The 49,214-nt window shown below is 39.6% G+C and carries 49 protein-coding genes (1 of these 49 running past the window's edge); 27 read left to right on the top strand and 22 right to left on the bottom strand.

Going from position 1 to position 49,214, the window contains the following annotated elements; all coding sequences use genetic code 11:
* The first annotated feature begins 440 nt into the window (after positions 1–440).
* Positions 441–1,493: an MBL fold metallo-hydrolase gene (locus tag I7H67_RS07800; RefSeq protein WP_005302032.1), complete on the top strand. Its 1,053-nt coding sequence runs from the start codon at positions 441–443 to the stop codon at positions 1,491–1,493.
* Between the two features lie 71 nt (positions 1,494–1,564).
* Here the strand turns inward: I7H67_RS07800 and katG are convergent, their stop codons facing one another.
* From katG to I7H67_RS07785, 3 genes are all read right to left on the bottom strand, one after another.
* Positions 1,565–3,721, bottom strand: coding sequence for a catalase/peroxidase HPI (gene katG / locus I7H67_RS07795; RefSeq protein ID WP_198307512.1), 2,157 nt, complete (start codon positions 3,719–3,721; stop codon positions 1,565–1,567).
* A gap of 512 nt (positions 3,722–4,233) precedes the next feature.
* Positions 4,234–6,528: a phosphoenolpyruvate--protein phosphotransferase gene (ptsP, locus tag I7H67_RS07790; RefSeq protein WP_004794867.1), complete on the bottom strand. Its 2,295-nt coding sequence runs from the start codon at positions 6,526–6,528 to the stop codon at positions 4,234–4,236.
* A gap of 85 nt (positions 6,529–6,613) precedes the next feature.
* Positions 6,614–7,099, bottom strand: a complete 486-nt coding sequence (locus I7H67_RS07785; RefSeq protein WP_004794866.1) for an RNA pyrophosphohydrolase — start codon at positions 7,097–7,099, stop codon at positions 6,614–6,616.
* Between the two features lie 182 nt (positions 7,100–7,281).
* On the opposite strand from I7H67_RS07785, the gene I7H67_RS07780 reads away from it, so the two are divergent.
* Positions 7,282–7,932: an HAD family hydrolase gene (locus I7H67_RS07780; protein ID WP_151988875.1), complete on the top strand. Its 651-nt coding sequence runs from the start codon at positions 7,282–7,284 to the stop codon at positions 7,930–7,932.
* A 54-nt stretch (positions 7,933–7,986) separates the two neighbouring features.
* Here the strand turns inward: I7H67_RS07780 and I7H67_RS07775 are convergent, their stop codons facing one another.
* Entirely contained in the window at positions 7,987–8,583 is a 597-nt protein-coding gene (locus I7H67_RS07775) for a hypothetical protein (RefSeq protein ID WP_198307511.1), read from the bottom strand.
* Between the two features lie 95 nt (positions 8,584–8,678).
* Between I7H67_RS07775 and I7H67_RS07770 the strand changes: the two genes are divergently transcribed.
* On the top strand, positions 8,679–8,915 hold the full coding sequence (locus tag I7H67_RS07770; protein ID WP_013199030.1) for a hypothetical protein: 237 nt from the start codon (positions 8,679–8,681) through the stop codon (positions 8,913–8,915).
* A 5-nt stretch (positions 8,916–8,920) separates the two neighbouring features.
* Here the strand turns inward: I7H67_RS07770 and I7H67_RS07765 are convergent, their stop codons facing one another.
* Together I7H67_RS07765 and I7H67_RS07760 are read right to left on the bottom strand one after the other, a co-directional pair.
* Positions 8,921–9,781 carry a LysR family transcriptional regulator gene (locus I7H67_RS07765; protein ID WP_049837940.1) on the bottom strand — a complete coding sequence of 287 codons (861 nt, stop codon included), beginning with the start codon at positions 9,779–9,781 and terminating at the stop codon, positions 8,921–8,923.
* A 115-nt stretch (positions 9,782–9,896) separates the two neighbouring features.
* Entirely contained in the window at positions 9,897–10,151 is a 255-nt protein-coding gene (locus I7H67_RS07760) for a DUF2061 domain-containing protein (protein ID WP_171056858.1), read from the bottom strand.
* A gap of 236 nt (positions 10,152–10,387) precedes the next feature.
* On the opposite strand from I7H67_RS07760, the gene leuC reads away from it, so the two are divergent.
* From leuC to leuB, 4 genes are all read left to right on the top strand, one after another.
* Positions 10,388–11,806 (top strand): 3-isopropylmalate dehydratase large subunit, encoded by a 1,419-nt coding sequence (gene leuC / locus I7H67_RS07755; protein ID WP_198307510.1) that lies wholly within the window; start codon positions 10,388–10,390, stop codon positions 11,804–11,806.
* An 18-nt stretch (positions 11,807–11,824) separates the two neighbouring features.
* Positions 11,825–12,472: a 3-isopropylmalate dehydratase small subunit gene (gene leuD, locus I7H67_RS07750; RefSeq protein WP_003654711.1), complete on the top strand. Its 648-nt coding sequence runs from the start codon at positions 11,825–11,827 to the stop codon at positions 12,470–12,472.
* Between the two features lie 112 nt (positions 12,473–12,584).
* Complete coding sequence (locus I7H67_RS07745; RefSeq protein WP_005302052.1) at positions 12,585–13,169, top strand: hypothetical protein; 585 nt, start codon at positions 12,585–12,587, stop codon at positions 13,167–13,169.
* A gap of 38 nt (positions 13,170–13,207) precedes the next feature.
* Complete coding sequence (gene leuB / locus I7H67_RS07740; RefSeq protein ID WP_004640985.1) at positions 13,208–14,287, top strand: 3-isopropylmalate dehydrogenase; 1,080 nt, start codon at positions 13,208–13,210, stop codon at positions 14,285–14,287.
* Between the two features lie 56 nt (positions 14,288–14,343).
* Here the strand turns inward: leuB and I7H67_RS07735 are convergent, their stop codons facing one another.
* Positions 14,344–14,751 (bottom strand): hypothetical protein, encoded by a 408-nt coding sequence (locus I7H67_RS07735; protein WP_198307509.1) that lies wholly within the window; start codon positions 14,749–14,751, stop codon positions 14,344–14,346.
* Between the two features lie 175 nt (positions 14,752–14,926).
* Between I7H67_RS07735 and I7H67_RS07730 the strand changes: the two genes are divergently transcribed.
* Positions 14,927–15,298, top strand: a complete 372-nt coding sequence (locus I7H67_RS07730; RefSeq protein WP_198307508.1) for a lysozyme inhibitor LprI family protein — start codon at positions 14,927–14,929, stop codon at positions 15,296–15,298.
* Positions 15,299–15,349: 51 nt separating this feature from the next.
* On the opposite strand, the gene infA is transcribed toward I7H67_RS07730, so the two are convergent.
* The gene (gene infA / locus I7H67_RS07725; protein ID WP_001284370.1) at positions 15,350–15,571 is read right to left on the bottom strand and encodes a translation initiation factor IF-1; all 222 of its coding nucleotides are present in this window, start codon (positions 15,569–15,571) and stop codon (positions 15,350–15,352) included.
* 263 nt (positions 15,572–15,834) lie between these two features.
* Between infA and I7H67_RS07720 the strand changes: the two genes are divergently transcribed.
* Positions 15,835–16,845, top strand: a complete 1,011-nt coding sequence (locus I7H67_RS07720) for an AraC family transcriptional regulator (RefSeq protein WP_005302061.1) — start codon at positions 15,835–15,837, stop codon at positions 16,843–16,845.
* A 23-nt stretch (positions 16,846–16,868) separates the two neighbouring features.
* Here I7H67_RS07720 and truA read toward each other — a convergent pair whose 3' ends face one another.
* From truA to asd, 5 genes are all read right to left on the bottom strand, one after another.
* Positions 16,869–17,666 carry a tRNA pseudouridine(38-40) synthase TruA gene (truA, locus tag I7H67_RS07715; protein ID WP_004794850.1) on the bottom strand — a complete coding sequence of 266 codons (798 nt, stop codon included), beginning with the start codon at positions 17,664–17,666 and terminating at the stop codon, positions 16,869–16,871.
* Positions 17,667–17,680: 14 nt separating this feature from the next.
* Positions 17,681–18,652 (bottom strand): asparaginase, encoded by a 972-nt coding sequence (locus I7H67_RS07710; RefSeq protein ID WP_198307507.1) that lies wholly within the window; start codon positions 18,650–18,652, stop codon positions 17,681–17,683.
* 55 nt (positions 18,653–18,707) lie between these two features.
* Positions 18,708–20,024, bottom strand: a complete 1,317-nt coding sequence (locus I7H67_RS07705) for a hypothetical protein (RefSeq protein ID WP_198307506.1) — start codon at positions 20,022–20,024, stop codon at positions 18,708–18,710.
* 59 nt (positions 20,025–20,083) lie between these two features.
* Entirely contained in the window at positions 20,084–21,433 is a 1,350-nt protein-coding gene (locus I7H67_RS07700; protein WP_198307505.1) for a FimV family protein, read from the bottom strand.
* A gap of 148 nt (positions 21,434–21,581) precedes the next feature.
* Entirely contained in the window at positions 21,582–22,700 is a 1,119-nt protein-coding gene (gene asd / locus I7H67_RS07695; protein ID WP_004794839.1) for an aspartate-semialdehyde dehydrogenase, read from the bottom strand.
* Positions 22,701–22,887: 187 nt separating this feature from the next.
* On the opposite strand from asd, the gene I7H67_RS07690 reads away from it, so the two are divergent.
* Positions 22,888–23,997, top strand: a complete 1,110-nt coding sequence (locus I7H67_RS07690) for an endonuclease/exonuclease/phosphatase family protein (protein WP_198307504.1) — start codon at positions 22,888–22,890, stop codon at positions 23,995–23,997.
* Between the two features lie 698 nt (positions 23,998–24,695).
* Positions 24,696–25,982, top strand: coding sequence for a glutamate/aspartate:proton symporter GltP (gene gltP / locus I7H67_RS07685; protein ID WP_004794835.1), 1,287 nt, complete (start codon positions 24,696–24,698; stop codon positions 25,980–25,982).
* 58 nt (positions 25,983–26,040) lie between these two features.
* On the opposite strand, the gene I7H67_RS07680 is transcribed toward gltP, so the two are convergent.
* The 4 genes from I7H67_RS07680 to I7H67_RS07665 all read right to left on the bottom strand — a co-directional run bounded on the left by I7H67_RS07680 (position 26,041) and on the right by I7H67_RS07665 (position 31,242).
* On the bottom strand, positions 26,041–27,141 hold the full coding sequence (locus I7H67_RS07680) for a glycosyltransferase family 4 protein (protein WP_198307503.1): 1,101 nt from the start codon (positions 27,139–27,141) through the stop codon (positions 26,041–26,043).
* A gap of 269 nt (positions 27,142–27,410) precedes the next feature.
* A complete protein-coding gene (gene lpxL / locus I7H67_RS07675) occupies positions 27,411–28,346 on the bottom strand; it encodes an LpxL/LpxP family Kdo(2)-lipid IV(A) lauroyl/palmitoleoyl acyltransferase (RefSeq protein WP_198307502.1) in 936 nt (311 codons plus the stop codon).
* A gap of 116 nt (positions 28,347–28,462) precedes the next feature.
* Positions 28,463–29,095, bottom strand: a complete 633-nt coding sequence (locus I7H67_RS07670; RefSeq protein ID WP_004794830.1) for a LysE family translocator — start codon at positions 29,093–29,095, stop codon at positions 28,463–28,465.
* A 236-nt stretch (positions 29,096–29,331) separates the two neighbouring features.
* Positions 29,332–31,242 carry an ATP-binding cassette domain-containing protein gene (locus tag I7H67_RS07665; RefSeq protein ID WP_111855546.1) on the bottom strand — a complete coding sequence of 637 codons (1,911 nt, stop codon included), beginning with the start codon at positions 31,240–31,242 and terminating at the stop codon, positions 29,332–29,334.
* Positions 31,243–31,274: 32 nt separating this feature from the next.
* Here I7H67_RS07665 and I7H67_RS07660 point away from each other — a divergent pair, with 32 nt between their 5' ends.
* On the top strand, positions 31,275–31,520 hold the full coding sequence (locus I7H67_RS07660) for a SlyX family protein (RefSeq protein ID WP_005302092.1): 246 nt from the start codon (positions 31,275–31,277) through the stop codon (positions 31,518–31,520).
* A 54-nt stretch (positions 31,521–31,574) separates the two neighbouring features.
* On the opposite strand, the gene I7H67_RS07655 is transcribed toward I7H67_RS07660, so the two are convergent.
* Positions 31,575–32,585, bottom strand: a complete 1,011-nt coding sequence (locus tag I7H67_RS07655; RefSeq protein WP_198307501.1) for a zinc-binding alcohol dehydrogenase family protein — start codon at positions 32,583–32,585, stop codon at positions 31,575–31,577.
* Positions 32,586–32,684: 99 nt separating this feature from the next.
* Between I7H67_RS07655 and I7H67_RS07650 the strand changes: the two genes are divergently transcribed.
* The 10 genes from I7H67_RS07650 to I7H67_RS07605 all read left to right on the top strand — a co-directional run bounded on the left by I7H67_RS07650 (position 32,685) and on the right by I7H67_RS07605 (position 41,648).
* On the top strand, positions 32,685–33,062 hold the full coding sequence (locus tag I7H67_RS07650; RefSeq protein WP_049837928.1) for a winged helix-turn-helix transcriptional regulator: 378 nt from the start codon (positions 32,685–32,687) through the stop codon (positions 33,060–33,062).
* Between the two features lie 148 nt (positions 33,063–33,210).
* Positions 33,211–33,660, top strand: a complete 450-nt coding sequence (locus I7H67_RS07645) for a hypothetical protein (RefSeq protein ID WP_004794821.1) — start codon at positions 33,211–33,213, stop codon at positions 33,658–33,660.
* A 35-nt stretch (positions 33,661–33,695) separates the two neighbouring features.
* A complete protein-coding gene (topA, locus tag I7H67_RS07640) occupies positions 33,696–36,332 on the top strand; it encodes a type I DNA topoisomerase (RefSeq protein WP_198307500.1) in 2,637 nt (878 codons plus the stop codon).
* Positions 36,333–36,420: 88 nt separating this feature from the next.
* Positions 36,421–37,179, top strand: coding sequence for a hypothetical protein (locus I7H67_RS07635; RefSeq protein ID WP_198307499.1), 759 nt, complete (start codon positions 36,421–36,423; stop codon positions 37,177–37,179).
* Positions 37,180–37,311: 132 nt separating this feature from the next.
* Positions 37,312–37,893: an HdeD family acid-resistance protein gene (locus tag I7H67_RS07630; RefSeq protein ID WP_151766734.1), complete on the top strand. Its 582-nt coding sequence runs from the start codon at positions 37,312–37,314 to the stop codon at positions 37,891–37,893.
* A 115-nt stretch (positions 37,894–38,008) separates the two neighbouring features.
* On the top strand, positions 38,009–39,988 hold the full coding sequence (locus I7H67_RS07625) for an ATP-dependent helicase (protein ID WP_198307498.1): 1,980 nt from the start codon (positions 38,009–38,011) through the stop codon (positions 39,986–39,988).
* Between the two features lie 72 nt (positions 39,989–40,060).
* Positions 40,061–40,300 carry an RNA recognition motif domain-containing protein gene (locus tag I7H67_RS07620; protein ID WP_003654760.1) on the top strand — a complete coding sequence of 80 codons (240 nt, stop codon included), beginning with the start codon at positions 40,061–40,063 and terminating at the stop codon, positions 40,298–40,300.
* 9 nt (positions 40,301–40,309) lie between these two features.
* Positions 40,310–40,672, top strand: a complete 363-nt coding sequence (locus I7H67_RS07615; protein ID WP_198307497.1) for an ASCH domain-containing protein — start codon at positions 40,310–40,312, stop codon at positions 40,670–40,672.
* 81 nt (positions 40,673–40,753) lie between these two features.
* Complete coding sequence (locus tag I7H67_RS07610; RefSeq protein ID WP_004794811.1) at positions 40,754–41,257, top strand: DUF6586 family protein; 504 nt, start codon at positions 40,754–40,756, stop codon at positions 41,255–41,257.
* 112 nt (positions 41,258–41,369) lie between these two features.
* On the top strand, positions 41,370–41,648 hold the full coding sequence (locus tag I7H67_RS07605; protein ID WP_002114792.1) for a hypothetical protein: 279 nt from the start codon (positions 41,370–41,372) through the stop codon (positions 41,646–41,648).
* A gap of 35 nt (positions 41,649–41,683) precedes the next feature.
* On the opposite strand, the gene I7H67_RS07600 is transcribed toward I7H67_RS07605, so the two are convergent.
* The 4 genes from I7H67_RS07600 to I7H67_RS07585 form a co-directional block, all read right to left on the bottom strand.
* Positions 41,684–43,393: a cation:proton antiporter gene (locus I7H67_RS07600; RefSeq protein WP_198307496.1), complete on the bottom strand. Its 1,710-nt coding sequence runs from the start codon at positions 43,391–43,393 to the stop codon at positions 41,684–41,686.
* Positions 43,394–43,544: 151 nt separating this feature from the next.
* A complete protein-coding gene (gene rpmG, locus I7H67_RS07595; RefSeq protein ID WP_003654787.1) occupies positions 43,545–43,700 on the bottom strand; it encodes a 50S ribosomal protein L33 in 156 nt (51 codons plus the stop codon).
* 12 nt (positions 43,701–43,712) lie between these two features.
* Positions 43,713–43,949, bottom strand: coding sequence for a 50S ribosomal protein L28 (gene rpmB / locus I7H67_RS07590; protein WP_000048256.1), 237 nt, complete (start codon positions 43,947–43,949; stop codon positions 43,713–43,715).
* A gap of 167 nt (positions 43,950–44,116) precedes the next feature.
* Positions 44,117–45,565: a coniferyl aldehyde dehydrogenase gene (locus I7H67_RS07585; RefSeq protein WP_005302127.1), complete on the bottom strand. Its 1,449-nt coding sequence runs from the start codon at positions 45,563–45,565 to the stop codon at positions 44,117–44,119.
* Positions 45,566–45,677: 112 nt separating this feature from the next.
* Here I7H67_RS07585 and I7H67_RS07580 point away from each other — a divergent pair, with 112 nt between their 5' ends.
* The 5 genes from I7H67_RS07580 to I7H67_RS07560 form a co-directional block, all read left to right on the top strand.
* Complete coding sequence (locus I7H67_RS07580; protein WP_005302132.1) at positions 45,678–46,370, top strand: TetR/AcrR family transcriptional regulator; 693 nt, start codon at positions 45,678–45,680, stop codon at positions 46,368–46,370.
* 75 nt (positions 46,371–46,445) lie between these two features.
* A complete protein-coding gene (gene purU / locus I7H67_RS07575; RefSeq protein WP_004794803.1) occupies positions 46,446–47,309 on the top strand; it encodes a formyltetrahydrofolate deformylase in 864 nt (287 codons plus the stop codon).
* A gap of 378 nt (positions 47,310–47,687) precedes the next feature.
* A complete protein-coding gene (locus tag I7H67_RS07570; protein WP_013199006.1) occupies positions 47,688–48,437 on the top strand; it encodes an energy transducer TonB in 750 nt (249 codons plus the stop codon).
* A gap of 42 nt (positions 48,438–48,479) precedes the next feature.
* Positions 48,480–49,100 (top strand): MotA/TolQ/ExbB proton channel family protein, encoded by a 621-nt coding sequence (locus tag I7H67_RS07565; protein ID WP_198307495.1) that lies wholly within the window; start codon positions 48,480–48,482, stop codon positions 49,098–49,100.
* Positions 49,100–49,214 carry the beginning of an ExbD/TolR family protein gene (locus tag I7H67_RS07560; protein ID WP_003654800.1) on the top strand. It continues 290 nt past the right edge of the window, so only the first 115 of its 405 coding nucleotides appear in the window; it begins with the start codon at positions 49,100–49,102; its stop codon lies beyond the right edge, outside the window. Before I7H67_RS07565 ends, I7H67_RS07560 begins: the two co-directional genes overlap by 1 nt.

The following is a 49,214-nucleotide window of genomic DNA, read 5'->3' as shown; positions in this document are numbered from 1 at the left end:
TTTAAATATTAGCATAGGTGATTCTCATAATATGCAAAAATGAAGAAATATAAAATAATATTATAAAATATAAATTCTTTAAGAATGAAATGGCTTTAAGTGTTACTAAATATTTTGTTCTGTAATCTGGCAAAACATTTGAAGTTTGAAAAGTAGGGCTTACCAAGGCAAAACCAAACAACTTACCCACAATTTCACGTGACTAATGATTGTTATGTTATACAAGCAGTCTTAATAAGAATAGTAATTATCGACGCATAAACCCAACACATCTATGTATTTTTTATGGCAATCTAATTCAACTTATGTTGGCTATGACCACAATAAAAGGGATATTTATATGATAAATAAGTGTAAGTGCCATAGCTTAATTTGTTTTAATTGTTAAGATAGAAACCTGAACACATCCATTCTGCCGATGCTAAAACATAGAAAAGCCCATGAAAGACAAGCCGACATTAACATATCAATTGCCGACTCAGTCCTGTTGGACGCATACATGGATAAAACCTCCTTTTTATCATCCCGAGTCAGGGCGTGAATCTGATACACGTTTTTATAACCAACAGCCTAAATCACCGGCTAGAGGCTCAAAAGAGCTATTACGTTGGTTAGTTACACGTGAGTCTTTTACATGGAAAGTTGATATTCAAAATGAATACGATACCCGTGTAAATACGGCTGTGGCATTGCCTCAAAATCGTCCTCAGGCGGATTTAGATGATTGGCAAGTTTGGTTTGTTGGACATGCAACGGTATTAATTCAGATCGGGCCTTATAACTTTATTACCGATCCAGTATGGTGTGATTATGCAAGCCCTTCACAGGGGCGTGGGCCTCGTCGTGTGTGTCCAGCAGGTTTTGCATTAGAACAATTGCCAACGATTCATGGTGTTCTACTCAGTCATAATCATTATGATCATATGGATTTGGCTACGCTTGAGTGGCTACATAAAAAATTCGCAATGCCGATTTACACTGGACTCGGGAATGGCTTTTACCTACCCAAAGAGTTTCATGTGATTGAGATGGATTGGTGGCAAGAAATTCCCTATCACGAACTAAGAATAATCTATACACCTGCACAGCATGGCTCTGGTCGTGGCCTACGTGACCAGAATAAAGCGCTCTGGGGAGGCTTTTCGGTTGTAGCGAAAACAGGTCATTGTTTCTTTGCTGGTGATACGGGTTATGCGGGGCATTTTAAGCAAATTCATGCTCGTTATGGCGCACCACGTGTTGCTTTGCTTCCGATCGGAGCTTATGAGCCTCGCAAGTTAATGAGTTATGTTCATATGAATCCTCAAGATGCTGTGCATGCACATTTAGATTTGCAAGCTCATCGTTCTGTTGCGATTCATTATCGAACTTTTCAGTTGACCGACGAAGACCGAGAAGATCCTGAACATGCGCTAGCTCAAGCAATTAAAGCTTCATCGAAACTTGCGAATCCTTTTTATTGCATTCGAGAAGGGCATAAATTGACTGTATAAAAGTACATCATTTTATATTTAATTAAAAAAGCCAGTTCAATTTGAACTGGCTTTTATCATTCTGACTTAAATTAAGCTAAGTCAAAACGATCAAGATTCGTGACTTTAGTCCATGCCGCTACAAAGTCTTGAACAAATTTTTCTTTACCATCTGCTTGAGCATAAACTTCTACCAGTGCACGCAAGATTGAGTTTGAACCGAATACTAAATCATTACGTGTTGCAGTAAATTTTACGGTGCCCGTTTTGCGGTCTTTGCCTTCAAATACTTCACTTGTTGAATCAACAGGTGCCCATACAGTAGACATGTCGAGTAAGTTCGTGAAGAAGTCTGTGCTGAGTACACCAACCTGCTGAGTGAATACGCCGTGTTGCGAACCATCCCAGTTAGTGCCTAGAACACGTAAACCACCAACCAATGCGGTTAACTCAGGTGCAGTCAAAGTCAGTTGCTGTGCTTTATCAATTAATAATGCTTCGGTTGCTGCATTGACGCCCTCTTTTTTCCAGTTTCTAAAACCATCGGCAAGACCGCGGAGCAATTGGAAAGATTCGACATCAGTTTGGCTTTGTAATGCATCAACACGACCAGAGGCAAATGGAACGCTAATGTTGAAACCTGCCGCTTGAGCAGCTTGCTCTACACCAATGTTACCTGCTAGCACAATTAGATCAGCCAATGAAAGTTGAGTTGAGGCTTTGATTTCTTCAATTTTAGTTAAAGTTTCAACCGCTTTTTTGTTTACTTCCCAATCACGTTGCGGTGATAAGGCAATACGTGCGCCGTTTGCTCCACCACGCTTGTCTCCACCACGGAAAGTTGACGCTGAAGCCCAACCAAGAGAAACCAACTCACCAGCAGATAGTCCTAGTGCAACAATTTTTGCTTTTGCATCAGCAATGCTGGCAGCCGATGGTACAGCACTAGCTACAGGTAATGGATCTTGCCAAATTAAATCTTCAACTGGAACTTCAGGACCTAGATAACGTGCTTTTGGTCCCATATCGCGGTGAGTTAATTTGAACCATGCGCGGGCAAAAGCATTGGCGAAGGCTTGTGGATCGTTAAGGAAGCGACGAGAGATTTTTTCAAACTCAGGATCAAAACGTAAGGTCAAATCTGTAGTCAGCATTGTTGGCTTACGTTTAATTGATGGATCGAATGGATCAGGAATGATCGCTTCAGCATCTGCTGCTACCCATTGAATTGCGCCAGCAGGTGAGCGTTCTTGTACCCACTCGTATTTGAATAGGTTTTCAAAGAAGTAATTGCTCCATTGTGTTGGCGTTTGTGACCAAATGACTTCTAAGCCAGAAGTGATCGCGTCTTTACCAACGCCTGTACCAAAGCTATTTGACCAGCCAAAGCCCATCTGTTCAATTGGAGCACCTTCAGGATCAGCCTGAACATGGTCAGCAGAGCCAGCACCGTGGGTTTTACCTAAAGTATGGCCACCTGCAATTAATGCAACAATTTCTTCGTCATCCATTGCCATGTTGCCGAAAGTCGCACGAATAAATGGTGCAGCCGATTTTGGATCTCCACTGGCTTGCGGACCTTCAGGGTTTACATAAATTAGACCCATTTCGGTTGCAGCGAGATTACTGCCTTCCAATGCTTCAGAGTTTCGATGAGCTAACCATTCTTTTTCATCGCCCCAGTTTACATCGTTGTCTGGTTCCCAAACGTCTTCACGACCCGCACCAAAACCAAAGGTACGGAAGCCAGAAGACTCAAGCGCAATGTTACCGGCAAGAATAAATAAATCTGCCCACGATATTTTTTGACCATATTTTTGTTTAACTGGCCATAGCAAACGGCGTGCTTTATCTAAGCTCGCATTGTCAGGCCAACTATTTAATGGCGCAAAACGTTGCTGACCGCGACCAGCACCACCACGGCCATCGCCCATACGATATGTGCCGGCAGCATGCCATGCTAAACGAATAAATAAGCCTGTATAATTTCCCCAATCGGCTGGCCACCAATCTTGAGAATCGGTTAATACATTTTTGATATCAGCTTTGAGGGTGTAGTAGTCGAGTTTTTTAAATTCTTGACGATAATTAAAATCTTTACCGAGTGGATTAGAACGTTCTGAATGTTGATTGAGTAGGTCGACGCGTAGTTGTTTTGGCCACCAGTGTAAACTAGGCGTGCCACCACCGATCGTTACTTGGGGTTTTGAGTTATGTCCTAAAAAAGGGCATTTTGATTCGTCTGACATGATTATATTCTCTCTGGGTAATAATTATTGAGCTCTTGATAAAGTAGTAGGGCTCATTTTCCTGGACTTCTGGTTTAAAACTCATGTTTATCAAATAAAGAAATGAGAGAACACATGGTGAGAGAAGCCGTTTAAAAAGTCTTTTCACCAAGATTTCGGCTCATTATTTTTAATTTAATAATGCATCAGATTCCTTTAGTTGTTATTCCTCCAATTTACTGCATGAAGGTTAAAAAACAAGAGGAAAAATAAGATGAAGTTTGAAAATAATGATGCATAGAATTACCTCTTCAATTGCTGGAACAACTTAAGATCTTTGAATAACGCTCTTTAAATATAGTAGAAGTAGAGGATTTATTTTTCAAATGGATTAAATTGCAAATATTAATTTAAAAAACCGATTGAAGTTTCGTTTAAAAAGTTGGATATAAGAGAGAAAAGAAATTTTTATATTTAGTTTTATTAAGTTATTTGAAAGAAAAAAGGAGAGCATGGCTCTCCTTTTTTAAATATTATACATTTACGATTCGATTTGATTTGACCATGTCGGCTAGGCCGTGAGTTTTAAAATAGTATTCAAGCCAGCTTTTCACAATGAGTGGGTTATTCATTTTCATAACATCATCAAGTAATTTTTGTGCATCTGTCATAGGTACATGACAAATTGCTTTTCGTACTCGCAAAATATTACTTGAACTCATCGAAAGGGTATTAAAGCCCATCGCCATAAGTAAAATTGCCGATAATGGATCACCTGCCATTTCACCACAAATGCTGATTGGTTTTTTGTGGTCATGGCACTCTTTAACCAAGCGAGATAAAGCACGTAAAATGGATGGGTGGAAATGCGAGTAAACGTTTGCCACATGTGGATTATTACGATCAACTGCGAGTAAGTATTGGGTTAAGTCGTTTGAACCGACTGAGAAGAAATCGACGAGTTCAGCAAACTCATCAATTTGTAGTAATACGCTTGGCACCTCAACCATAATTCCAATTTTAGGCTTGGTAATTTTAACTTGCTCTTCTTCTTGCACCGCAATCCAGTCACGCTCAAGTAAATAAAGTACTTCTTCGACTTCACTTACTGTAGTCACCATTGGCAATAAAATATGCAAATTATTTAGACCAATACTGGCTTTGAGCATGGCGCGAATTTGTGACGAGAAAATCTCAGGATGATCAAGCGTGAAACGAATACCACGCCAGCCTAATGCTGAGTTTTCTTCTTCGATACTGAAATACGGTAAGTCTTTATCGGCACCAATATCGAGAGTTCGCATCACCACAGGTTTGTTGGCGAAGTGGCTTAATTGTTGACGATAAATGGCACGTTGTTCTTCTTCACCTGGGAAGCGTTCCCGTAACATGAATGGAATTTCGCTTCGGTATAGACCCACACCTTGCGCGCCACGTTGTACTCCGCGGACGACATCAATCATGAGACCCGTATTCACATAAAGCTGAACAGATACACCATCTGGCGTAATCGCTTCTTTGGTCTCGTATTGTTTGAGATCTTTTGCGATCTGTTCATCTTCTTTTTGAATTTCTTTATAACGTTGGCGTAAACGACGTGGAGGATTAACAAAAACACGGCCCTGATAGGCATCCACAATCATTTCCGCATCATCAAGTGTGTTAACAGGCAGTTCGGTTACACCAACTACGGTTGGAATACCTAATGCACGAGCCACAATCACCATATGTGAATTGGCTGCACCTTCTGATGTCACAATTGCAGCAATATTGTCTACTGGCAGTTCGACGAGTGCCGCAGTACTAATTTCCTCACCAATTAAAATACTGTCTGGACTGAGTTCACGGTGACTAGAATCTTCTTCTTGCAACGAGGCTAAAATACGTCGGCCTAAATCTTTAAGATCAGAAACTCGCTCACGTAGATAGTCGTCTTCCATTTGTGCAAATAGGGCAGTATGTTTTTCAATCACACGGCGTACTGCACCTTGTGCCCAATGCCCGTCACGAATAAGTTCTTTAATTTCGGCTGGCAATGCATTTTCATCTAGCATTCTTAAGAAAACACTAAATAAAGCGCGTTCTTCTGCCATTAATGAATCATGCATTTTTTCATCTAAAGAACGAATCTCTGAACGAACTGATGAAATGGCTTGATCTAGAAGTCGAAGTTCATGACTAATATCTTCTGCTTCTCGGTCAGGTACTGAGGCTAAATCGGCAGGTGGATATAAAATAATAGCGCGACCTAAAGCAACACCGCCTGCACCTGAAGCACCTTGAAAGGTTTTATAGGCAGGACCATTACTTGGTTTACGAAATACGTCAATATTTCCAACTGCGTGAGCGTGAGCAATAACCCCAGAAAGCTGAGCACACAGAGTGACTAAAAATGACTCGGCTGCTTCGCTAAAATCTTGAGGAAGTTTGTTTTGTACAACCAAAACGCCCATAACCTTACGGCGATACATGACAGGTACGCCAAGGAATGAGTTATAAATTTCTTCGCCTGTTTCCGGTAAATACAAGAAACGCTCATGTTTTGGTGCGTTGTCAAGGTTAACAATTTCTTCACGTTGCCCAACCAGACCGACCAAGCCTTCACCGAGTTGCAGTGAAACGTGGCCCACAGATTCTGGGTTTAAGCCTTTAGAGGCCATCAAAACATAGCGCTGGTTGCGTTCATCGAGTAAATAAATAGAGCAAACATCCACTTTCATGGCTTCAGCAACCTGATTGACCATGATGTCTAACGATTCATGCAAACTGACGGACGCATTAACCTCTTGGACAATGCGCCGTAAAGTGTCGAGTTGCATGTTTGACATGGATGTATACTCCAGTATTTTTTTAGACTATGAATGTATTTATAACAGCACTTTTAATAAAAATCATTTGCTAGATAAATGATTTTTAGGGTAATTGTTGCATCGGCAACTGTGTACACAACTCCACCATGGCTTTACGATAAACATCACGCTTGAAGTTCACCACTTGTCCAAGGGGATACCAATAGCTAACCCACTGCCATTCATCGAATTCGGGTGGGTCGGAGAGGTTTAACTGAATATTTTTTGCATGTGCAGTTAATTTCAGTAAAAACCATTTTTGTTTCTGTCCGATACATACGGGGTCAGAGTCTGACCGAATGTACCGATGTGGCAAACGATAACGCAGCCATCCTTTGGTTTGCGCAATAATCTGGACATGTTCGGGCAATAAGCCGATTTCTTCTCTCAGTTCTCGAAAAAGTGCCTGTTCAGGAGTTTCTCCAAACTGAATGCCTCCTTGTGGAAATTGCCAAGCATTGTGACCAATGCGCTTTGCCCATAAAACCTGTCCATCATCGTTTGCCAAAATGATCCCGACATTCGGTCGGAAACCTTCTGAGTCGATCATTTGGCTACCTAAATATTGTCTATATCGTTGACTTTAATCGCGGGGACAAACACTTTTTTATGTCCAGCTCGAAAAGATCAAAGTAAAATGTTTAAATTGCTACGATCTTAACGAATTTCTATCGACTAGCGGAGATAGATTTACATTTTTTTTCTTAAATTTCAGTTTAAACGAGAATTTTCATGAAACTGGCGTTGTTTGATTTAGACCATACCTTGTTAAATACCGATTCAGACCACTCGTGGGGTGAATTTTTAGTCAATGAAGGTTTGGTTGATCCGGTTCATCATCGTCAGATGAATGATAAATTTTATGAAGATTACAAAGCAGGACAACTTGACCCATATGCTTATAATGAATTTGTCTTTGGATTTTTAACAAAGCACGACAATAATTATTTAACTGAACTTCACCAGTTGTTCATGCAAAAAGTGATTCGCCCACAAATGCGTCCTAAGGGTTTTGATGCAATCAAAAAACATCAAGATTTAGGTCATACGATTGTCGGAATTACTGCAACAAGTGATTTTATTACTGCACCAATTTTCCGTGAATTTGGAATTACAGAAATTTTGGCAACCAATGCTGAAGTTGCTGAGGGGAAATATACAGGTAAAGTTGCTGGTTTGGCGTGTTACCAAAAGGGCAAACTTGCACGTCTAGATGACTGGTTAGCTGGGCGCAGCGTCTCTGAGTCTTGGGCGTATTCAGATTCAATCAATGACCGTTTTTTACTTGAATATGCAACCCATGCGATTGCGGTAAATCCTGATGATCGTCTAGAAAAGTTAGCTCAAGAGCACAACTGGGAAATTCAGGACTGGTCGATTTAATTTAAAAGCAAGAGCTTCTTGGAAAAAATAAGTTTTTAGAAGCTCTTTAATAAATTACTTAACTTTCTCTGTAGTATGCCAAATATTTGGGTCAGGGTTTTGTTGATGCCAAAGCTTAAATTGAGTCCGCCATTGTTGAAAGGGTGCCGTTAACTTAGGGCGTGGGTCATCACTTAAACTATAAGCCATGCCTTCTACTAGCCATTTGGGTTTAGTCAGCATTGCTATATTTCCCCATTCTTCGGCTTGACGGTGATGAATAAGCTCATGGGTGATGTAGAAATCTTTCCAGCCACGCGGTGCAACCAATAAACCCAAATTACCAACAGCTTTAGCGGCTGCTTTTTCCATACCAAAGGTATTTGCACATTGTGGAGTTGAGCAAAAAACCATAGTGGGTTGTTGATGAAAAGCACCTACTTTATCTTGGGTCTCTTTTAATGCCTGATTATAAAGTATCTTTGCAAGAGGCTCTGTCTTTGGATCATCTACACATATCTGACCATCACACTGTAACAATAACAGGTGATGGGCGAAAACAACACGTATCGGTTTAAACCAAATAAATGTAACTAGAACTAACACAGCTAAAGTTATGAAGCCGTATAAACCGATTTTAATTATCTTTGAATATTGATTCTTCACGATCATGAATCTTAAGTGAAAAGTATAATGATAGTAGAGAAAAGGATATATATTTACAGTATCATTTCTAATCAATATATAACTTTATTAATTAAAATAGCATGGCTAAAGACAAGCGCACTAAAAATGAAAGTAGTAGTGGTTTCTTTCAAGAGTTTATAGATCAGCTCATTACTGCTATTTTTGGTGAATTACTTATTTATATCATTGCTTTACTGTTTATGAGTGCATTTGGCGGAATTATTTTCGCTGCTATATGTTTCAGTTGGGGCGTTCTGTTTTTACTACTACCTTTTGCTGTTTTAATTTATATTCTTTTTAAAAAATATAGTCGTTAATTCAATTATTCCTGCATCATTTTAATGAGTTCTTGCATAGCTCTAGATTGAGTACGTGCAGGATGCCACACCATGCCTAATTGGCGATTCATTTCTACATCTAAATCAAGTTGCTGCATATCTTGATTCAGTAGAGTTTTTGGTAGTACTGACCAACCTAAACCAATCGACACCAACATGCGAATAGACTCAAGAGGGTTATTACTCATGGTGATTTTTGGTTTAAGCCCTTGTTTTTCAAACTCGGCTAATGTGATTTGAGCTGTGTAAGTTTGTGCAGCGGGTAATAAGCTTGGGTATTCAATTAAATCTTGTAAGGTCAGATGCTCTTTTTGTGCAAGTGGGTGAAATGGCGCAGCAACAAAAACTAAAGGATCATTCCAGATTGTAATGTAGTTAAGGCGCTCATCACCTGAAGGAGGAAGTGTTAAAAATGCTAACTCCAAATCACCAGCAAGTACTTGTTCATGGGCTTGCTCTGAATCAACAAAATGCACGTCTAAAGTAACCTGCGGAAATTGTTGAACAAAGTGTTTAAGTGGAGACGGTAAATGATGCAAGCCAATATGGTGACTCGTACCGACTTTTAAGCGGCCTTGCACCTGAGTTTGTTCATGGCTAAGCGTATGGTGGATATCTCCAAGCTCATTTAGCCAGTTTTTAACTTTTGGTAATAATGAATGTGCAGCATGAGTTGCCTGCACACCTCGGCCTGCGGACTCAAAAAGTTTTACACCAAAATATTCTTCTAAGCTGTGAATACGTTTGGTAACAGCAGGTTGAGTAATAAATAATTGATCTGCTGCCACAGAGATAGACCCTGTTTCCATAACTTTTACAAAAGCTTCAAAGGCTGCAAGATTCATAATACAACTCAACTTGGAATAGAAAAATCGAGGGGCTAAAGTTGCCGAGCCAAAATCGTATCATGCTTGCAGCAAAACGAGTGAGAAAGTTGTGAATTACCGCACTAATCTTAGCCTAAGCCGTTGTTTCTTTTTCGGCTAAGGCTGATACACGGCGATCTTTAGCTGCCCAAACTTTTTCATGGAAGAAAAAAGCAAAGGCTTGTACGGTTGGTTCGAGCATGCTTAGGGTCAAAGCCATCCAGATATTACCTGTTACAAAGTATGCAACTATCATTGCTACACTAATATGCATAATGTAATAGCTGAAGGTTTTCTTTAAGGTACGTTGATTATTTATAACGAATTTTTGGATATTAGCCATGATCATTCTCTTTAGCCGCTTTGATATTTTTAGTATAGAGATGAGAGTATAAGATTAAAAATTGATTATGCAAATGATAATCATTAACAAAAACGATTTATTAAATTTGCGATACCTCAAAGGAATTATAATTTATTCCAAAAAGTTTTCTAATTTATAAAAATGATAAATTAGATTTATGTGAAACTCTGGCTATAATCGAAGAAAGATTAGAATTACCCAGTCCAATGGAGCAAGACGACATGGCAGGCAAAACTTTATATGACAAATTGTGGGATGACCACGTTGTTTCACAGCGTGATGATGGCTCATGTTTACTTTATATTGACCGTCATTTATTGCATGAAGTGACTAGTCCACAAGCATTTGAAGGTTTGCAACTTGCAGGTCGTCAACCATGGCGTTTAAGTGCAAACGTTGCTACACCGGACCATAACGTTCCAACTTCTAAAAAAGAACGTGACCAAGGTATCGCAGGTATTGAAGATGATACGTCTCGTATTCAAGTTCAAACCTTAGATGACAACTGTAAAGCTTTTAATATTGTTGAATTCAGCATTAATGATATCCGTCAGGGTATTGTGCATGTGGTTGGTCCTGAACAGGGCTTAACTTTACCCGGCATGACAGTCGTATGTGGTGATTCACATACAGCTACTCACGGTGCTTTCGGTTGCTTGGCACATGGTATTGGAACTTCTGAAGTTGAACATGTGTTAGCAACACAATGTTTGATCCAGAAAAAATCTAAAAACATGTTAGTACGTGTAGATGGCGTATTAGGTAAAGGCGTCACACCAAAAGATGTTGTGTTGGCAATCATTGCTAAAATTGGTACTGCTGGTGGTACAGGCTATGCAATTGAATTCGGTGGTCAAGTTTTCCGTGATATGTCGATCGAAGGGCGTATGACGGTATGTAACATGGCGATTGAAGCTGGTGCACGTGTCGGTATGGTTGCAGTTGATGACAAAACTGTTGAATACGTGAAAGGCCGTAGCTACGCACCAAAAGGCGAGCAATGGGAACAAGCAGTTGCTTATTGGGACACTTTGCATTCAGATGAAGATGCAGTGTTTGATGCAATCGTTGAATTAAATGGCGCAGAGATCGAGCCACAAGTGTCTTGGGGAACTTCACCTGAGATGGTTATTCCGGTCACAGAAGCTGTACCAACTTTAGAACAAGCGAAAGATGACGTTCAACGTAATGACTGGACGCGTGCTTATCAATATATGGGCTTAAATGCAGGTCAAGCATTAGCGGATATTCAACTTGATCGTGTCTTCATTGGTTCTTGCACTAACTCTCGTATTGAAGATATTCGTGCTGCGGCTGAAGTGGTTAAAGGCCGTAAAGTAGCCTCTAGCATTAAGCAAGCCATGATTGTTCCGGGTTCAGGTTTAGTGAAACAACAGGCAGAAAAAGAAGGATTGGATAAAATCTTCTTGGAAGCTGGTTTTGAATGGCGTGAACCGGGTTGTTCAATGTGTTTAGCAATGAATGCAGATAAGTTACAACCGGGTGAACACTGCGCATCGACGTCTAACCGTAACTTCGAAGGTCGTCAAGGCAATGGTGGTCGCACTCACTTGGTGAGCCCGGCAATGGCGGCAGCGGCTGCAATCGCAGGTCACTTTGTTGATGTTCGTTCATTTTAATTCGGTCTGGAGCAAACCATGAAAGCTTATACAGTTGAACAAGGTATCGTTGCACCATTAGATCGTGCCAATGTTGATACAGATTTAATTATTCCAAAACAGTTTTTGAAATCAATCAAACGTACTGGTTTTGGCGATAACTTATTTGATGAACTTCGTTATTTAGATGAAGGTTATCCCGGACAAGATAACTCGGTACGTCCAAAAAATCCGGATTTCGTTTTGAACCAACCACGTTATCAAGGCGCAAATGTTTTAATTGCTCGTACTAACTTTGGTTGTGGCTCAAGCCGTGAGCATGCGCCTTGGGCATTAAATGAATACGGTTTCCGTACTGTTATTGCACCAAGCTTTGCTGATATTTTCTTTAATAACTGTTTTAAAAATGGCATGTTACCTGTCATTTTGTCAGAAGAAATTGTTGATCAGTTATTTAAAGAATGTGCAGCAAATGAAGGATATCAATTAACAATTGATTTAGCTGCTCAGGAAGTACGCACGCCAACAGGTGAAGCTTTTAAATTTGAAGTTGACCCATTTCGCAAGCATTGCTTGTTAAATGGCTTGGATGATATTGGTTTAACCCTTCAAAATGCCGATGCTATTCGTGCTTATGAAGAAAAAACTAAACAAGTTCGTCCTTGGGTATTCCAAGAGTTAAATTAACCTTTTGGTACATTTTAAACATAGCCATGGCGTAGTGTTCAAACTCTTGCTAACATGCTAAAGCATAAAAACACCTTAAAATTATGCACTAGATGAGGATTGGGCTTGAACAATGAAGAGGAACGTTACTCATAGCTTTTTGTTGAGCCTGTGCGCAATAACACTCAGTGCTTGTCAGAGCACGTACAATGTAGTGGATACTGTCCGTATTAAGCAGGCTGAACAAGAAAATTTGGGGCAGAATGCAGCAATATATTGTTCGGGCGCGAAGAGTTGTGAATTTGAACGACTAAATGATATTACTGTAGTGGATGCGCAAACACGACGAATTAGTAATCAGGCAATTCATCAAGGAATTGTAAGATTGCATGGTTCAGTGCTTGGTCAAACCAACAGTTTATATTTATCTGTGCCCGCTAAACAATATGAAGTGGTGATCCGTTTCTATCCGATTTCTCCAGATCGGGCAGAAACATTTCATGTGATTCACCAGTTTAATGCCAACCATCGCTATACTTTTAAAATGTACCGAGACAAATCTAACCGTTCGGGTAGTTTGCTCAATGTTTCTGTACCAGATCCATTATGTGTCGATTTAGATCAGGATGGGCGTGTAATTCGCCGTTTTTGTCGACCATTTGATGTAACAACAGGGCTAGGCGAGTTCCTTGAACAGAAAAAACTAACACCGCGGTAAATATAACGCTGCTTGTTTTTGGAAAATGGAAAAAGTTCATGTCTAAACAGATTTTAATTTTAGCTGGTGATGGTATTGGTCCTGAAATTGTTGGGGCAGCAGAAAAAGTATTAAATACAGTAAATGAAAAATTTAATTTATCTTTGACTTGGGAACATGGTCTATTGGGCGGCGCAGCAATTGATGCGCATGGTGAACCGTATCCAGCTGTAACGAGTGAACAAGCAAAAAAAGCTGATGCAATTTTATTAGGTGCGGTAGGCGGACCAAAATGGGATGCGATTGAGCGCTCTATTCGTCCTGAACGTGGTCTTTTAAAAATTCGTAGTGAACTTAACTTGTTTGCTAACTTGCGCCCAGCGATTTTATATCCGCAATTAGCAGATGCTTCTAGCTTAAAACCTGAAATTGTTGCTGGCTTAGATATTTTAATTGTTCGTGAATTGACTGGTGGTATCTATTTCGGTCAGCCACGTGGTATTCGTGAACTCGAAAACGGCGAAAAACAAGGCTATAACACAGACGTTTATTCTGAAAGCGAAATTAAGCGTATAGCAAAAGTAGCTTTTGAACTTGCAGGGTTACGTGGTGGTAAAGTTTGTTCGGTCGATAAAGCCAACGTTTTAGAAGTTACAGAACTTTGGAAGCAAACAGTTACTGATTTACAGCAAGCAAGTTATTCAAACATTCAGCTTTCACATATGTATGTCGACAATGCTGCAATGCAACTTGTACGTGCGCCTAAACAGTTTGACGTGATCGTAACGGGTAACTTATTTGGCGATATCTTGTCTGATGAAGCAGCAATGCTTACAGGTTCAATCGGTATGTTGCCATCGGCATCGTTGGATGAAAATGGCAAAGGTATGTATGAGCCTTGTCATGGTTCTGCACCTGACATCGCGGGCCAAAATGTGGCTAACCCATTAGCAACGATTCTTTCTGTTGCAATGATGCTTCGTTATACTTTCCGCGAAGAAGCTGCTGCAAAAGCAATTGAAGATGCTGTAGGTCAAGTACTTGATCAAGGCTTGCGTACAGCAGATATTATGTCTGAAGGTATGACAAAAGTTGGTACAGCTGAAATGGGGGAGGCAGTTGTCGCTGCTCTTGCTTAATCGCTAATTTACTAAAAAAACGCAGCCTAATCGCTGCGTTTTTTTGTGCCTATGTTTTAGCAGGCTTTACCTTCATATTGAATAGACTCGGCAATATCATTCTTCAGCTGAAAAATAACTTTGCAGTTGAAATTTAAATCGTAAGAATTGCCACCCAAATTTCCTGATTGTATAGCGACAGAATTACCTCTCATGTCGACATTAGTCACCATCGGGATTGGAATGTTTAATGGCCGTAAAATCGTATAGATAAGTTGATTGGATGTTTTCTGGGGAGTGTTTGCGACTTGAAAACCAAGACTTCGTAGATTGATATCTTGCCGAATGGTGTTCGATGATTTGCCTAGAAAGCCCTTTAAATATTCTTGTAAATCTATAGATTGGCGTGGATGGCTAGTACAACCGCTCACATTCATTATGATTAAACAAAGTAGGCCAATTTGATATCGGGTATCTATATTCATTTTTATCTCAATAAAAAAATTATATTTATTATTAAAGAACAATAGGTTGGATTTGAATACTTGTAAAGTAAAAAAGGAAGATTATGATAAATAGAAGGTAAATTTGTCTTGCGATTTATCATTACATTCAAATCGTTTTAATAATAATTTCATAGAAAACTTAAGGAAGAAAAGTATGAAAAAAATAGTTTTTGCTTTTTTATGCATCTTTGGAATGACTGCGGTCTATGCAGATAACTGTGATAGTGCCCGAAATACTTACGATGATATTTACTGTACAAATAAAATTTATGCGAGTGCTGATGCAGATCTGAACAAGAACTATCAAGCATTGCGCGTAAAATTAAATACGGCGCAAAAAAATATTCTTAAAAAATCTCAACTCGCGTGGATACGTCAACGTGATGCAGATTGTACAGATTCAAATAGGAATAGCGTAGACGTGCAATGTCGTTTACAGACAACGCAAGAAAGAAACCATTGGCTGCAAGAAAGATTGCGTGAATGCCAAACGGTGGGATGTAAAACCAGTCGCTTAAGTGAATAAACAACGCAATAAAAAAGCCACATCATAAAGTGGCTTTTTTGCATTCACTAATTAGCGAGCACGGTACGTAATACGACCTTTAGTGAGGTCATATGGAGTCATTTCGACTTTTACACTGTCGCCAGTAAGAATACGAATATAGTGTTTACGCATTTTACCAGAAATGTGTGCAATAACTTCGTGACCGTTTTCAAGACGTACACGGAACATCGTATTAGGAAGCGTTTCGGTGACAACGCCTTCGAACTCAATGAGTTCCTCTTTATTGGCCATAGCCTACCTGATGATCAAATTGGAAAGGCGCAAATTATAGTCAATTTATTTAAAAAAAACAAGATAGACATCCTTTTGCTAAAGCATCTGGTTAAAGTATGACTAATAAAAAAAGATGTAATTTTTTTCATAAAAGAAGAGTAATTCTGTTGTCAGTTTGGTCAATCAACGCTAATCTAAAATCATAGTTATTAGGGACTGTTAATTGCGTAAAGGTCAACAGCCCTAAATATCAATGAAGTATCTACATGGAAGGGCACTGCGTGGGTCAGCTAACAGATGCATCAGTTGTATTACGCTTTGGCTATCAAGCGATTCGTCGTGCGGGTTTGCCAACAGAAGAAATATTAACCAAAGCGGGAGTTGCTTTAAATCAGGTTGATACAAATGCACGTACACCGTTAAGTGCACAGTACGCCTTTTGGACTGCCGCTCAGGAAGTCAGTAAAGATCCAGATATCGGTCTGCATTTAGGCGAGCATTTGCCTTTGTACCGTGGTCAGGTCATTGAACATCTATTTATTAGTAGTGAAACTTTTGGTGAAGGTCTAAAACGGGCCTTGGCTTATCAGCGACTCATTAGTGATGCTTTTGATGCAAAACTAGTCATTGAGGAAGGGCGTTGTTATTTAACCAATGGCCAACAGATCGGTGCTGATAATCTTGTTAATCGACATTTCTCTGAATGTGCAATTTCGGGCATCCTTAGATTTTTTAAATTTATTACCGAAGGGCAATTTCATCCCATCTTCATCGATTTTAATTTTAGCGAAGGTGCTTCTGAGGATGAATATTTCCGAGTATATGGCTGTCCAGTCAGTTTAGGCCAAAAAGAGACACGTTTATATTTTGATCCAGCTATTCTAGATTTTCAGCTTTGGCAAGCAGAGCCTGAGTTATTGCAGTTGCATGAGCAGCTCGCGATTGAAAAATTACAGGAATTAGCTCGTTATGATTTAGTGGGTGAAGTTCGTCGCGCAATTGGTTCAACGTTGGAAAGTGGAGAAACAACCTTAGAAACGGTTGCTGCTCAGTTGAATATTACTCCACGTCGCTTACGTACTCAGCTAAGCGAAGCCAATACTAGTTTTCAGCAAATCTTGTCAGATTATCGTTGTCGATTAGCTAAAAAACTTTTGGCAAATACCAACGAGAGTGTTGAGCGTATTGTGTATTTAACTGGCTTCTCTGAACCGAGTACGTTCTACCGCGCATTTAAGCGTTGGACGAATGAGACACCGGTTGAATACCGTAAACGTAAACAACATCGGTAGAAACATACAGCATTTGGCTAAGCTTACTCAGGTAAGTTTAGCCAATGTGGTCCAAGCGGTGGCTGTGGCAAATCAAACTGCTCAGGATAATTACACTGAATAAAATAAAGACCGTCGGGTGGGGCTGTTACTCCTGCCGCTTTACGATCCTGTGCAGCAAACATTGTATCGATATGATCAATTTCATACATACCTTGACCAATTTCAAGTAAGCATCCAACAATGTTGCGAACCATATGGTGTAAAAAACCATCTGCTTCAATATCTAAAACCAAATAGCGCCCATGTTCAAATAAGCGACAATGTTTTACATGTCGAACAGGCTGATTTGATTGGCACGCTGCTGCGCGGAAGCTTTCAAAGTTATGAGTGCCTTCAAATTTACTTGCCGCTTCAATCATCTTTTTCACATCTAACTTTTGGTAAACGTGAGTAACTTGTTTATGCAGGAGTGCAGGGCGATGAGGCGTGTTATATATAATGTAGCGGTAACGTCGAGCAGTTGCTTTAAAGCGGGCATGAAAACTTTCATCCATCAGCTTAATCCACTGAATGGAAATATCTTTAGGCAGCTGACTATTTGCCCCTCTTAACCACCCCGTCTCTGGACGAATGGCATGAGTATCGAAGTGTGCCACCATATTTGTCGCATGTACTCCTGCATCGGTACGACCAGCACCATGGAGAGCTATAGGTTCATTTGCGACTTTGCTAAGCACACGTTCAATAGTTTCTTGTACGCTGGCAACGCCTGGCTGTTGTGTTTGCCAACCTCGATATTGAACTCCGCTAAATTCAATACCGACTGCATAACGTTGCATGGCTTTACCTCTATTTAATGCAAATTTTCGTTCCAATGGCTGAACCATTGTTCTGGGGTTGGGTATTTTAAATAGATTTGAAGTGCTTTTGCATAAAGATCTGCATGACTATGCGCATCACTAATGACAATTTTTGCAGTTTTGGCCCAAGCACTAATCGCATAACGTTGATCAATACCACCAAACGTCACCTGTGTCGTGAGAATCGGAACACAACCATGAGTATACAGTTCATCTAAGGTTGCCAATAATTCAGGGTTTACTGCAATATTGCCTGTACCAAAGCCTTGTAACACCAAGAAGTGTGGTGGGGCAGGAAGTAAGTGACGTAATTGCTGTACCAAGTGCTGTGTTGCAATCGGTTGCATCATCCAGTTCAAAATCTGGAATGAAGCCGCTTTTTCAATTTGAGCATCTTGTACGATCAATTCATTTTGCTGAGGCGTAAACTCAACTTCACTACTTAAACCTGAAAATGCATCGAGTTCAGTCGTATGCGTTTTTAATGCAGTTTGTGCATGGAATACTTGATGATGGAATGCAAGATATGCACCTACAGGTAGGGCAATTACTTGTTCTAATGCAAGATATAAGTTCTCAATTGCATCAGTAAATTCACGAGTATTATCACCTTGAACATTGAGTAATGGGTATTGGCTACCAGTAATCACAATATGACAGCTTTGGCCTAAAAAACGGGCTAGGGTTGCAGCACCATAACTAAGAGTATCTGTACCATGAATAACGACGAAGTGCTGATAACCTTCGAGTTGGAGCTGTTGTATACGTTGAATAAGACTTAGCCAATCGGGCGCTGTACAAGCGCTGCTATCTACAATATTTGGGGCAGCAAAACAGTCAACTGTTAAGTGGGGTGGTATAACTTTTTCAAGTTGAGGCAAGAATTGGTCATATGGCATAGGCGCTAAAGGTTCACCTACACAGCCAAAAGTACCACCCATATAAAATAAGGCAATTTTTTTCATCTTTTTCAGGCACAAAAGCAGTCATCTTTGACTGCTTATGGTAAAACGATCGGCCTTAAGAAGCTATGCGATTTAGTAGATTTTTCGCGCGTTGTTGTTGCTCTGTGTTGAATTTTTGCTCATTACTTGCCAACAAGGCATGTGCTGCTGGGTAAGCACCTAATTTGATGTATTGTTCTGCAAGTTGTAAGTCGAGCTCATTTTCATCTAACTGTTTTAATTCTGGAAATGCGTCTAGAAGTGAATCCTCTATTTGAGTTTGAGTTGCCTCTTCATTGACTGCCTTTATATGGTTTTGAGTTTCAATCTCTGGTGCTGTAACTAGCACTGGCTCATCTATCGAAAACTCAAGAGAGGCGATTGAAGTTGCTTCTAATGGCGCTTGTTCTACGAGTGTAAGTTCATCTAATGATGGAGCTTGTTCAACAGATTTTGTCTCTGAACTTGAAGGATTTAAGTCAAGGTTAAAATCTAATGCATTGACGCTATTTTCTTGAGCTGCTTTTACCTCTACTGCTTGAGCTTTTTCCTCAGTTTCATGCAGAGGTGCCAAGTCAAAAGAAAACTCTAAATCAGCTAGCTCATTTTTTTCTTGAGATGACGATACTTCTGGTACTTGCTCAGATGTTGATACTTCTGGTTCATGTACAGGTTGGCTGGTAGTTTCGGTAGCAGTAGTTTTTTCGAGTGAAAAGTTAAATTCTAAAAGTTTAACTTCAACAGCAGGTTCTTGTTTTACCGGTGTATAGTCTTTCTGCAAGTCATCAAAAGAAGCTTCAGAAGAACTTGTTGTTAACTGATCAAACTGAGCTGTAGTGTCTGGTGCATTTTTTGGTTCTTCATATGTTTGAGCTTGAGGAAAATCGATGGTATCAGATTGGCTAGATGACTCATGTTCTGTTTTTCGTAATGTCTCATATTCTTTTTGTCGAGCTTCTGCTTGAGTCACTATTTCATTTAATGCCAAGCTACGAATATGGCTAATCAGTTGTGTTATAGCAAACTCATCTTTTTGTGCAATATGAACTTCAAGTAACAATAAATAAAGCGCATGCTGAGTATTGTCTTTTTTTAACGCCTGATTGACTTGAGCTTCAGCAGCTGAATATTGCTTTTCTTGAATGAGCTGTTGAATTTTTTGATGTACAGCCTCTGGAACAGGAGTGCTTTGTGGAACAGGTGGAAGAGTATCTTCTACTACATTTACTTTGCTTTTTTCACGCGAGCTTTTACTCGATTTAGAGTTCGCTTTTTTATTGGTTTTTTTGTTTACCGTTTTAGGAGAAGTGGCCTCTTGTTTCTGGCTATTCTCGCGTTTTTTAAAAATAACAGCGACCACGAGTAATATGATGAACGGAATCACATATAACATTACTTTCCCCTTAAAAAATAAATATTTGCAATATAAAGCGAGCTAACTCCAGTTTTAACTTAATGTTTTTGTTTGTGAGTTTGTTGCTGTGCTTTTAACTGCTGTTGTAACTCTGCCAAACGTGCATTCAAAAGTTGAATACGCTGGTCTTTTAAACGTAAAGTTTGATTTAGTTTGGTTACACTCCTTTGTAATGTAACGTTTTTTTCTCTTTTTGTCATAACTTTTACTGCTAACTCAGTATTGTTTTGACTTTGTTGTGTGCTCTTTTTAGCACTTCCATGTGTAGAATTTTGACTGTTTTCAGCCACGATACTCATTTCTGCTTGTTGCAATCGGTATTTAGCTTGGCCAGAAGATGATTTTGCAGTATGCGTTATTTCAGTTTTTGATTTATTTTGCTGAGTTTTAGCGACAGGAGGGTGTGTGAGTTTTAGAGAAATTCCCTGACGTAAACGGTTTACATCACCTTGAATAAAAGCATGCTGGTTTTGTTTTTGGATATCATGCATGACCTTTGCAACTGGCTGTTTGGTTTTCGCAGCAATACGATTAGCAATACTCCATAAAGACTCATTATGTTGTACTACATATTTACCTGAAGTTACTGGTCCTTTAGATGGACTTAGGGTTTGTTTCTTTGCAGTATTTTGATTGAGATTTTTGGATGGAGTAGTCTTCTTTTGTCCTGCTAAATTTTTAACTGTTGTCTTTGGCGAAGTATGGGCATTTGACTTAGTGATAGTAGGTTTGGTTTGTGCCTGATCGGGCGCCGTACCTGTTACAACTTGTTGAGTTGCTAGAGCTGAAGCGTTTTCACTAAGTGAGGGAGTTAAATTCGTATTTAATGCAGAGGCAGTGCCAGAGCTGATATTAAGGTTTTGTTCACTATTAGAGTTTGTTGTAGTTGGGGTCGAAGTTGATGAAACATATTGGGTACTTTCTGGCAGATTTAATGCAATATCCTTCTCATTAACAACAAACTGAGGAGATAAAGTACTTTCGTTATTTTCAGTCTTTTTTATCGGAGAAGGTTTAATTACAGTTTTAATATGCTGTAAACGCGTTGCAGAGCCTTCACTGATTTTCACAACAATATTAAGTTCAGGATCATTAACAGGTCGGGACGAGGTAATCACAATAACCCCAGAACCTTGTCCATTTTGGCGTGTATAAAAATTAAGATTTCCCGGAGGCTGATGAGTTACACCCAAAGCGCTTAAATCTTCAGGAGTCGCTAAACTCACTTGTAATGTAGCGTTGGGGTCAGCTTGTTGGAAATTCATTTCTGCATATAACAAATCTCCGGGCGCAGACTGAATTTGTATAGGGTCTAATGTAATCGCATAAAGAGAAGGCGAAGACATAATGGTGAAAATGGCAATTTTTAATTTGTTATAAACAGTCATCTCAATCCATGACCTAATAAGTCGTAAAGTCGTTCAAAATTATACAATAATGAAATGTAAATAAATTGTAAAATTTTTACAAACCAGTTACGAAAAAGCCGATCTAATGTGATCGGCTTTTCGTTTTGACTGAATAATTCAGACCAAATTATGAGCTCTTGTATTCTACTAAGATACGTAACATACGGCGTAAAGGTTCAGCAGCACCCCAAAGTAACTGATCACCTACTGTGAATGCGCCTAAATATTCTTTACCCATATTAAGTTTGCGCAAACGGCCAACAGGTACAGTTAAGGTACCAGTTACAGCCACAGGTGTAAGGTCAGTCATAGACGCTTCACGAGTGTTTGGTACAACTTTCGCCCATTGGTTTGAAGTACGAATCATATCTTCGATTTCATCAAGCGGAACATCTTTTTTCAACTTGATTGTCAGTGCCTGAGAGTGACAACGCATCGCGCCAATACGGACACAGTGGCCATCGATTGGAACAATTTGTGAATTACCCAAGATCTTGTTGGTTTCAACCTGACCTTTCCACTCTTCTTTTGACTGACCGCTTTCGAGCTGTTTATCAATATAAGGAATCAACGATCCAGCTAATGGCACGCCAAAGTTAGCAGATGGGAAACCTTCGCCACGTTGTAACTCAGCAACTTGACGATCAATATCCAAAATTGCAGATTTAGGATCATCTAACAATGTTTTGGTATTGTTATATAAGTAGCCCATACCAGTAATTAGCTCACGCATGTTTTGTGCGCCAGCGCCTGATGCTGCTTGATAAGTCATAGCAGTCATCCACTCCACCAAATTGTTTTGGAAAAGTGAACCTACACCCATCAACATAAGCGATACTGTACAGTTACCACCTACGAAAGTTTTGGTGCCGTTAACCAAGCCGTCTTTAATAACGTTAAGGTTTACTGGGTCAAGAACGATGATCGCATCATCTGACATACGTAAAGTAGAGGCTGCATCAATCCAGTAGCCATCCCAACCAGTTGCTTTTAACTGTGGGAAAACTTCAGACGTATAGTCACCACCTTGACAGGTAATAATGACATCCATTTGCTTCAGACTATTAATGTCTGTAGCTTCCATAAGTGCTGGGGCAGTCTTACCACCAAATGAAGGAGCTTCACCACCTGCATTACTGGTAGAGAAATAAAATGGCTCAATATGAGCAAAATCATTCTCTTCAACCATACGTTGCATAAGGACGGAACCGACCATCCCGCGCCAACCGACCAGACCTACTTTCATGTCATTTTGCCTCGGTGCGTTAAAATTGTTAGGGGGAGTTGAGTGTATCAAAAGTGTCCACAACTGCAAGCGTTACAGAAACAAAACACCATGTTTATTGAGTAGAATATCTTGTTTATGTTACATACAAAATTGATAAAGATGACAAAAAATTTAAAAACCAAATCATCTTAAAAGAGAAAATTCAATGATTTATGTCGAAGTTCTAGCTGGTCTGGTGATTTGGTTAAGTTTCTGGTCACTTATTCCTCGTGATGAGTGGTGGTTTCGTGGCGCCGATTTTCCTCGCTTGCAGATTCTATTTGTTGGTCTATTAGCCTTTGTTGGTATGCTGTTTTGGCCTGGCGAATGGAATCTATGGCGTGAAATAGTGCTTGCTGTGCTTATGGCGGCCATCGCCTATCAGCTTAAAATGGTTTTGCCTTATACCTTGCTCTGGAAAAAACAGGTTAAACAGGTCAAATCATCCCAGTTAGACCCACAAAAGCAGATTTCCTTAATTGTATCGAATGTTCTAACCCCAAATGATAAATATTATTTACTTGTTGAGCAGATCAGGACATTAAAACCAGATTTGTTGCTTACATTGGAAAGTGATAAGACTTGGGAAAATGCTTTAAAAGAAATTGAAGAAGATTATCCTTATCGCGTTCCCGTGCCTTTAGATAATTTATACGGCATGCATTTATATAGTCGATTACCTATATCGAATACTGAAGTTAAATTTATTTTAAGTGATGAAATTCCTTCTATTCATACTACTGTGACCTTACGATCTGGTATGCCAGTTCAACTCTATTGTTTACATCCGAAGCCACCGAGTCCAACCGAGGCGAAAGATTCGACTTTACGTGATGCAGAGCTTTTAATTGTTGGCGACCAGATTAAAGACTTAGATGAAAGCTGTATTGTGATGGGAGATTTAAACGATGTAGCGTGGTCACGAACTACGCGGTTGTTCCAGCGGATTAGTGGGTTACTTGACCCACGAGTTGGGCGACATTTTATTAATACGTTTCATGCAGATTACCCATTGCTACGTTGGTCTTTAGATCATATTTTTCATAGTACTGATTTTGGTTTAGTTAAAATGCAGCGTTTACCACATATTGGATCTGATCATTTTCCTGTATATGTTGTTTTGCAGACTGGCCGAATATTTGAACATATTCAAGAGGAATTAGAACAAACTCAAACCGATGAAGAAGAGGCTCAAAGCGCCATACAAGAAGGGATTGCAAAGGCTGAAAAAGAAGAAAAAATTGTGACTGATAAAATTGCACAGCCTTATAAATAAAAAGAATATAAAAATTGATGTAAGCAATATCGTACAGAGATTTGAGTCTAGGGCGAATAGGCAGGGGGGGATAAAAACCTTATTCTACATTCATCGGCACACGGAAACGGGAATGGACGATCCCACGTAAGGATACACAAAGCTGATATGGAATAGCATCACGGATTAGATGTTGGAACGGAAACGATAAAAATAACGATTAACCTGAAAGCACAACCTCATTTACCCGAGTTTTGCAGGACGCAGAACTCGGGTTAATATTTTATATATACCATATTTAATTTATCGTAAAAAAAGAAATATTTTTAAGCTAATCTTAATTTTAAAATCTATCTAATTATAGGTAAGCGCCCATAAGTGCTCGTCTATATCTGAGTAATTTTCAGTGAAAATAGATACAATTTTTTTTTCAGATAAGTTTCTGTTTTTATAGATTATTGATGAATAAATATGGGTTTTCATCTGTTTAGAGATAAATTGGGGTTGTTTAATTAGCAAATCTCAATAGAATGTGCCGATCGTTGACATGTTGGATCGTCAACAGGCATTGTTGTTTATCTCGTCAGATCGGCGAGTTGTGATTTGTTTGTGCATTTAAATTTCTGTTTGGAAATTACTGTACATATTGAGGTTTCACTCTTAGTTAGTGGTCTTCTCCCTCTCATATTTGATACTTTGCGGTGCATAAGGATTGTCTTATGAAGAATTTTAAATTTAGCCTTGCTTGGCAAATTTTAATTGCTTTAATCCTAGGGATAGTTGTCGGGGCTGTTTTACATAACCAGCCTGAAATCAAAGACAGTATTGTAACTAATGTTCTTACGCCACTTGGTAAGATTTTCATTAGCCTGATTAAAATGATTGTTATTCCAATCGTTTTCTCTACCTTAATTTTAGGTATTGCAGGTGTTGGCAGTACGAAAAGTTTAGGGCGACTTGGTTTTAAAACCATTCTCTATTTTGAAATTATTACCACTATTGCTATTTTGGTGGGCTTAGTTGCAGCGAATATCTTCCATCCAGGTTCAGGCATTGATATGTCTCAACTGGTTCAAACTGATATTTCTCAATATAAGCATACAACTGAAGAAGTTCAGTCACAGTCTCATGGCATCATGCAGACAATATTATCGCTTATCCCAACGAACATTATTAGTTCAATGGCGCATGGCGAAATGTTACCTGTGATTTTCTTTGCTGTGTTATTTGGTATTGGTTTGTCTTCATTACCAGCAACAACTAAAGATCCATTATTAAACGTATTTCATGCTGTATCGGAAACAATGTTCCGTGTAACGCATATCATCATGAAATATGCACCAGTGGGTGTGTTTGGTTTGATTGCAGTAACGGTTGCAAACTTCGGTTTCGCTTCGCTTATCCCTTTAGGCAAGTTAGTCGTGTTGGTATATGGCGCGATCTTATTCTTTGCTTTGGTGGTACTTGGTTTAACTGCAAAAATGTTCAGCATCAATATCTTTACTTTGTTTAAGATTTTGAAAGATGAATTAATTTTGGCATATTCAACTGCAAGCTCTGAAACAGTTTTACCGCGTATTATGCAAAAGATGGAAGCTTATGGCGCGCCTAAAGCAATTTCTAGTTTTGTAATCCCAACAGGTTATTCATTTAACCTTGACGGTTCTACGCTTTACCAAAGTATCGCGGCAATCTTTATTGCACAGCTTTACGGTATTGAAATGTCAATTAGCCAACAGGTCATTTTAGTTGTAACTTTAATGATTACTTCTAAAGGTATTGCGGGTGTTCCTGGCGTATCGTTTGTTGTGTTATTAGCAACATTAGGTAGTGTTGGTATTCCTGTAGAAGGCTTGGCATTTATTGCTGGTGTTGACCGTATCATGGATATGGCACGTACCGCATTGAACGTTGTAGGTAATGCACTTGCAGTACTTGTGATTAGTAAATGGGAAAAACAATACGACTATGAAAAAGCAGCAGCTTATGAAGCATCGCTTAAATAAAGCTGACTTTTAATTGTTGTAATAAAAACCCGCGTTGATCGCGGGTTTTTTTATGAGGTTATTTCAGTACAGATTCATATAACGCCAGTGTCTGATCACACATGTCTTTCAAGCTAAACATGGTAACAGGGGCAACGACCTGAGGTTGTTCAATATGCTGTTCCACTGTTTCCAGTAAAGCCTTTTCATTTCCTACTTCAACAAGACCTTGTGGATAGACATTCGATAAAATCTCGGCCACGCCTCCACGGTTCCAGCCAATGACTGGAGTACCGACTGAAAGCGCTTCTAATGCTGTTCTACCGAATGTTTCTGCCTGATTGGATAGAGAGAGCACAATATCGCTAAAAGCGAGCCATTCGCGAATATCTGAGCGATGACCTACAAAGGTAATTTTATCTGCGAGTCCTTTACTTTGAATGGTACTCTGCAACTCACTTAAATAGGCCTGTTTTTTTGCATCGGCACCACCAACAACCACAGCATGTAGCTGAGGATATTGTTCACCTAGTTTTTGCATCAATTCAATTAAACTTTCATGTCCTTTTAAACGTGTAATACGCCCAGGTAAGCAAAGCAAAAACTTATTTTCGAGTTCAGGAAAGTCATTAAAAACTTGATTAAACCACTGTGCTGATGGTTGATAATTATGTGGAAACGCGGCTGGGTCAATTCCTCGATAAATCCGAACAATATCTTGGTGAGGGCAGTTTTTATAATGGTCAGTGATGTATTTAATTACACTGTCTGAAACAGCAATCACTTTTTCGGCCTGCGTCATAATTGCACTATAACGATTGACTGAATAAAAGCCATGCACCGTGCTAATGAGGTGAGGGCGTTTGTTCGCAGGTATTTTTCTTAAAGCAAAGTGAGTCAGCCAAGCAGGTACACGTGAACGTACATGAACAATATCTGGTTGATGCTGTTCAATCAGCTGGCGTAATGGGCGGATTTGCCACAAGCTTGAAAGTGATTTTTTATGAATGGGTAGCGTTAAGTGAGTAGAGCCTTCAGCTTCGAGCTGTGAGACCAAACGGCCACCATTTGAAACAACCAATGATTGGTGGCCTTGTGCAACGAGCGCACGTGCAATTTCTAGTGTGCCGCGTTCTACGCCACCGCTGTTGAGTTCTGGGAGAAGTTGCATCACTTTCATTGTTTTTTGCCTTTAGGTTGTAGCAAAGCGGGATCTTACGATTTTGAAGTCGAAATTTAGAGATTAACCTTCGGTTCGACCTACTTTTGTTTTGGCAAAAGTAGGCAAAACCATTCTCATCCACAAAACCTGTTCACTGCTTGTGTATATCAAATTATATCGCAGAAACAGTATCTTCACTGATTTTGGGCAGGTTGTGGATGATGTTCCCGCGAGTCATATAAATAATGTTGTGCTTACTATCAATTTAAAATTATCACAGCTTTATCTTAATAGATCTCTTCATACCCCTCAGGACGTGTCTTAAATCGACGGTGGAACCACATATATTGAGTCGGTGCGATGCGAAGTTGATTTTCAATAATTTTATTGACGCGTGTTGCATCATCGACTTCATCTTCACTTGGCATATTGTCGACCGCAGGTTCAATTAGAACGTGATATTTCGGGTTCTCAATGTCTCCATGGCGATAGAAATATAAAGGCACGGCGACTGCTTTTGAGATTTTTAATAAGCGGCGGTGTGCAGTTACTGTGGCAGCAGGTACGCCGAAAAACGGTGCCATAACACCTTGTTTAAGTCCAAAGTCTTGGTCGGGGCTATACCAAATTGCATCGCCATCTTTAAGGTGACGAATTAAACCACGCATATCATCATGGTCGATTTGTGCTTTATAAATTGTGCCACGGCAACGATAAATGAGCATATCGAGTAATGGGTTATTTTGAGGTCGATAGACAACATCGGGTTCAAAATATTGCGCACAAACATAGCCGCCTGCATCAAGAAGTGTGCTGTGAGTCCCCAGTAATAAAACACCTTTGCCTTGAGCTTGAGCATTGGTAATGTGCTCTAAACCTTCAATCGTGACTCGGTTTTTAAACCAGCGTGGGCTATACCATGCATTTAAGGTTTCAAATACTCCAAGCATCATATCGACGAAAACTTGTTGAGCTTGTTGTTGAACCTTATCGGCAGACCATTCAGGAAAGCAGACTTCTAAATTACGAATAGTGGTTTTACGGCGTGATTTTAAATATTTCCAAGCTAGATGAGCTACGCCATGCGCCAGACGCAATTGTATGGCCCAAGGTAAAATAGCCAAAAGCATTAAAAAGACAATAGCAATCCAAACACCCCAATATTTAGGCAATAAAAAGGACCATTGAAATTCACCGGGCGTATAAGGCTGCTTTTGGCTCATAACGATATAAAGAGTTCAAAAAGTTAAAACAGGCAAAAGTGTATCACGAACTGAATTTATCGTCGTAATACACTGTTCAATTGAGTGTTAAGAGAGGATGAAATAAGAAGCTTGAGTTATCGGCGATTTTCTAAAAGAATTTTAACAGCGAGTCCTGCTAATACTGTTCCCATGAGCCAGCGTTGTATATTTGCCCAAAGAGGTTTTTGTTGTAGAAAAAGGGCAATGCTACCCGCAGAAAGTACAATAAGCGCATTTACTGAAACGCTGACAAAAATTTGAATCGTACCGAGTTGAATTGATTGCCATAAAATACTGCCTTGTTGTGGATGAATAAACTGTGGCAGTAAAGATAAATACATAATGGCAATTTTCGGATTAAGCAGGTTAGTCGCAAAACCCATTAAAAAAAGTTTAGCTGGGGAGTCTACTGATAAATCTTTTACATTGAAAATAGGAGCGGCATTTGGACGCAGGGCTTTCCATGCAAGCCAGAGTAAATAAATCGCGCCAGCAATACGAATCGTGTCGTAAGCATAAGGAACAGCTACAATTAACGCCGTAATACCAAAAGATGCGCAAAGCATATAAAAGATAAAGCCTACAGCTACGCCACCTAAAGAGATAAATCCAGCGGTTTTCCCTTGGCAAATTGATCGGGAAATAAGATAAATCATATTGGGACCAGGAGTGAGTACCATCGCCAAACAAATTAGTCCAAATGCTAAAATTTGAGAAAGCTCCAGCATGCCAAAACACTCCAATATTATTATGCTGTTAGATATAACATAATTATTTTTATAAGTCCTATATTCAAGCACAAGGCTATTTTAAAATACTAAAAATAGCCAAGATATAATCCATGATAGGAATGTGATTTATAAGCTTTAAGTTTTTAAAAGCTTATATTCACAATATAAAAAAAAGAGCCTGCTTAATTTAAGAAGGCTCTTTTTTTAGAGGCTTTTTAGGAAAGTAAAATGAATTAGTTTCCTTTACTCATTTGTTCAAGCACGTCCCAACGTTCCAATTTTTCAAGCAGTAATTCTTCAATTTCTGCTAGGCGTTGGCTTGCTTGGGTCGCAGCATCTGCATCTTTAACAAACCATGAACCATCTGCAAGTTTCTCAGAAAGTTCTGCTTGTTCCTTTTCTAAGTTTTCAATTTCAGCGGGTAATTGTTCAAGTTCACGCTGATCTTTATAACTCAGTTTGACCTTTTTAACGGTACTTTGGGCAGCAGCTTTTTCCGCTTCAGCTTTCGCCTGAGCTTTTTTAACATCAGATTTTTGATCGACTACTTTGTCATCTGGACGTTGCTGCAAATAGTCTTGGTAGCCACCGATGTATTCTGCAATATTGCCTTTACCATCAAATACCCACGTAGATGTTACTACGTTATCCATAAATGCACGGTCATGGCTAATGAGTAGCAATGTGCCTTTGTAATCAGACAACATTTCTTCTAGAAGCTCAAGGGTCACCATATCCAAGTCATTGGTTGGCTCATCCATTACAATTAGATTCGACGGTTTGAGTAGCAATTTAGCCAGTAAGATTCGATTTCGTTCACCACCAGAAAGTGCCTTTACCGGAGTACGGGCACGTTCAGGTGAAAATAAGAAGTCTTGAAGGTAGCTGTAAATATGACGACGGTTGCCATTTACATCAACGAAGTCAGAGCCTTCTGAAACGTTTGCCATTACCGTTTTTTCAAGGTCTAAGGCATTACGTAATTGGTCAAAATAGGCAACTTCTAACTGTGTACCTGTTTTAACTGAACCGCCATGTTCGATTTCACCTAAAATGGCTTTAATCAACGTCGTTTTACCAACGCCGTTATCACCTACCAAGCCAATACGATCACCACGCATGACAAGGGTAGAGAAATCTTTGATCAGTAAATTATCATCGTAAGCGACACTTAAATGTTCGATATCAAATACTAATTTACCTGAACGATTCGCATCTTGAGTTGCCATACTCACTTTGCCTTGTTGTGAGCGGCGTGCTTTCGATTCTTCACGTAAAGCTTTTAAAGCACGAACACGGCCTTCATTACGGGTACGACGTGCTTTAATACCTTGGCGAATCCAAGCCTCTTCTTCAGCTAACTTTTTATCAAATAAAGCATTCTGTTTTTCTTCTGCTTCCATTTGCTGAGCTTTTAGCTCTAAATAGCGAGAATAATTGCCTTCATAACCTCGTAGAATACCGCGGTCGAGTTCCACAATTCGAGTTGCAATGCTATCTACAAAAGAACGGTCATGCGAAATAAATAGAAGCGTTAAATTATTTTGATCTAATAAAAACTTTTCTAACCATTCAATACTTTCAACATCTAAATGGTTTGTTGGTTCGTCTAGAAGTAATACGTCTGGCTGTGTTAAAAGAGCGCGAGCCAATAAAACACGGCGTTTACGTCCACCTGAAAGGTCTGCTAAGTCTGCATTTGGATCAAGCCCCATTTTACTTAAAAGAGCATTTACCTTATTTTCTAATGCCCAACCATCTAGTTGGTCTAGCTTATGCTGAAGATTACCCATGCGATCACAGGCTTCCATATCTCCTAACATACAAGCGTCGGTTGCTTCATGATAAGCTCTGAGTACTTCAGAAGCTTCGCCTGCACCATCAGCCACAATGTCAGCTACTTTGCCAGAGTCCATTGGAACGTCTTGGGCTAACATTGAAACAGTTAGACCATTTTGAATGGAAACTTCACCAGAATCTGGTAATAGGCTTCCCTCGATCAGTTTAAGTAAAGTAGACTTACCTTCACCATTACGCCCAATTAAACAGACTCGTTCGCCACGTTCTAGATTAAAGTTCGCGCCATCGAGTAGGGCAGGTCCGCCAAAAGCAAGTTGGACATCCCTTAGGGTAATATAGGCCATAATGTTTTCCAGAATCTCAAATGAGGATTTAAATGACTAAACCACCATATCATGATGATCAAGCGTCATTGTCCGCACCCATTGAAGATTTGCAAGTGCGAATTACATTTTTGGATGATTTAGTTGAAGAATTAAATCAACAACTCGCTATTCAGACCCAAGAAATAGCTGATTTAAAAAAACAAATGCAATTTCTTTATCAACGTGTGGAATCATCGGATTTATCGGAAGGTATTGCACCTTTTGACCCATTAACCAATAAACCTCCTCACTATTAATAAAATGGCAAGTTCAATGCTTGCCATTTTATTAGGGAATATCTTCAATTTTACTTAAAAACCATGTAATACGATTTTCCCTTTTGTTGTACCGGTTTCAATTTGCTGATGAACTCGTTTTAAATTTTCAGCATTAATTGGACTTATAACCTCGGTTACGGTCGTCTTGATTTTTCCTTCGTCAACCAGTTTGCTGATTTCATTTAATAGTTCACTTTGTTTTTGCATATCTTCGGTCTGGAACAGTGAACGTGTAAACATAAATTCCCAATGCACCGATACAGACTTCGATTTAAAAGGCTTAATATCTAACTGTGCAGGATCATCAATTAAGCCAAAATGACCTTGTGGTGCAATCAACTCTACGATATCTGATAAATGCTGATCTGTTTGAGTCGTTGAGAATACATATAAAGGTGCAGTTAAGCCTAATTGCTTGATTTGGGCTGCTAAAGGCTCTCGATGATCTAATACATAGTCAGCACCAAGTTGCTTAACCCATTCTTTAGTTTCTGCTCGTGAAGCTGTTGCAATAATTGTTAGGTTAGTCAACTGTTTAAGAAGTTGAATTGTGATTGAGCCTACACCACCAGCTCCGCCAATTACTAATATTGATGTATTTTCTGGGGCAACTTTAGGTACTTGTAACCGATCAAATAACATTTCCCATGCTGTGATAGCAGTTAAAGGAAGAGCAGCAGCTTCAGTTGCTTCTAAAGTTTTTGGTTTATGACCAACAATACGTTCATCAACCAACTGTGACTCACTATTACTGCCTTGGCGATTGAGTGCACCTGCATACCAGACGGCATCTCCAACTTTAAATTGCGAGACTTGATCTCCAATCGCTTCAACGATGCCTACCGCATCCCAACCAAGAGTTTTCCACTGATTATTTTCTGGATTTACATTGTTGCGAATTTTTGTATCAACCGGATTAACTGAAATCGCTTGAATACGAACAAGTAAATCACGACCTTCTGCAACGGGAGTGTCGAGTTCAATATCAACGAGTACTTCTGGTGACGTAATGGAACCTGCTTTTTGATATGCCACAGCTTTCATAATAATAATTCCTCTTGTTGAGAGTTTGATCATAACGTAAGCTTAAATTTAGTGACTACAGACAAATAACGCTCATAGTGTCAAAAAGGATACTGTAAAATGGCAAAACTACGACATTCAAGTTTTGATTGCTCTCCAGGTTGTTCAGTGGAGGCGGCCATTAGTTTGATTGACGGAAAGTGGAAATGCGTCATTCTTTGGCATTTATTTAATGAAGGTACCTTACGGTTTAATGAAATTCGAAAGCGTGTTCCGAGCATTACCCAAAGAATGCTGACAAATCAGTTACGTGAGTTAGAGCAAGACGGAATTATTCATCGGGAAGTTTACCCTCAGGTCCCACCTAAAGTGGAATATTGCCTGACCGAATTAGGGCAAAGTCTTGAGCAAATTTTATTTGCTTTAAAACTGTGGGGTGATGCCCATATCGACCGATTTGGAAAGTTGACGCTTGTTAAGGATGGTCAGAACTCTTAACTATATTTGAGTGACAACATGGCAATTTGCACCGTGAAATACTGATATTTTGGGTCTTGCGATCTTATCGAGCATTATTTTTCTGATGTAACTTGCGTTTTCTGGTCAGCTTATGCAACTCTAATAAAAGAGATTAATAGGTTTTGCTATGGACAATATGGGAATTTGGGTTACCGTTATCATTGTTCTTTTCGTACTAGGCTCCATTTTTGGTTTAAGAGTGAGCCCACGTGAAAAGGCACTTGGTATTATGCGTGATAAAGCCCGAAAAATAGGGTTACATCCACGTGTAATTGTTGCACCTGAATGGACACATGTTCCAATGGCTACTGAAAAACGTGCCAGCATGGTTGCTTATTATAGTGTATTGATTCCTGATGCCCGTTTATCCTTAATGCGTGCTCGCGTTATAGATGGCAAGTTAAAAGTGGTTCAGGGCGATGAGAAATTTAATGATTCTCCCATTGCATTAAAAGGGATTTATGCTATTGATATGCAGGCAAACTGTGTAGGGCTTTATTGGGATGAGGAATCAGACCTAAGAGCAACACAATTAGATGAGATGAAGGCTTATCTGTTGACCTTGGCTAAAGCCTAATTTTTAAATTTATTGGTATAGGAATAACATTTTATATGGCGAATACCTCGCGCTCTGCATCTCAAAGCACAGCATCTACTGCACCTGCTGCACATAAACGTGCCTTAGTGATTGTGGAGTCGCCTGCCAAAGCGAAAACCATCAATAAATATTTGGGTTCGCAATTCATTGTAAAGTCTTCTGTAGGTCACGTACGTGACTTGCCAACAGGCGGCAGTAAATCAACAGAGAAAAAGCCGGCTGCCCGAACTAAACTCACCGAAGCCGAAAAAGAACAAAAAGCTAGTCAGGCTTTAGTTAATCGTATGGGCGTTGATCCTGAGCATGGTTGGGAAGCTCATTACGAAGTTCTGCCTGGTAAAGAAAATGTTGTAGCTGAACTCAAAAAACTCGCCAAAGATGCCGATGCAATCTATCTCGCAACGGACTTGGATAGAGAAGGGGAAGCCATTGCTTGGCACCTAAGAGAAGTGATTGGTGGTGATGACAGCCGTTATCACCGCGTGGTATTTAACGAAATTACTAAAAATGCCATTCAAGAAGCATTTAAACAGCCAACACGTCTAGATTTAAACCGTGTAAATGCTCAGCAAGCACGCCGTTTCTTAGACCGTGTTGTGGGCTTTATGGTTTCGCCATTACTTTGGGAAAAAATTGCCCGTGGTTTATCAGCTGGACGTGTGCAGTCAGTAGCAGTGAAACTGGTTGTAGAACGTGAGCGAGAAATTCGTGCTTTTATTCCAGAAGAATATTGGCAAGTTTTTGCAGATACCCAAGCGAAAAAAGATGAGATTCGTCTTGAGGCATTTAGACAGGCTGGTAAAACCCTTAAACTGAAAAATAAAGCTGAAACTGATGCTTTATTAGATGTTTTAAAAGGTGCTGAATATAAAGTTGCACAGCGTGAAGATAAACCAACTAAGGTTAATCCAAGCGCACCTTACATTACTTCAACTCTGCAACAGGCTGCGAGTACACGGTTAGGCTTTTCTGTGAAGAAAACCATGATGTTGGCTCAGCGTTTATATGAAGCTGGTTTTATTACCTATATGCGTACTGACTCAACTTTCTTGAGTGATGATGCAGTAAGCATGGTACGTGCGCATATTGAAAGCCAATATGGTGAAAAATATTTACCAGCAAAGCCAAACCGCTATGGGAACAAAGCGGGTGCTCAAGAAGCCCATGAGGCGATTCGTCCATCAAATGTTGCACTTACAGGTGATCAGCTTGCAGGTGTAGAGCGTGATGCTCAACGTCTATATGATTTGATCTGGCGTCAGTTTGTTGCGTGTCAAATGACCCCAGCAGAATATTTGTCTTCTACTTTGATTGTTGAAGCAGCGAATGTTGAGCTAAAGGCGAAAGGCCGTACGCTTGTATTTGAAGGCTTTACTAAAGTACGTGGAGCGAATAAGTCAGATGACGATATTATTTTACCTGCTATTAAAGTAGGCGAAATTTTAAAGTTAGAAAAGTTAGATCCAAGTCAGCACTTTACTAAACCACCTGCACGTTTTACTGAAGCATCTTTAGTTAAAGAGCTTGAAAAACGTAGTATTGGTCGTCCTTCGACTTATGCAGCGATTATTTCTACTATTCAGGAACGTGGTTACGTTAAGTTAGAAAACCGTCGTCTTTTCGCCGAAAAAATGGGTGAGATTGTGACGGATCGTCTGGATGAAAGTTTTAATAACTTGATGAACTATGCGTTTACGGCAGACCTTGAAGGACAGCTTGATAAAGTTGCAACAGGCGAGCGTAACTGGAAAGAGTTACTCGATACTTTCTACGGCGACTTTAAGAAACGTCTTACTAATGCTCAAGGCGAGCATGGCATGCGCCGTAATCAACCAGTTGAAGTACCAGCTGTACATTGCCCTGAATGCTCACGTCCAATGCAGATTCGTACGGGTACAACTGGTGTATTCTTAGGATGTTCTGGCTATAACTTGCCGCCTAAAGAGCGTTGTAAGGGTACATTGAACTTAACACCTGTTGAGTCTTTAGCTGCGTTATCTGATGATGATGGTGCTGAAACTGCTGACTTGATGTCAAAGCATCGCTGTGCAAAATGTGGCACTGCCATGGACAGCTATGTGATTGATGGTGGTCGTAAATTACACATATGTGGTAATAACCCTGACTGCGATGGTTTTGAGCTTGAAGAAGGTGAGTTCAAGATTAAGGGTTATGATGGGCCAACGATCCCATGTGATAAATGTGATGGTGAAATGCAGCTTAAGACTGGTCGTTTTGGCCCGTATTTCGCTTGTACAAGCTGTGACAATACCCGTAAGGTCTTGAAAAGTGGTCAACCTGCACCTCCACGTGTAGAACCGATCAAGATGGAACATTTACGTTCAGCGAAACATGATGACTTCTTTGTGTTGCGTGACGGTGCAGCTGGCTTATTCTTGGCAGCGAGTAAATTCCCGAAAATTCGTGAAACACGTGCACCAAAAGTTGCAGAGTTACGTAGTGTGGCAGCTCAGCTTGATCCAAAATATCAATTTATTTTACAAGCGCCAGATGTAGACCCTGAAGGTAATCCAACAATTGTGAAATTCAGTCGTAAGAATCAATCACAATATGTCGGTTCAGAAACCCCAGAAGGTAAACAAACTAAATGGAGCCTAGTTTACCAAGATGGTAAATGGGTTGAGGGCTAATCAAGTCCACCATAAAAAATGCTAGCTCAGCTAGCATTTTTTATGTCTAAAACAATAAAAGAAAATTTTAATTTTATGGGGAATAAGAATGTGGAAAAACATTCGGGTCTTATGTTTATTAATTATTTTATTGATTGTTGCTGTTCAAGCATGGCGAGATCAAAATCAAGATTGGAATCGACCAGTTGTAGTCGTTTTACATCCTATTAATACAGATGGTTTAGAGACAACACAGGCCTATATTCATCAGTTGAAAAACGAAGATTTTTGGGCAATTAACAGCTATTTAAGTGAGTGGTCACAGCATTATCGTGGGCAATCAGGAAACTTTATAATTCGCTTAGGACAACAGTTGCAGCAACGACCGCCCGAGGTTCCTCAAAATGCCAATATTTTGCATGTTATGTGGTGGAGCTTAAAATTTCGTTTCTATGCATGGCGACAAAAACAACCCGAAGACAGTGGAGCATCACTCAAACTTTATTTAAATTATTATGATCCCAATTACCAAAAAGTTTTGATCCATTCGACTGCTTTAGAAAAAGGTCGTATTGGTAGTGTGAATTTATTTGCGACTAAAACACAAGCTCCACAAAATCAGGTCGTGATTGTTCATGAGCTATTACATGGCTTTGGGGCACAAGACAAATATGATTTAAAAACAGGACAACCTATTTACCCTTTAGGTTATGCCCAACCTGAAAAAGTACCTCTATATCCACAGACTGATGCCGAAATCATGGGTGGTCGAACGGCTTTGTCCGAGCAGAGTAGTAAAATGCCGAATGGCTTACATGAAACAATAATAGGTTTACCTACAGCTCAAGAAATTGGTTGGGTAAAATAAAACTGTGGATAAATACTGCTTTATCCACATCAATTGTTAAGAAACGATGCAGATTTTATACAGACAAAAAATGTGAAGTGCATCACTATTATTAGGTAGATGAAATTCTAATACCTGATAATAAGAGTAGCCATGATCATGATGAAAACTGTAGGTAATGATTTAGTACGTAATCAGTTACATGCTGACCGTAAATGGTATTTGATATTGGGCTTTGTGCTTATTGGTTTTGGCCTGATTTTATTTAGTTCATTACCATTTGCGACCTTTTCTGTCGTTTTTTTATTTGGAATACTCATGATGGTCGGCGGTGTTTTGCATCTCGTCGCGGCTATGAGTGTTTTTAAAGGCGCAAGCCGATGGTTATGGGCACTGTTTGGTGTACTTTATTTAATGGCTGGTTATTATGCGTTTTCTACTCCAGTCACTACAGCAGTAGTGCTGACAAGTCTATTATCTATAGCGCTGATCATTGCTGGTGCTATACGTACTATAAATGCAATTTTACTTAAGCCAATTACTGGATGGGGCTGGACCCTGTTTTCAGGGTTATTGACGCTCGCTACAGGTATTTTAATTTTAGTTTCTAAAGATTCACCTTTCTGGGTATTAGGAATGTTCCTTGCTATTGATATTTTATTTCAGGGAATTAACTTTCTAGGTTTGGCTTCAGCTATTAAGCATCTTCCTTCTAGTTCAAAAACAGTATCTTAAAAAATAATATTCGACCAAAGAGCACTTTAAGTGCTCTTTTTGTTTTTAGGATAGGCAGACCCATCTGTTGCCTCGGTCTGTTAAACTATGTCTTGGTGTTTTAGCGATATGTGTTATGAGTCTTGCAAAATTAATTAATGAACTAAATGCTCAGCAAAAAAAAGCAGCTACTACGTCTGCGCAAAACTGTTTAGTTTTGGCGGGCGCTGGTTGTGGCAAGACTAAAACCATTGTTGCTCGTGCAGCTTATTTAATTGATCAAGGTTTACCAGCGAACCAAATCCAGATTTTAACGTTTACGCGCCGTGCTGCGAGTGAAATTGTTGCGAGAGTAGAACAACATGTGGGAGCACAGGCAAAGGGTCTGCGAGCTTCAACTTTTCATACTTTTTGTATGTATTTGCTACGCCGTAATCCGCAAGCTTTTGGGTTAAATCAATTTAGTATTATTGATCGTGATGATCAGTTGCTTATGTTCCGCTTATTGAGAGGTAAAGATAAAGATAATGTCTTGCCTAAAGCCGCAGAGCTGTGTGATTTATATTCTTATGCGAGAAATACTCAAACAAAGCTTTCTGAAGCATTAATCAAACAGCTTCCAGATGCATATGAGCATAAGACTCAAATTGCAGATTTAATGAAAACCTATGAGCAGCGTAAACGAGAGCGTAATTTTTTAGATTACGACGATATCTTGTCAATTGTGGCTGTCCATTTACAAAATTCAGAAGCCTTAACGAATTGGGTAGCAGGTTTTTGTCAGACATTACTAGTTGATGAAATGCAAGATACCAATCCTTTGCAATGGGCTTTATTGCAACCATTGATTGGCAAAGTGAAGCTGTTTTGTGTTGGCGATGATGCCCAGTCGATTTATGGTTTTCGCGGTGCAGACTTTGAAAATATCCATTCTTTTAAAGAACGGATACCTGACGCAGTTATTCATACACTGGATTTAAATTATCGTTCGACTCAAGAAATTTTGGATTTATCAAACTGGTTGTTGGCGCATAGCCCAATTGATTATCACAAACAGCTGCAAGCTCATCGTGGGCAAGGGCAAAAGCCTCAGCTGCACCTATTTGGTAATGAGTATGAAGAAGCAAACTGGATTGCACAGGACTTAATAACGCGACATCAGCAAGGTGCAAGCTGGTACGACCATATGGTTTTGGTCCGTTCTGGCTATAGTGCACGATATCTGGAAGGGGCTTTCATTGCTGCGGAAGTACCTTATCGTTTTATTGGTGGGGTAAAACTTCTTGAATCTGCACACGTGAAAGACGTGCTTAGCTTGCTACGTATTGTGAGCAATCCTCACGATGATTTGGCGTGGATGCGTTTTTTAACCTTGTGGGATGGTATTGGTGACGTTGGTGCAAGTAAGCTCGCGCAAGAGTTGATGGGAATTGTTGACGTTGAAGAGCGCTGCAACCGTCTAGAACGTCATGGGAAAGTCCCTTTACAAGCGATTTTAATTTTAAAACAGCTAGATGTATTACAGCAGCATGTGGAAGCAAGCATTGGCTTGGCACTCGATGCTTTAGGTGAACAACTAGAGCAAAATTATAAAACTAAAGATTGGTCACGCCGATTAAAAGACTTTGACTTGGTTAAGCAACTTGCGCGTAAACATGCATCTTTAGGTGAGTTCCTCGAAGAATATGTTCTTGAACCCATTTCAGTTTCTGAAATTGAGAAAGCCGCTGATCAGGATTTAGTGACGTTAATTACGATTCATTCCGCTAAAGGTGCTGAACAGAAAGTTTGCTATGTACCTCATGTATCGCCAAATCAATATCCTTATGCAAGGGCACAGGGCGATTTTGATGATGTCGAAGAAGAGCGCCGCGTATTGTATGTTGCATTAACACGTGCAGAGAATGAATTAATTTTGACTAAGCAAAATCTCAATACATGGTCACAAGACAATTATGACGAACAAGGTCGTAAAATCGAAAGTTATTTCCTAAATGATCTTCCTACACATTTAGTTCAAGCAAAGATTCATAGGCAAGTACCTCAGCCATTTGCTAAAAAGCAATGGAACCGTTCACCTACAGTAAATTTAGGTTTTGGTATCGATCTGGATTAAACTACTGTATAAGACACTGTGATTACTTAAATATATTGGCTACTCCCTTTAATTGCCAATTAAGGTTAGAAAATGAAGATATTAGTTCGTAATTTAGATCGTGCTGTGAGTGAAACTGAAATTTTAGAGTTATTCAAAGCATTTGGTAAAGTTGAAACGTGTGTTCTTGTTACTGATAAAGATACAGGCAAATCAAAAGGTTTTGGTTTTGTTGAAATGCCTAACCCACGTGAAGCAATTAAGGCAATTAAAGGCTTAAACCTGCTTAAAGTTAAAGGTAATGGAATTCGCGTTAAAGCAGCTGAAGAATAAGTCTTCAGTGTGAAAAGACAGTTTTTAGCTCTTTCGATTGTAACGCCAAATGGCACTCGTATCGCTGAAGGTATCAAAACACTTGAAGTGCGTTCATGGGTACCTACAAAACTGCCAATCAAAGATCTATTAATTGTCGAGAACCAAAAATTTTTGGTTAAAGATACAGATGAAGAAGAGGGAGTTGCTGTCGCTTTGATTGATGTCGACTCTATTCATGCTTGGCGAAATGATGAAATTGAGCCAGCATGTGCAACTGCTTGGGACGAAGGGTATTTTGCTTGGGTTTTAAGTAATGTTCGTCCTATAAAGCAGCCACTAAAAGTTTTAGCGAAACGTAAAATTTATCAAGTTGAGCTGGATTTACCATAAATAACGTTGATTTTATTAATGGAGTCGTTAAGCTAAAGAATAGCTGTTGCAATAGCGATTTTAGAACAGGAAAGTTTAGTTATGTCACGTGTTGCTCGTTATCATGCCGATCGTACCAATCAGAAGCTCTATTTTGCGCGCTTAGCGTGTCAACAGGCAGAACAGACCGATCATGTGCAGCAGATACAAGCTTACCGTGAAGCAGCTGTATTTCATTTACATGGCGCAATGTTAGCTTTCTTACAAGAACTCGTACGTTATTACCGTTTAAATGAATTGCAACCCACTTTAAAATCTATTGAAGAACATATGGCGGCAAAAGGACAAGTTTCTCCAGAAGTGTCCGTTTTGCAACAATTGGCGAAAGATGGTTTTGTTGCAGAGCTCAAACGAGCTTACCGTATGTGTCAATATGCACCAGAACCTAAAGAGCCGACCCCAGAAGAAGAAACTTCTTCTAATCTCATTATCAAAGTAACTCAAGGTCCTCAATCTTGGTTGCCAGATGTTAAGATTTTGCGTGAATGGCATCGTGAATTAAGCCATTTAATTGATGGTTTTCGTAATGAAATGGTCGAGTTCTAAAATTAAACTGCCCGAACGCTTGAAATTTAATCCGGGTGTGCCTATATAAATAAGACAAGAGATGCAAAGTGCAAGGGTGCTTTGCCACCATGTTGAAACATGGAGGAAATATATGTCTATACAGCAATTGAAAGAGTTATTTGGAAATCAAGAAGCCGTTTTGGAATTAGTCCAACTCGAAGGTGGCGAACTCGCCTTGCGTAATGCCGGTTCTGAGAATGAACCCTTGGTTAAAATTCAATTTAGCGATGAAGTAAAAGCAATCTTGGGTGAGCAAACTCCAGTTGTTGCTCAGCATATGATTCAGGCTGCACTATTTGGACTGCTCGAAAAGCAGGTAAATGAATGGCAGGCTGAAGTACTAGACGAACAGCCTAAATTCTTGAGTTAAAAAAAGCGTACTCTTGAGTACGCTTTTTATATGGGTTAATGAATAGTTGACTGATGGGCAAGCTCGATCTGATTTAATATATGATGGCTCATATTCTTTGCCATTTCCTCTTTGGCATAGAACACTTCACCAATATTATCATCTCTGATTACTGCTGCTTCCTCTTTACTTTCTGCGCAAATTAACACCTGAATTTGAGGGTTTAATTGCTTAGCAATCGCCACAATTCGGTGAATATCTAAAATATCCATAGGTGAGATCACCAAGAGTCTTGCATGCATGATGTGTGCTTGAATTAAAACACCTGGTTCGGTTGCAACACCACTCACAGCAGCAATATTCGACTGACGTAGCTTTTCTACGATTTCACGATTCTCTTCAGCAATAACGACTTTAATATTTTCATTAATTAAATTTTCAGTAATACGTCGTCCTACACCACCATATCCAACAATGACAACCTGATCGCGTAAGTAAGCCTGATCAACTTCATCGGGTAACATGGCTAATGGGTCACCACTACGTTCAAGAAGTCGGGCTAGGTGAGAGCGCTCGCGAATCCAGCGTTGTACAGGCTCAATGGCAGAGAATATAAAAGAGTTCAGCGTTATCGAAAATAAAGCACCAGCTAAAATCAGATTTTGTGCTTCTAAGCTTAATAAACCTAATGAGACGCCGAGAGTCGCTAAAATAAATGAGAATTCACCAATTTGGGCCAAACTCGCGCCAACTGTAAGCGCTGTATTAATTGGATAGCGAAAGAATAAAACCAAAGCCATTGCAGCAAGTGTTTTACCTATCATAATAATTGCGATAACGGCCAAAATATGGAGTGGACGCTCAACAAGAATATGTGGATCAAACAGCATACCCACAGAAACAAAAAACAGAATTGAGAAAATTTCACGTAGTGGAAGTGTTTCTTCTTCTGCGCGGTGGCTAAAGTCTGATTCTTTAACAACCATCCCTGCAAAGAAAGCCCCTAATGCCATTGAAACCCCAAAAATGGCATAAGACCCGTAGGCAATTGAAACAGCAGCGGCAACAACAGTAAGGGTGAATAACTCTCTTGAACCTAAACGAGCAACAAACTGCATAATAATAGGAACGACACGTTTACCTACAATCAGCATAAAGGCAATAAAGCCAATTACTTTTAATAAAGTGAGTCCAAGGGTTAACCAGATATTACCATCTGCACCTTCTGGTGCTTTCCCACCGAGTAAAACCGCTGTAGCTGGAAGAAGTACTAAAACAAGTACCATCACTAAATCTTCGACTAACAGCCAACCCACAGCAATTTTGCCGTTAACTGAGTCTAAAAGACCTCGGTCTCCTAAAGCTTTTAATAATACAACAGTACTCGCACACGACAGGCTTAAGCCAAAAACGAGTGCAGAACCAAAACTCCATCCCCAGAGCATGGATACACCGACCCCTAATAGAGTAGCGACGGCAATTTGTAAAATCGCACCTGGTACAGCAATACGTCGAACCAGCAGCAAGTCATTTAATGAAAAGTGCATGCCTACACCAAACATCAGGAACATGACCCCGAGTTCTGCAAGCTGGTTAGCAAGATGAATATCTGCTTCTATGCCGGGTGTATTTGGGCTAATAATAATTCCGGCAATTAAATAGCCGATAAGAGGGGGAAGTCGCAATCGGGCTGCAAGATAACCAAAAAAGAGGGCAACACCGAAACCAACAGCAAGTAAAACAATTAAATCTACGTCATGCGGCACTAAAAACTCCTTTTACGTGAGTTAGGCTAAAGACAAGCATAAAAAATGCCAAGGCGAAATATGTGGAAAGTTTAACAAAAAAAAGTGAGCTATAAAAAAAATGCAAAAAAAAACGACTTCATTGTGAAGTCGTTTTTTTTCGAGGCTAAAATTATTTGATTTTAGCTTCTTTGAAAATCACGTGTTGACGGATTTTTGGATCAAATTTTTTGATTTCCATTTTTTCCGGCATAGTACGTTTGTTTTTAGTCGTGGTATAGAAATAACCTGTACCAGCTGTAGAAACGAGACGAATCTTATCACGCATTGTTCAGACTCCTTAGATCTTTTGACCTTGAGCACGAAGGTCTGCAACAACCTTTTCGATACCCAATTTGTCAATAATACGCATACCTTTAGTGGTTAAACGAAGACGTACAAAACGTTTTTCGCTTTCTAACCAGAAACGGTGGTGGTGCAGGTTCGGCTCGAACCGGCGCTTGGTTTTGTTGTTGGCGTGTGAGACGTTGTTACCAACGACTGGACGCTTGCCGGTAACTTGGCAAACCTTAGACATGGTGTAACTCCATTGATTCAGCCAACAGCAAATCTGTGGCCAGTCATACTAAATGTAAACGGATGAATTCATTCAAGGGGCGTTTTATACCAAAAATACGATTAAAAGACAAGCGGAATTGGTAAAAACGAGGCATGATTTAGTATAACAGATCATGCCTTGATCAGTTAGCGCAACAAGGTTTTCGAAATGAAACGATGAATGGGCTTATTGAACGGTGGAAGAATGTATTTAAGGCTATAAAGTTTTGGATTAGACATCACCGAACGTTCATGAGAAAGGCTAAAAAAGCCCTCTGGTCCGTGATATTTACCCATACCTGATGCACCAATTCCCCCAAACGGTAAATCATCTTGAGCCACATGGGTAATCACCATGTTGATTCCGAAGTGTCCTGAATGGGTATGTTGTGCAATATAGTCAGCACGTGCCTGATCATAGTCAAAATAATACATTGCTAAAGGACGCGGGCGACTATTAATGAATTCAACAACTTCTTCTATTTGGTCATATTCCAAAATTGGCAGGATCGGACCAAAAATTTCATTTTGCATAATATCCATTGCAGTCGTTACGCCTGTAACTAAAGTCGGCGCAATTTTACGGACATCATCTAAAATTTCATTTTGAGGATTAATTTCAATAATACGAGCACCTTGATCGCGGGCATTTTCAAGATAGCCCTGAATGCGGTTGTATTGCTTGTCATTAATAATAGACGTGTAATCTTGATTATTGCGGAAATGCGGATACATGCCAGCCACAATCAATTTAAAGTTTTCGATGAACTCGGCAGTTTTCCCGCGTGGCAAGAAAATATGGTCAGGTGCAACACAGGTTTGACCCGCGTTCCATAATTTCCCTACAGCAATACGTTGAGCCACATCTTTCATATCCATAGATGCATGCACAAGGGCAGGAGATTTTCCGCCTAACTCAAGAATAACAGGAACCAGATTTTGAGCTGCGGCTGCCATCACTGTTTTACCAACAGAAGTTGAGCCTGTGAAAATCATTTTGTCAAAAGGCAAATGACTAAAAGCGTCTGAAATAACGCCGCCACCATTTACTACAGCAACTAATTCTTGTGGGAACGCTTCTGCTAATGCACTTTCAAGAACTCGACCAAAGTTAGGAGAGGCACTCGAAATTTTGATCATGGCATGGTTGCCAGCTGCCAGTGCACAAATTAATGGCCCAACTGAAAGAAGTAATGGGTAATTCCATGGTGTAATAATACCAATTACACCCATAGGTTGATATTGTACCCAACCTTTTGCTGGCTGATGTAATACACTGATATGGCGTTTTGAAGGTTTCATCCACGCTGTCAGATGTTTACTGTAATATTTGATTTGTTCCAAACTGGTGAGTAGCTCACCAATTTTTGTTTCCATAACTGCACGATTGCCATAATCAAGGTTAATTGCGTCGGCAATCTGATCTTGATATTTTACCAAGACTCTTTTAAGACGAGCTAAACGATCAATACGCTCTTTAGCAGTGGGTACCGGATGACGTAAATAAGCGAGCTTTTGTTGTTCAAGCAAATCATGTAAATGCTTAACATCATAAGGAAGCTGAGTCTCTGGATTTGTTTTTGTTTGACTGTTCATCGGTACTTACCAAATACATTGATATATTTATTTTTTAGAGTAAATACTCTAAATAGTCAAGTCAGTTTATGTGTTCAAGTCTTAACCATGTGAATTATTAAAGGTTATTAAAATGTCTCAACCTAAAGCTCTGAAGACAAAAGACCGGATTTTACAAATCAGTTTGCAGCTTTTTAACGAGCGAGGTGAACGGTCAGTTACAACCAATCATATTGCTGCGGAGTTGGGTATCAGTCCCGGAAACTTGTATTATCATTTTCGGAATAAGCATGAAATTATTAAGGAATTAATGTATCAATATCAGGCCGAGACATTGGAAGTGCTTTCTTTACCTGACGATAGACCATTAACGACCAATGATAAAATTAACTATTTTCAGGTGCTCAGCGGCCAATTATGGAGCTACCGTTTTATTCATCGTGATGTTTATCATTTAGTTGAAAGTAACGAAGACTTTAAAAAGATTTATCCGCGTTTTGCTGGGCAGGTGATGCAGCAGGGGCAAAAGATTTATCAAGCTTTTGTAGATGCAGGTCTTATGAAAATGACGGCATCGGAAATTGAAGCCCTCATTATTAACCTCTGGATTGTATTAACAAACTGGACAAACTTTTTGTATATGTCTGGTCATATTAGTGACAATAACCATTTAGAAGAAAAATGGGTTTGGCAAGCATTACGCCAAATGGTTTTCCTTGAAGGTCCTTATCTTATGGGGGAGAGCCGAGCAACTTATGAGCAGTTGCTTGAATCTCTTGGCCCTTCAGATCTATTTGCCAGCTTATCGTCCTTAAAAGACGAATAGTTGTGCTTGTTTATTTAGGGCGCTAGAATACTCGGCCTATTAAAAGATTTATCTCAATTAAGTGATATTAACCAAATGAATATGACCACTGCCAATACAGCCCGTTTACTGATTACTTGTGAAGACAAGCCAGGGATCGTACAAGCGGTATCGAGCTTTTTGTATCACCAAGGTGCAAACATTACCGCGCTTGATCAGTATGCGACGGAAGCTCAGGGCGGACGTTATTTCATGCGTGTTGAATTTGAACTTGATCATTTACAGTCGCGTAAAGATGCATTAATTCAAACTTTTGCTGCGAACGTTGCTGAGCGTTACGGCATGCAATGGCGTCTTGCTTTCGTTAACGATGTTAAAAAAGTTGGTATTTTAGTTTCTAAAGTTGACCATGCATTGCTTGAGTTGTTATGGCGTCATGCACGTGGTTCGTTACCTTGCGAAATTACTCATGTCATTTCTAATCATGAAGATTTACGTGAATCTGTTGAAAACTTCGGTATTCCATTTACTGTAATTAAAGTCACTAAAGACAATAAAGCTGAAGCTTATGCGCAAATTGATGAAATGATGCAAGGCAATGATTTATTAGTTCTTGCACGTTATATGCAGATTTTAAGCGAAGATTTTGTTGCGAAATGGGAAATGAAAATCATCAATATTCACCATTCTTTCTTGCCAGCTTTCGTGGGTGCCAATCCATATAAGCAAGCTTATGAAAAAGGTGTGAAGTTGATTGGTGCGACAGCTCACTATGTGACAGCTGACCTTGACCAAGGCCCAATTATTGAGCAAGACGTTGAGCGTGTGAGCCACGACTATAATGTTGAGCAATTACGTGAGCTAGGTGAAGATGTAGAGCGTAATGTATTGGCTCGTGCAGTGAAATGGCATTTAGAAGATCGTATTATTGTTGATGGTAATAAGACCGTTGTTTTTTAAATAACGGTTATTTTAAAAAGCACGCTTCTTGCGTGTTTTTTTATATTTAAAATAAAATTGAAATAATATAACATATCAATAATAAGTGAGATTATCATAAAAATAGATCTGTTCATGATGTAAATAGCCCAGCTATTTAAGTTTGGCTAAACAAATTGTGAACATGGGGGTCTATTGATGTAACTATGAGAAAACTAAAGTAAAGACACTCAGCAAGCATAAAGCTATGGCACAGAGTAAATGTTTTTCTCAAAAAATAGTTGCAAATGAAAACACTTCTCATTTATTATTGTGGCACTTTATTGTTCTATCCGATGTTTGAAATCGTTTCTATAAATAGAAATCTGAAATCATCATCCATTAGGTAATTAGATTCTTATGAGTCAATCTTCCGCAGCCTTAAACGCTCCCAATCCGATGAAAAAGAAAGTCATCACAGCACTAATTGCAGTTGCAATTGGTCATATCGGGGTCTTATGGGCAGTTAGCCATATTAAGCCTGCTGAATTAAAGCCAATCGATAAGAAACCTTTACAGGTACGTTTCGTAAAAATTCAAGAGCAACCTAAACCACTCCCTCCTAAACCAAAGGAACCGCCTAAAAAGCCGGAACCTAAGAAAGAGGTAAAAGAAGTTAAAGTTGTTGAAAAGCCTGTGACACCACCGAAAAAAGTGGAAAAAATTCAACAGGTGAAAAAGGCTGAAACACCAAAAGAAACAGTAAAGACAGAACCTAAAGTTGAAACCAAAGTGGTGACAACGACTGTTTCTGAAAAAGTCGTTGAAAAACCAAAGCCAGTAGTACAAGAAGCACCTAAAGCTCAACCCGCTCCAGATCCATCACCAAAACGAGTTTCAATTGGTGGTTCGGGTGTACAGTGGAGTCGTTCACCACGTTTAACAGTTTCTTCAAAAGATTTACAAGGCGAAGCACGCTCTGTCATGGTACTGATTGAAGCCGATGAAAAAGGCAAGATTATTAATGTGCGAGTGACGAGAAGTAGTGGTATTCCAAGTCTAGATGACAAAGTTGTCCGTGCTGTTCGCGGTGCGAAATTTAAACCTTATATGGAAAATGGTGTTGCTTATCCAATTAAAGCAGAGCAACCCTTTGATTTAACCCCTTAAATGAATTTGAGTCCCAACGGCTAACCTTAATCAGGAGTTCATATGAACTTTTCAATCTATTGGCAACATGCAGATGCAGTGAGTAAAACCCTGTATTTCATCTTATTGGCAATGTCGATTGCTACCTGGACAGTTTTCATCTTACGTTTGATGGGGACTCGCCAATTAAAGCAACAAGCTTATGCTCAACTTTCTCAGGCTATCGCTTCGCTAAAAGCAAAGTTACAACCTTTAAGTTTTGAGCAACGTAAAGCGGTTGCGGAGCAGGCTCTACTTCGTCAAATTTCTGCTGAAAAAGTCAATGCTGAAAAAGGTATTTCTGTTTTAGGAACAATTGCTTCAATTGCACCATTCGTTGGTTTGTTTGGTACGGTATGGGGTATTTTCCATGCACTTGTTGCAGTCGGTAAAAGTGGACAAGCTGGTTTGGCTCAAGTGGCTACACCAGTAGGTGAAGCGCTTATTATGACGGGCCTTGGTCTTGCAGTTGCGATTCCTGCGGTATTGGCATATAACATTTGTGTACGTGCTAACCGTGGTCTTGCTCATGATTTACAAGATCAAGCGCACAGCTTATTAATTGATACGATGTTGCAGCAAGACTCAACTGTAAAGTCTGATGTTAAAACTGCACAGCAAAGTTATGTTGGAGGTCAAGCTTAATGGCTTTTCAATTGGGTGAAGACCACGATAGTGGCATAAATGAGATGAACCTCATTCCGCTAATCGACATTATGTTGGTGTTAATGATCATCTTTTTGGTCACAGCAACAGTTG

The organism is Acinetobacter sp. ACIN00229 (genome assembly GCF_016106645.1).
Lineage (GTDB): Bacteria > Pseudomonadota > Gammaproteobacteria > Pseudomonadales > Moraxellaceae > Acinetobacter > Acinetobacter oleivorans.
The sequence above is the reverse complement of the archived record's forward strand: the minus strand, read 5'-3'. Positions and strand labels throughout refer to the sequence as shown.

Bases quoted from the DNA above. Each gene is read 5' to 3' on its own strand.
- I7H67_RS07800 (WP_005302032.1), top strand. From the start codon at position 441: ATGAAAGACAAGCCGACATTAACATATCAATTGCCGACTCAGTCCTGT.
- katG (WP_198307512.1), bottom strand. From the start codon at position 3,721: ATGTCAGACGAATCAAAATGCCCTTTTTTAGGACATAACTCAAAACCC.
- ptsP (WP_004794867.1), bottom strand. From the start codon at position 6,528: ATGTCAAACATGCAACTCGACACTTTACGGCGCATTGTCCAAGAGGTT.
- I7H67_RS07785 (WP_004794866.1), bottom strand. From the start codon at position 7,099: ATGATCGACTCAGAAGGTTTCCGACCGAATGTCGGGATCATTTTGGCA.
- I7H67_RS07780 (WP_151988875.1), top strand. From the start codon at position 7,282: ATGAAACTGGCGTTGTTTGATTTAGACCATACCTTGTTAAATACCGAT.
- I7H67_RS07775 (WP_198307511.1), bottom strand. From the start codon at position 8,583: ATGATCGTGAAGAATCAATATTCAAAGATAATTAAAATCGGTTTATAC.
- I7H67_RS07770 (WP_013199030.1), top strand. From the start codon at position 8,679: ATGGCTAAAGACAAGCGCACTAAAAATGAAAGTAGTAGTGGTTTCTTT.
- I7H67_RS07765 (WP_049837940.1), bottom strand. From the start codon at position 9,781: ATGAATCTTGCAGCCTTTGAAGCTTTTGTAAAAGTTATGGAAACAGGG.
- I7H67_RS07760 (WP_171056858.1), bottom strand. From the start codon at position 10,151: ATGATCATGGCTAATATCCAAAAATTCGTTATAAATAATCAACGTACC.
- leuC (WP_198307510.1), top strand. From the start codon at position 10,388: ATGGCAGGCAAAACTTTATATGACAAATTGTGGGATGACCACGTTGTT.
- leuD (WP_003654711.1), top strand. From the start codon at position 11,825: ATGAAAGCTTATACAGTTGAACAAGGTATCGTTGCACCATTAGATCGT.
- I7H67_RS07745 (WP_005302052.1), top strand. From the start codon at position 12,585: ATGAAGAGGAACGTTACTCATAGCTTTTTGTTGAGCCTGTGCGCAATA.
- leuB (WP_004640985.1), top strand. From the start codon at position 13,208: ATGTCTAAACAGATTTTAATTTTAGCTGGTGATGGTATTGGTCCTGAA.
- I7H67_RS07735 (WP_198307509.1), bottom strand. From the start codon at position 14,751: ATGAATATAGATACCCGATATCAAATTGGCCTACTTTGTTTAATCATA.
- I7H67_RS07730 (WP_198307508.1), top strand. From the start codon at position 14,927: ATGAAAAAAATAGTTTTTGCTTTTTTATGCATCTTTGGAATGACTGCG.
- infA (WP_001284370.1), bottom strand. From the start codon at position 15,571: ATGGCCAATAAAGAGGAACTCATTGAGTTCGAAGGCGTTGTCACCGAA.
- truA (WP_004794850.1), bottom strand. From the start codon at position 17,666: ATGCAACGTTATGCAGTCGGTATTGAATTTAGCGGAGTTCAATATCGA.
- I7H67_RS07710 (WP_198307507.1), bottom strand. From the start codon at position 18,652: ATGAAAAAAATTGCCTTATTTTATATGGGTGGTACTTTTGGCTGTGTA.
- I7H67_RS07705 (WP_198307506.1), bottom strand. From the start codon at position 20,024: ATGTTATATGTGATTCCGTTCATCATATTACTCGTGGTCGCTGTTATT.
- I7H67_RS07700 (WP_198307505.1), bottom strand. From the start codon at position 21,433: ATGACTGTTTATAACAAATTAAAAATTGCCATTTTCACCATTATGTCT.
- asd (WP_004794839.1), bottom strand. From the start codon at position 22,700: ATGAAAGTAGGTCTGGTCGGTTGGCGCGGGATGGTCGGTTCCGTCCTT.
- I7H67_RS07690 (WP_198307504.1), top strand. From the start codon at position 22,888: ATGATTTATGTCGAAGTTCTAGCTGGTCTGGTGATTTGGTTAAGTTTC.
- gltP (WP_004794835.1), top strand. From the start codon at position 24,696: ATGAAGAATTTTAAATTTAGCCTTGCTTGGCAAATTTTAATTGCTTTA.
- I7H67_RS07680 (WP_198307503.1), bottom strand. From the start codon at position 27,141: ATGAAAGTGATGCAACTTCTCCCAGAACTCAACAGCGGTGGCGTAGAA.
- lpxL (WP_198307502.1), bottom strand. From the start codon at position 28,346: ATGAGCCAAAAGCAGCCTTATACGCCCGGTGAATTTCAATGGTCCTTT.
- I7H67_RS07670 (WP_004794830.1), bottom strand. From the start codon at position 29,095: ATGCTGGAGCTTTCTCAAATTTTAGCATTTGGACTAATTTGTTTGGCG.
- I7H67_RS07665 (WP_111855546.1), bottom strand. From the start codon at position 31,242: ATGGCCTATATTACCCTAAGGGATGTCCAACTTGCTTTTGGCGGACCT.
- I7H67_RS07660 (WP_005302092.1), top strand. From the start codon at position 31,275: ATGACTAAACCACCATATCATGATGATCAAGCGTCATTGTCCGCACCC.
- I7H67_RS07655 (WP_198307501.1), bottom strand. From the start codon at position 32,585: ATGAAAGCTGTGGCATATCAAAAAGCAGGTTCCATTACGTCACCAGAA.
- I7H67_RS07650 (WP_049837928.1), top strand. From the start codon at position 32,685: ATGGCAAAACTACGACATTCAAGTTTTGATTGCTCTCCAGGTTGTTCA.
- I7H67_RS07645 (WP_004794821.1), top strand. From the start codon at position 33,211: ATGGACAATATGGGAATTTGGGTTACCGTTATCATTGTTCTTTTCGTA.
- topA (WP_198307500.1), top strand. From the start codon at position 33,696: ATGGCGAATACCTCGCGCTCTGCATCTCAAAGCACAGCATCTACTGCA.
- I7H67_RS07635 (WP_198307499.1), top strand. From the start codon at position 36,421: ATGTGGAAAAACATTCGGGTCTTATGTTTATTAATTATTTTATTGATT.
- I7H67_RS07630 (WP_151766734.1), top strand. From the start codon at position 37,312: ATGATCATGATGAAAACTGTAGGTAATGATTTAGTACGTAATCAGTTA.
- I7H67_RS07625 (WP_198307498.1), top strand. From the start codon at position 38,009: ATGAGTCTTGCAAAATTAATTAATGAACTAAATGCTCAGCAAAAAAAA.
- I7H67_RS07620 (WP_003654760.1), top strand. From the start codon at position 40,061: ATGAAGATATTAGTTCGTAATTTAGATCGTGCTGTGAGTGAAACTGAA.
- I7H67_RS07610 (WP_004794811.1), top strand. From the start codon at position 40,754: ATGTCACGTGTTGCTCGTTATCATGCCGATCGTACCAATCAGAAGCTC.
- I7H67_RS07605 (WP_002114792.1), top strand. From the start codon at position 41,370: ATGTCTATACAGCAATTGAAAGAGTTATTTGGAAATCAAGAAGCCGTT.
- rpmG (WP_003654787.1), bottom strand. From the start codon at position 43,700: ATGCGTGATAAGATTCGTCTCGTTTCTACAGCTGGTACAGGTTATTTC.
- rpmB (WP_000048256.1), bottom strand. From the start codon at position 43,949: ATGTCTAAGGTTTGCCAAGTTACCGGCAAGCGTCCAGTCGTTGGTAAC.
- I7H67_RS07585 (WP_005302127.1), bottom strand. From the start codon at position 45,565: ATGAACAGTCAAACAAAAACAAATCCAGAGACTCAGCTTCCTTATGAT.
- I7H67_RS07580 (WP_005302132.1), top strand. From the start codon at position 45,678: ATGTCTCAACCTAAAGCTCTGAAGACAAAAGACCGGATTTTACAAATC.
- purU (WP_004794803.1), top strand. From the start codon at position 46,446: ATGAATATGACCACTGCCAATACAGCCCGTTTACTGATTACTTGTGAA.
- I7H67_RS07570 (WP_013199006.1), top strand. From the start codon at position 47,688: ATGAGTCAATCTTCCGCAGCCTTAAACGCTCCCAATCCGATGAAAAAG.
- I7H67_RS07565 (WP_198307495.1), top strand. From the start codon at position 48,480: ATGAACTTTTCAATCTATTGGCAACATGCAGATGCAGTGAGTAAAACC.